We start from the raw sequence: 43,606 nt of genomic DNA, 5'->3' as shown, positions 1-43,606 counted from the left end.
GTGCACAAACTCCCCGTGCGCCGCCATCCCCCCTTCATGGCGCCGGGCGCCTGGGCCTCCTGACCCGCCGGCCCCCCGCCCCCCCCCCCCCCACCCCCCCCAACCCCCCCCCCCCCCCCCCCCCCCGGGGGGGCCCCCCCCCCCGGGGGGGGGCGGGGGCCCCCGGGGGGGGGGGGGGCGGGGGGCCCCCCCCCCCCCCCGGGGGGGGGGGCCCGCCGCGGCATACCCGCACCCGGTCAGACCGTGGCCCGGCTCCCCAGCTCCAGGTCCAGCGGAAGGTCCCCGCGGCAGCTGATCTGCAGCTTGCGGTAGACCCGCGTCAGATGCTGCTCGACGGTGCTCACCGTGAGGTAGAGCTTCGCCGAGATCTCCCGGTTCGTGAGTCCCTGGGCCGCCAGGGTCGCGACGCGCTGCTCGGAACTGCTCAGCTTCGTCTCGGTGTTCGCGCCGCCCGAACCGGCCGGGGCCCGGTCACGGGCCACAGGGGTCAGCGGTGCGTCGGGCAGGATCTCCTTGCACAGCGTCGTGGCCTCGCACTCCTTGGCCAGGTTCCACGCCGTGCGGATCATCGCGCTGCCCTTGGCGGGCGAACCTTCCGCCTCCAGGGCCCGGCCCAGCTCAGCCATGGACCGGGCGGTCTCGACCCGGTCCCCGGAGCGGTGCAGCTCGTCGATCGACTGGTTGAGCGTCGCCAGCCGCTGCTTCGGATCGGCGACCAGCGCCCGCAGCCGCAGGGACACGCCCCGCACCCAGGGCCGGCGCGCATCGGGCAGCGAGAGCTGCTGGACCACGAACTGCTCGGCCTGGCGCGGCTTGCCCAGGCGCAGCAGCGCCTCGGCCGCGTCCGTACGCCACGGCAGGTAGGCGGGCCGGTCGGCCCCCCAGCTCTCCAGGATCCGGCCGATCTCCAGGAAGTCGGCGAGCGCCGCGTGCGGCTGATTGACCGCCAACTGGTGCAGACCGCGCGCACGCAGGTAGCCGAGCCCGTGCAGACTCGACAGCAGGCGCTGCGGAATCTGCTGGTCGGCGTGGCGCGAGGCCTCGGCGTAGCGGCCCATGCCGCTGCACGCGCGGATCAGTACCGCCGTCGGCGCGCAGTGGAACGTACCGCCGTTCTTCTCCGGCAGCAGCTCCAGTGCCATGGCGGCATGGGTGTGGGCGCCGCGCAGATCACCCAGCCGCAGCAGCGACTCGGCGTGCAGGGTGGCGAAGACCGCGCTCCAGCCGGGGGCCTGGCAGCGGTGCGCCTCCTCCATCAGCTTCCGGCTCCACGGCACCGCCCGCTCGGGGTGCTCGGACGCGATCAGGGAGCGCAGCGCCTGGCTGAGCGGAGCCATGGTCGCGTCGGTCAGCCTCGCCGACTGCAGCAGCCGCTCGCTGGCGGCGACACCGGTGTCGAGCAGCGTGTCGAGGGGCGACGTGCCCGGTTCGTGACCCGCTCCCTCGGATCCCTTCAGCAGCTGCGCCGCATCGGCCACCCGCCCCTGGGCCAGCAGCAGGCCGGCCAGCGGCTGCACGTGCTCGGAGTCCAGCCGGTCCGAGTGCAAGTCGTCGAGCAGCGAGCCGACCTGCCGCTCGGCCGCCACGGGGTCGTCGCGCCAGGTGATCTGGGCCCGCCGGATCCGGACGGCGCCCCGCAACGGGCTGTCGGCACCCGCCTCGTGGGCCAGCTCCAGCAGCCGCAGGGCCTTGGGCGCGTCGTTCGACACCAGGAGGTCCTCGGCGGCATCGCGCAGCACCTCGATGTCAGCGGCGCCGGCGGACCACGGTGCCCCGTCGGCCGACGCGGCGAGCAGATGCCCGGCCACCGCGGTCGCCGGACTTCCGTCCTTGCGCAGGACCGCGGCGGCCCGGCGGTGCAGATCCGCCTTGGTGGCGGGACCGGTGCCGTCGAGGACCGCGCTGCGCGCGCCGTCGTGCCGGAACCGGAGACCGTCGAGGATGCCCGCCGCCTCCAGTGCGGCCAGGCCCCGCTGGGCCGAGGAGGAGCCGGCACCGAGCAGCCGGGTGATCCGCGGTACGGAGGCGAGCTCGCCGAGCAGCGCCACCGCCCGGGCCAGCCCGGTCGCGGTCGGACCGGTGCGGTGCAGGCAGGTGGCCACGGCCTCGGCGAAAGGGCCTCCGGGGGCGGGTGCGGGGAGCCGTTCCCCGGCGGAGTCCGCCGCCCGGGCTCCGTCGTCCTTGCCGAGCCCCCGATGGGCGCGCTGTTCCCGGACCTCGTGCAGCTCCTGCAGCAGGGCGCGCAGCAGCAGGGGGTTCCCGCCGCTCGTCCGGTGGAGGTCCGCCGCGAGTTCCGGCCGCGGCCGGAACTCGCCGTGCTGCCCGCCGAGTACGGCGTACACCTCGGCCTCCGACAGCAGCCCCAGCCTGATCCGCCGGAAGTGCGGCTGCCGCATCAGCTCCGTGGTGAACACGGGATCCTGTGCCTCGGCGTACGGCGCACCGGTGACGACCATCAGGACCGGGGCCGAGCGCGCGTGCCGCGCCACGTACTGCAGGTACCGCAGGGACTCCTCGTCCGCGTGCTGCACGTCGTCGATGCACAGGACCACGGGGCTGGCAGTGCCCAGTTCGCGCAGCTGCGCGCAGAACGCCTGCATGGCGCCGACGCGCGACGGCGCGGGGGAGTCCGCCGCGAGGTCCGGCGACGTGAAGGACTGCTCGCTGTTGACGAGCTGCCCCAGGATGCCCAGCGGCACCTCCTGCTCGGCGGGCGAGGCGACCGCGCTCAGTACGACGGCTCCGGCGGCGCGGGCCCGCTCGGCGACGGTGTCGACGAGGGTGCTCTTGCCGGATCCCGTCGCGCCCTCGATCAGTACGATGCGGGACTCGCCGGACATGCAGTCCGCGAGAGCCGTGTCCAGAATTGCGATCACCGATGCTCGGCCCACCAACGACATACCTGCCCCCGTAGTGAATGGTCCACCCCTAACCTGAATCAGGCTGAAGCAGCTTCCTACAGGGGTGGTCGAGCCATGACGGAGCTTCCGGGGCCGCGGGCGGCCGGGTCGGCGGAGTAGGGGGTGGGATCAGGGACAGGGTTCGCTGCGCATGAGCCCCGCATCGCGCATTTCCTCGACCCAGATCTCGAGGTCGGCCAGGGCATTGGCCGGAGCGGTCTCCCAGAGGCCGGCCAAGGCGTCGGCCGCCGCGCCCACGTCCCCGTCGTGCTGGCGCAGCACGATCCACATGGCGGTTCCCACGGGACCGCAGTAGAACCGTTCCGTCCCGTCTGCGGATTCCGCCAGGACTTCCATGCGCCCGTCCGCATCGACGGCGACACTGAGCCCCGGCACCGGTCGAACGCGCACAGATACCTCCAGTGCCGGCTCCCAGGAGTCACCTGGGAAGTGACGCGGTCACCTGGGATTTCCTGACCGGCCGTCTTCAGTCGTCCTCGGCTCTTCAGCCGATCGAGTGCGTCTCAAGCTATTACGGAATGCGGCCCAGATCCATGACGGCAGCGGCAATCTGGGGTTGCCGTTTCGGGACACCCCTTAGGCGGGCGAACTCGTCCCCCAGGGCGTAGGGGGACGAGCCTCCAAACCCGTTCCGCCGATAGTTGGCCGAATATCGAAGGCCTTCAGGAGGAGGGTCCGCCGCGGTCGGTTTCGTTCGACCGGAGACGCTTTTCCTCCGCTTATCGGGAGCCGCCGAACCGGTGCGTCATTCGGAACGGCGCCCCGCTCCGGCCGCCTCGCCGTGGCACTCTCTGGTACGCCGGACCCCGCGCCGCTCCTGTGGCGAGTCTCGAGCGGCCTTCGAAGATTCCTCCAGCCGAGCCGTGCAGCGTGTGCCCGGCAGTCGCCACCTCCGACTACAACCGTTCCGGGCAGCCGTACCCCGCTGCCCCGCACCCGAGCAGAGCCGAACAGGGCCGAGCGCGGTGACCGTCGTCAGCGAGCCGACCCTGCACGGTGACATCGACGCGTCCGCTGCCCCGAAGGACCGGTACGAGACCGTGGAGGCGCCCGGTGTCCGACGAACGCTCCTGGGAGGTCCTGCTCGCAGGACCGGGTCCCGCGCTGCCGAGAGCCGCGCCGCGTCCCCCTTCCGCGCCCCGGCCGCACCGGCCGGCCGCCCCCGTGCCCGGTGCGGCGGCGGACCGGACGCCGGGCCAGGCCGTCCTGTTCACCGCCCGCGGCCCCCTGCTCCCCGGATCCGGCCGGGACCTGTACGGCACCTGCCGCTCCTTCGCCGCGGCGTGGAACGAGGTGGCCGAGGCACTGGACGCCTGGCTGCCGCTGCCGCTGGCCGCCGTCGTGTTCGCCCCCCGGGACGGCGTGGACTCCGCCCTGATCCGGGACCCCGCATTCGCCCAGCCCGCGCTGTTCGCCCACCACGTCGCCCTGTTCCGGGTGTGGGAGGCCTGGGGAGTCCAGGCACAGGCCGTCGCGGGGCACGCCGTCGGCGAGATCTCCGCGGCCCACGTGGCCGGCGTGCTCGACCTGGACGACGCGGCACGCCTGGTGGCGCTCCGCGGACGGCTGGCCCCGCAGGACGCACCCCACACCGCCCGCGCAGCCTCCGAGAGACGGTTCCTCCGGGTGGCCCGGGGCTCTCGCCTCGGCGCGCCCACCCGCACGCTGGTCTGCGCGACGACGGGCGAACGGCTCGGCCCCCGCCCCGGGGAGCGGGCCGTGACCCCCGAGCACTTCCTGAGCCGGGCCCGCGCGGCATCCTCGCCCGCGGCCGCGCAACGCGCCCTCGAATCCGCCGGATTCCCCTGCACCCACCTCTGCGGGCCCGACGCGCGCGACACCGCCCCCGGCAGCGAGGTGCACGCCGTGCTGACCGCCCTCGGCCGCCTCCACCACCACGGCCACCCGATCGCCTGGCCCCTGGTCTTCTCCGATACCGCACCCCCGTGAAGCCGGGCCGAAGACGGTCGCAGGGGGCCGGGCGCGGCCGGTGGGCGCCCGCGCACGCGGCGGCTTCCGGCGACTCACGGCCCCGGCTGTACGAAGGCTCGAGCGGCTGTCGAGCGGTTCCCGTGACGCTGGACACCCGTGCACGACGGACGGACCAGCCCCGGGCCACCAGCAACGGCGAGTCCCACGACGAAGGAGCTGATCCCGCCACCATGGCCACCACCGGAATCCACGCGGACACCGCCTCCGGACACGTCGACGCCACCGCCCCGCTGCGCCGCGCGGCCCGGCTGGAGGCACAGCTCGGCGACCCGTACGACCCCGCCAACCCCCACGGCTTGGGGGCCCTCTTCGCCGCCGACGAGCGGCGCGAGCCGCCCGAGGCCACCGAGCAGCTGCTCACCGAGGCCGGACTCGGAGCGGAGTTCGTACCCGCCGAGTACGGTGGCCGCCTCACCCGCGCCGACCATCTGGCCAAGGTGCTGCGCCCCGTCTTCCGCCGCGACCTCGCCCTCGGCTTCGGCTTCGGGATCACCTCGCTCTTCGCCGCCTCCGCCGTCTGGGCGGCGGGCACGGCGGCGCAGCGCAGGTCCACCGCCGACCTGCTGCTCGGCGGCGGCCGGGCCTCGATCGTCCACCACGAGCTGGCGCACGCGAACGACATCCTGCGCGACGAGTTCACCGCCGTCCCCGCACCGGGCGGCGGTTACGAACTGGGCGGCCGCAAGGACGTCATCATCAACGCAGCCCGCTCCCAGGCGTACGTCGTCTACGCGCGCACCGACCCGGCCCGTACCCCCTACAGCCACTCCGTGCTGCTCGTACACCCGGGCGAACTCGCCGGCGGCATCACCCACCTGCCCCGAGTCCCCACCACCGGCATGCGCGGAGGCCTGTTCTCCGGGCTCCGGTTCACCGACTGCGCGGTCCCCGCCGAGGCGCTCGTCGGCCGCCCCGGCGAGGGCGTGGCCCTCGCGCTGCGCACGTACCAGGTCAACCGCTGCGTCATCGCCTCGACGGCCGTCTCCGCCGTCGACACCGTTCTGCACTCGGCCGTACGGGCCGCCACCGCCGGGCGCAGCCGTCCCCTGGCCCGCCGCTGGCACAAGCCGCTCACCGGGGTCTTCGCCGACATGCTCGCCTGCGACAGCATGGCCACCGTCTCCCTGCGCGCGCTGAGCCTGCTGCCCGACCGCACCCACGTGCTGGCCGCAGCGGTCAAGTACGTGGTCCCCGACCTGCTCCGGGAGGACCTGGAAGAGCTCGCCACCGTCCTCGGCGCCCGCGGGTACCAGCGCGGCACCCCCGAGTACGGGGCCCTCGACAAGCTCGGACGCGATCTGCCCGTGGCAGGCCTCGGACACGCGGGCACCGCCTCCTGCCAGGCCGTGATCGTCCCCCAGCTGCGCGCACTCTCCGAACGCGCGTGGTTCCGCGAGCAGGCGCCGCCGCCCGAGCTGTTCCGCACCGGAGCCGCCCTGCCCGCCCTCGACTACCGGCTGCTCGGCATCGCCGATGGCGGGGATTTCCTCGCCGCATCGCTGGTCGAGTCCGCCGCGCGGCTGGCCGAGGTGCGCGGGGTCGGGGGCCAGCTGACCGCACTCGCCGACCTCGCCGAGGCCTTCGTCACCGAGCTGCGCGCCCTGCGCGAACGCTGCCGGGCCATCCCCGCCCACGGCACCCGCGCCACCTTGTCCGACCCCGCCCTGTGCGTGCTCAGCGATCGCTACGCCCTGGTCCTGGCGGCCGCCTCGGTCCTCGGCATCTGGCAGGGCCAAGACGGCAGCGACCCCTTCCTGGCCGCCCCCGCCTGGGCGGTGCTGGCCCTCTCCCGGATCGGCGGCCGGCTCGGCGTCCCGGTGCCGGACCTCCCCGACGGCTGCCTCGAGCAGGTTCTCGAGGAGCTGATGATCCGCTACCGCACGGGCCGCAGCTGCGACCTCGACGCGACGGAACTCGCGCAGTGACCTTGGCCGCCCGGCACGGGCCCGGCCACCAAAGAACCGCATCGGGCACGACCGGCATACCCAGCACATCCAGCGCCAGCGAAAGGCAGCCGATGGCGGACGACGCCCAGCGCATCACCACGCCGGTCCACGTCACCGGGCCGGCCGGTCCCTGGAGGGAGGTGGGGGAGGGCATGGCCCTGCGCGGCAACGCCTCGGTGTTCACCACCTGGGGCGAGTGGCTCACCGCGGCGCTCGCGGAACCGGCGCTGCGCCCGCTGCTCGGCCGGGACTGGCTGCGCTACCGGCAGACCACCGACCCGACGGTCCGCTACCGCTTCGTCGCCTCCCGGCTGGCCGTCAAGTACACGGCGGCGGCCGCGCTCGGGGTGGACCCCGCCGACCTGGACCTCGCCTACAAGATCGGCGGCCGTCCGTACCTGCGCGGCTTCGACCAGATCGATGTCAGCCTGACCCACACCGACGACCTGATCGCCGTGGGCATCAGCCGTACCGGCAGGATCGGCATCGACACCGAACCGGCAGACCGCAGGCTCTCCTTCCACCTCCTGCAGGACCAGGTGTGCACCGAGGCGGAGAAGGCCGAGCTCGCGTCGCTGCCCGAAGCGCGGCAGCCGGCGGCGATGCTGCGGCTGTGGACCCTGAAGGAGGCCTACACGAAGGCGCTCGGCCAGGGACTGCGGCTGGGCTTCTCCGAGTTCGGCTTCGCCACCGGCAGCGCGGGCGGCGCCGGCCTGCTCGCCCCGGACGGCACGCCCGCGGCCCGCGGCGAGTGGGCGTTCGGCACGTACCCGGTGCTCGACCGCTATCTGGTCAGCGTCGCCTGCCACGACACGGGCCTGGGCACCTCACGTGACACCGCGGTCTCCACGATGCTCGACGAGGGCTTCATGGCGACGGTGGCAGGTCTCCTCGACCGGTCCTGACCCCCCCGCGCCACCGCTGCTGGGCTGCCGCTGTAGGCGGCCCCGAGTGTGCCGGGGGAGAGTCGGACCCGCGGCACGGCGCCGGTACCCCCAACCGGCGCCGTGCCGCTCCCCTGTGCCTCGCTGCCCGGGCCCACGCCCGCGCAGCGAGGCACGGGCATGTCCGGAAAACCCCGTCCGGCCTGCGGCGCGAGCGGCCCCGTACGGATCCCCGTGCGCAATTCGAGTCCGGCTGTAGCGCCCGGGTCGATGCTGGGCGACGCGACACCGGCCGGACCCGGTGCCTCTGTGTCGAAAGGGCCCGTATGAGCATCGTCGAGGAAAGACCACTGGAGACCGTACTCGCGCCGGACTCCCGACCCGCGGCTCCGGTCTCCCCGCGCCGCGAGGAGACCCGCTTCGCCTCCCTGCGCGAGCGCACCGCGGAACTGCACGCGGTACGGGCGCTGGCCGAGGCCGGCCCGAGCGAGCGCGCCACCGCCGCCCAGCACGCGAAGGGCAAGCTGACCGCCCGCGAGCGCATCGAACTGCTCTTTGACGAAGGAACGTTCAACGAAGTCGAGCAGCTCCGCAAGCACCGTGCCACCGGCTTCGGCCTGGAGGACAAGAAGCCGCACACGGACGGAGTCGTCACCGGCTGGGGCAAGGTGCACGGCCGCACCGTCTTCGCGTACGCCCACGACTTCCGCATCTTCGGCGGCGCGCTGGGCGAGGCGCACGCTGAGAAGATCCACAAGCTGATGGACCTGGCCGAGGCGGCCGGTGCCCCGATCGTCGGCCTGTGCGACGGCGCGGGCGCCCGTATCCAGGAGGGCGTCACCGCGCTCGCCGGCTACGGCGGCATCTTCCAGCGCAACGTCCGCAACTCCGGCGTGATCCCGCAGATCTCCGTGATCCTGGGGCCCTGCGCCGGCGGCGCCGCGTACTCGCCCGCCCTCACGGACTTCGTGTTCATGGTGCGCGGCACCTCGCAGATGTTCATCACCGGCCCGGACGTGGTCCAGGCCGTGACCGGCGAGGCCGTCACGATGGAACACCTCGGCGGAGCCGACAGCCACGCCGGCGCCTCGGGTGTGGCGGCGTTCGCGTACGACGACGAGCAGAGCTGCCTGGAGGACGTACGCCACCTCCTGTCGCTGCTCCCCTCCAACAACCGCGAACTCTCCCCCGCCGGCGACCTGGAGGACCCGGTCGACCGGCGGTGCGAGAGCCTGCTGGACCTGGTCCCGGCCAAGCCCACCCAGGGCTACGACATCCGCGACCTCATCGAGGAGGTCGCGGACCACGGGGACTACTTCGAGGTCCACGCGCAGTGGGCGCAGAACGTCGTCTGCGCGCTGACCCGCCTCGGGGGCCACGTCGTCGGCATCGTCGCCAACCAGCCGGCGCACCTGGCGGGCGTCCTGGACATCCAGGCCTCCGAGAAGGCGGCCCGCTTCGTCCAGTTCTGCGACTCGTTCAGCATCCCGCTGGTCACGCTGATCGACGTGCCCGGCTTCCTGCCGGGCGTCGACCAGGAGCACAACGGCATCATCCGGCACGGCGCGAAGCTGCTGTACGCGTACTGCAACGCGACCGTCCCGCGGATCTCGCTGATCCTGCGCAAGGCGTACGGCGGCGCCTACATCGTCATGGACTCCCGCTCCATCGGCGCGGACGTCGCCCTGGCCTGGCCGTCGAACGAGATCGCGGTGATGGGCGCGGAGGGCGCGGCGAACGTCATCTTCCGGCGCGAGATCAACGCCTCGGACGATCCCGACGCCACGCGCGCGCAGAAGATCAAGGAGTACCAGACCGAGCTGATGCATCCGTACTACGCGGCCGAACGCGGCCTCGTCGACGACGTCATCGACCCGGCCGAGACGCGCGCGCGGCTCATCTCCACCCTCGACATGCTGCGTACGAAGCACACGCAGCAGCCGAGCCGCAAGCACGGGAACGTGCCCCTGTGACCGCCGACGACCGGACCGCCCTGGCGCTGGCGGCGATCCGCATCACCAAGGGGAACCCGACCGCCGAGGAGGTCGCCGCCCTGGCCGTCCTGCTCACCGCGCGGAGCCGGACGTCCCACGAGGCGACTGACCCGCAGGGCGAGGCCCGGGTGCACAAACTCCCCGTGCGCCGCCATCCCCCCTTCATGGCGCCGGGCGCCTGGGCCTCCTGACCCGCCGTCCCACCTCCCCCCACACCGCATCCCCTACATACCCCACACCCCGTACGCCGCCCGGTTGGCCGAAAGGCCCCGGGCGGCGCGGCGTATTCCGGGGCCCGCCGGCCCCGCTCTCAGGACCGGTCGATCAGCACGGCGACCCCGTCCAGGATGCGTTCCAGCCCGAAGTCGAGCGGGTCGTCGTCCTGGGGGACGAAGGCTTCGGGGCCGACCGCGGCGATGGCCGCCGTCAGCGCCGGGAAGCGGTGTCCGTGCCGCTCCAGGACGTCCGCCGTCAGGCGGTTCCACTCCTGGTCGCCGTCCTCGTCCTGGTCGATGCGCTGCTGGGTCAGGTTGCGGACGTGCCCGATGACCAGCAGGAAGATGTCGTGCTGCTGCGCGAAGGACAGTCCGGTCTGTGACAGCACGGCCAGTGCGGAGTCGAGCCACGCCAGCTGGTGAGGACCCATCAGCTGGCGGCGCATCGCGGTGGCGGTGACGATCCACGGCCTGCGCTGGTACAGCGCCCAGCACTGCCGGGCCCATTCGGTCAGCTGGGGCCGCCAGCCGCCCTGTACGTCGGTGACCTTGGGGGCTGGCCCGATGGCGGCGTCGACCATCAGGTCGACCAGCTCCGCCTTGCCCGGGACATAGCGGTAGAGCGCCATGGTCGTGACGCTGAGCTGCGCGGCGACGCTCTGCATGGAGAGCGCGTCCAGTCCCTCCTTGTCGGCGATGTCGAGCGCCGCGCAGACGATGCGCTCGACGCTCAACGAGGGTTTCGGGCCGCGTCTGGGCTGTCCCGCCTCGTTCCACAGGAGCGCCAGGCTGACGGCCGCGTCACGCTTCTCTTCCCTGTTTCTGGTCATACAGCCCTGCTCTCAGATTGGTTTTCGGCCTGCCGGGTTGACGCCCCAGGGAAACCGTATATACCGTAAACGTAATCGCTTAAGTCGTAAACAGTAAGTGGGGGTCCGCCATGCTCGACACCATGCTTGCCACGTCCGCCGCCCTTCTCGCCGCACCTGCGGCCGGGTTGCTGGGGCACCGCGCACTGCGGCGCCTCCAGGGCGCCCGGCTGCTGAGCATCGACACCGCGAACGGCATCGACGAGCAGGGCTTCGTCCGGATCGGCGGGCTCGAGCAGTGGATCTCGATCCGCGGCGAGAACCTGGCCAACCCGGTCGTCCTCGAGCTGCACGGCGGCCCCGGCTCCTCCAACTCGATCTTCGGCACGCGTACCCGGGCCTGGGAGGAGCACTTCACCCTCGTCCGCTGGGACATGCGCGGAGCGGGCAAGACCTTCGCCCGCTCCGGCCCCGAGGGCCAGGGCGAGATGACCACGGCCCGGATGTACCAGGACGCCGTCGAGGTCACCCGGTACGTCCGTGAGCGGCTCGGTGTCGACAAGGTCGTGCTCCTCGGTCAGTCCTTCGGCAGTGTCTTCGGGCTGCGCCTCGCCCGCGAGTACCCCCAGTGGTACTCGGCCTACGTGGGCACCGATCAGAACATCCAGGATGCAGGCCGCGACACCTCCGTGTACGAAGGACTTCGGGCGCGCCTGCGCGCCGGGGGCAAGCGCAAGCGGCTGGCAGCCCTCGAGCGGATGGGTCCCGACTCCCGCTGGTGGACCGCCGGCCAGCGCGCCGCCTTCAGCAAGATGCTGGCCACCAGCGACCCCCTGACGGCCGACACCATGAAGAGCGTCGTGATGGGCTCCCTGTGGTTCTCCCCGCTGCACACCCTGCGCGAGCTGGGCGGCTTCGCGAAGGCCATGAAGTTCTCCGAGCAGATCCTCGCCGACGTTGCCGCAGCCGACGACTGGGCTGACGGCACCCGCTTCGACCTGCCCTTCTTCATCTTCCAGGGCGACCGCGACGTCATCACCCCGGCGGAGCGCGCCCGGAGGTTCTTCGACGACGTGCAGGCCCCGGTCAAGGAGTTCGCGCTCATCGGGAACACCAGCCACTTCGCCTGCTACCGCGATCCGCAGTGGTTCCTGCACCTGATGCTGACCCGGGTGCGCCCGGTGGTCACGGGTGCGCGGCAGCCGGCCGGCGTCTGATTCGGACGGCCGCCCGCACCCCTGTGGCATCGCGCGCGCGGCTCGAGACCGGGCGTGTGAATACCCGCCGGCCACGAGTACTGCCGTACGCGTCCTCGTGCGCAGCCCGAGCCGGTCTCCACCGTCCCCGGCGAAAAGAACGGACCGGGGGAACTCCCTCATAAAGAATTCGTGAACCCCGCGCCTATCGTCGGTCGGGCTCGCGGTAGTCGCGCAGGGAGATGTTCTCCGCGGCCTTGCGGGCGATCTTGGCGGCCATGTTCTTTCCCGGCAGGTACGGCATGATCTTGTAGTAGCGGTTGAGGACCGTGGCCAGGGCGCGGCTTCCGGGGACCATCAGCCTGGCGACGCCGTCGCCCATCTTCTGGCAGCCCAGCGCGTACGCGCGCATCTCCTCCTCGTACCGCCCGAACGCGACGCGGTGGTCACCGTGCGCCGCGGCCAGTTCGCCCGCCAGCACGTACGCGCCGACCAGGGCGAGCCCCGACCCCATGCCCGAGAGGGAGGAGGGGCAGTGCGCGGCGTCGCCGAGCAGCGCGACGCGGCCGCGCGACCAGCTGTCCATGTGGACCTGGCCGACCGAGTCGAAGTAGAAATCGGGCGCGTACCGCATGTCGTGCAGCAGCCGGTCGCTCTGCCAGCCGTTGCCCGTGAAGGTCTCGGCGAGGACGGTCTGCTGCTCCGCCACGTCGCGGCGGTCCAGGCCCAGTTGAGGCGAGGCGAAGTAGAAGACCGCCTTGGCCTCCTCGTTGTGGCGGGCGCTGTACATCGCGACGAGCCTGCCCGCGGTGCGGTAGGCGTGCCCGGTGTGGTCGAGGCCGAGGTGGTTGGCCGTGGTGAAGATCGCGCAGTGGACGCCGAGGTGCTTGACGAACTGCTCCTCCGCCCCGAACGCCAGGCGGCGGGTGTGGGAGTGCAGCCCGTCCGCGCCGATCACCAGGTCGAACCGGCGGGGCGCGCCGCGCTCGAAGGTCACCTGCACGCCGTGGGCGTCCTCGGTGAGCGAGGTGATGGAGTCGCCGAAGACGTACTCGGTGTGCGGCCTGGTCGCGTCGTACAGGATCCGGGCCAGATCGCCCCGGAGGATCTCGACGTCCCCGGCGAACAGGTCGGCGGGCAGTTCGGCCTGCCGCTTGCCCGCGCTGTCGACGTACGTCATGGAGCCCATTCCGGTGCGGGCGCGCTCGATGTCGGCCAGGACGCCCATGCGGCGCAGGACCGTCAGGTGGGCCTCGCCGCGGAAGTCGACCGCGTAGCCGCCCTCGCGGAGCGCGGGGGCACGTTCCACGACGGTGGCCTGGAAGCCGTACCGGTGAAGCCAGTGGGCGAGCGCGGGGCCGGCGACGGAGGCGCCGGAGATCAAGACCTTGAGGTTCGTCATGCCGCAGAGCTTCCACGGGGCCGCTCACCGGGAGTTCACCGTGCGCTCACCGCGCTCGCCGGGTGCCGGTCGTGCTCACCGCCCGCGAGGTCACCGAGGCGATGTCACGCGCTCAGGACCGCGTGCGCGACCTCCTCGGACAGCCCCAGGATCCGCAGCACTTCCGGTGCGGGCGCCCCCATCCCCGCGGCGGCTGCGGCGGCCTCCCGGTAGCGCTCGCGCGCCTCGGCGTCGCGGCCGCGGGCACCGGCGACGCGGCCCAGCCCGATGAGCGTGCGCAGCCGGGTCCCCAGGCTCTTGACCCAGTAGGGGTCGATCCGCTCCAGGGCCTGCGCGTACAGCCGTTCGGCCTCGGCCGGGCTGCCCTCTTCCAGGGCGATGTCCCCGAGGCCGCGCAGGGCCGCCGCCAGGTACGTGGAGCTGCCGGCGCGGCGGGCGAGCGCGGCGGCCTGCGCGTAGTCGCCCCGGGCCGCCGCCGCGTCCTCGCCGGCGAGGTGGTCCCCCCGGTTGACCAGCAGGTCGGCACTGTCCTCGAGGGCGCCGAGCCGTTCGGTGAGCACGAGTGCCTCGTCGGTCAGCGCGACCGCCCGCGCGCGGTCGCCACGGGCACCCGCCGCCCCCGCGAGCGCGTCCAGGGCGAGTGCGGTGCCCCACCGGTCACCGAGCGAACGAAATCCCCGCAGGGCCTCGCCGAAGGCCTGCTCGGCCCCCGCAGGGTCCCCCTCGCCGAGGCGCCCGAACCCCGACACGTAGTGGGCGGCGGCCCGGGTCCACGGCTCGGCGCAGTCGCGCTGAGAGGCGAGGAGGGCGAAGGCGCCCTCCGGGTCGGGCCCCATCACGTTCCGCATCATCCACAGGAGCAGGACGGCCGGGTACCGGCCCGGCCGGCCGCCGGACCAGGCTGCCGCCAGCGCCGACGCGGCCGACGCGCGATGGCGCTGCCACATCCGCCGACCGGCGTCACCCGCCGCCGGCGCCGCCCCGGCGAGCAGCGCGCACGCCGCGTACTCCTCGCCGAGTCCCTCGGGGACGGACTCGCCGACCGTCGCGAGCAGGGCGGCCGCCTGCGGCGCGGCCGACGCGGACGCCCCCCGGATCCACAGGTAGGTGGCCGACGAGGCGAACAGCTCGAAGGCCGTGGCCACGTCCGGCTCCTCGACCGCCCACCGCAGCGCCGCCATGAGGTCGCCGTGCTCGGCGGCCACGACAGGTAGCCACTCCAGCTGCTCCGCACCCCGCAGATGCGGGTCGGCCGCCCGTATCAGCTCCTGGATGCGCCGGGCGTGGGCGCGCCGCACGGACGCCCGTTCGCCCGCCGCGTCGAGCAGCTCCGCGCCGTACGCGCGGATCGTCTCCAGCATCCGGAAGCGGCCGCCGGCGCACTCCAGCAGGGACTTGTCGACCAGCGACTCCAGCGTCTCACCGTCGGCGCCGCAGACCCGCAGCGCGGACTCGGCCGTCGCGCCCCCGGCGAAGACCGTGAAGCGCCGCGCCGCCCGCTGCTCGGGTGCGGAGAGCAGCTCCCAGCTCCACGCGACCACCGAGCGCAGCGTGCGGTGCCGCTCGTCGACCGTACGGTTGCCGCGGGCCGTGACGCCGAGCAGATCGTCCAGCCGTCCCGCCAGGTCCTCGAGGTCCAGGGTGCGTGAGCGCGCCGCCGCGAGCTCGATGGCCAGCGGGAGGTCGTCGAGCGCCGCACAGATCCGCCGTACGAGCGCGGGGTCCGCGGTGAAGCCCCGCCGCACGGCGCCGGCCCGCTCGGTGAACAGCCGTACGGCCGCGTCGGCGTCGAGGGGCCGTACCGGGAACAGGTGCTCGCCGGTGATGCCGAGCGGCTCCCGGCTCGTCGCCAGCACGCGCAGTCGCGGGCAGGTCGACAGCAGCCGCGCCGCCAGCTGCGCGATCCCGTCGACGACGTGCTCGCAGTTGTCCAGTACCAGCAGCAGCATCCGGTCCGACAGCGCCGCGACCAGGCGGTCGACCGGTGTCTTCGCGCCGCCGTCCATCTGGAGACCGTTCTCGCGCAGGCCGAGCGCGCCCAGCAGGGCCTGCGGCAGCCCGGCCTCGTCGCGCAGCGGGGCCAGTTCCACGAAGCACACCTCGTCGGCGGTCCCCTCGGCGTCCGCGACCTCGACCGCCAGCCGGGTCTTGCCGACGCCGCCGGGCCCCGTCAGGGTGACCAGCCGGGCCACCCGCAGCAGTCCGCCGACGTCGGTCACCTCGTCGGCGCGGCCCACGAAGCTCGTCAGCTGGGCGGGCGGTGCGGCGGGCGCCGGTGCCGGGCCGGCGCTCAGCAGTTCCCGGTGCAGCGCCGTCAGCTCGGCCGACGGGTCGGCGCCCAGCTCTTCGGCCACATGCCTGCGGACCTGCTCGAACACCACCAGTGCCTCGGCCTGCCCGCCCGCCGCGAACAGCGCCCGCATCAGCAGCCCGGCCAGCCGTTCCCGGAGCGGATGCCGGCCGACCAGCTCGCGCAACTCGGGTACGGCCGCCGCGTGCTCGCCGAGCCGGAGGCCGGCCTCGATGCGGTCTTCGAGCACGGCGAGCCGGTGCTCTTCCAGCCGTGCGGCGGCCGCCCGGGCCGTCTCGCTCTCGGGCAGGCCGGCGAGCGCCGGTCCCCGCCACAGCTCCAGGGCCTCGTGCAGCAGGGGGAGCGCCCGGGCGGCGTCGCCGTCGGCCAGTGCCGCCCTGCCGGCCCCGGCCAGCCGCTCGAACCGGGAAGCGTCCACGTCGTCCGGATCGACCACGATCCGGTAGCCCGCCCCGGCCCGTTCGATGACCGCGCCGGTGCCCAGTGCCGTACGGAGCCTGGATACCTGCGACTGCAGCGAATGCGCCGACAGCACCCGGGCGGGGTCGATCTCGTCGACCAGCCGGTCCGAGGAGACCGTCTCCCCGGAGCGCACCAGCAGCAGGGCGAGCAGTGCCCGGCGGGCGGGACCGCCCAGTGCCACCTCGCCGCCGTCGCCGTGCCACGCCTTGGTCTCGCCGAGGATTCCGAACCGCATGCCGGTGATTATCCACCGGCACGTGATCACGGAGTGATCGGGCCGAGGAACGTCCCGCCCGAGACGTCGACGGTCTGGCCGGTGACCCACCGGCCCTGCGGGCCCGCCAGGAATCCGACGACGTCCGCAACGTCCTCGGGCTCGCCCAGCCGCCCCAGCGCGGTGATCGACTCCAGCCCGGCGACCACCTCGGGCACCGAGGTGTGTCCCGCGGTCATGTCGGTGCGCACGGCGCCGGGCGCGACGGTGTTCACCGTGATGCCGCGACGGCCGAGCTCGTTGGCCAGGGAGGGTGCCATGGACTCCAGCGCCGCCTTGCTGATCGTGTAGCCGATCTGGGTGGAGACGGCGAACCGGCTGGCCGTCGAGCCCATGTTGACGATGCGTCCGCCATCGTTGAGCAGCGCCATCGCGCGCTGGATCACGAAGAACGGGGTGGCGACGTTGATCTCCAGCAGTCTGGCGAACTCCGCCGCGGTGACCTGCGAGATCGCATGGCCCGAGCTGATGCCCGCGTTGTTGACCAGGATGTCCAGTCCACCCCCTGCGCACCCGGCCCGCGCCAGCCCCGCGGCCAGCCCCTCGAACAGCCGGTCCACCGCACCGTCCTCGCCGAACCGCGACCGGACCGTGAACGCACGGCCGCCCGCCTCCTCGATTCGGGCCACGGTCTCCCCGGCCGCCTCTTCGTTCCCGCCGTAGTGGACGGCGACCAGCGCGCCCTCGGCCGCCAGCCGCAGCGCGACCGCCCGGCCGATGCCCCGCGAACCGCCCGTCACCAGTGCCGTCTTGTCGGTCAGAACCTTCATTACCGCTCCCTGTCCAGTGGCCGGTCCGCGGTGGATCCGGCGCCGGACCAACCGTCGCGCGGGCGGCTCACCGGACGCTCACCGCGAACTCACCGGTACGACGGCTCAGTCGAGGACCGCGGTGGCTTCGACCTCGACCAGGTGCTCGGGTACGTCAAGGGCGGCGACACCCAGCGTGCCGGCCGGGGGGACGGGGGTCACGCCCAGCTTCGCCGCCGCCCGGGCGATGCCCTCCAGCAGGACCGGCATCTTGTCGGGGGTCCAGTCGACGACGTACACGGTCAGTCTCGCCACGTCCTCGAACGAGCGGCCGGCCGCGTCCAGGGCGGTGGCGACGTCGAGGCGGCACCGCTCCACCTGGGCGGCGAGGTCGCCCTCGTCGGCCGTGACCCCGTCGGCGTCCCAGGCGACCTGCCCGGCGACGAAGACGGGCTTCGAGCCGGAAGCGATCGCCACCTGGCGGTAGACGGGGACCTCGGGCAGTCCGGCGGGGTTCACCAGGGTGATGGCCGTGGTGCGGCCTCCTCGTCCGACTTCACGCCGGGGCGTGAACTCTCAGCGGCCGTGGTGGTCGGCGATCGCCTCGGCCACCGCCCGGTGGGCGACGCGGGCCAGGACGGGGTTGGTCACGCGGTAGTGGTGCTCCGCCGTGAGTCCGAAGCGCAGCGCCCAGCCGCGCCCCCGGGCCCACGTCGCGTCGTCCACGCCCGCCGCCTCGCGGAACACCTCGCGGGTGCCGGCGGACAGCAGGGTCCACGCCGCCATCACATCGCACGCCGGGTCGCCGACGCCCACGCAGCCGAAGTCGATGACCGCGCTGAGGCGGCCGCGGTGGCCGAGGAGGTTCCCCGGCAGGAGATCGCCGTGCAGCCAGACGGGCGCGCCCTCCCACTGCGGGACGCGAACGGCAGCCTCCCACGCGGCGGTCGCCGCCTCCGCGTCCAGCGTTCCGTCGGCGCCCAGGTCCCTGATCGCGGCCCGGACTTCGGCGTCGGCCGTACTCACCGGCCCGCCCCGGAACGACCGCGGTGCGCCGGTGGTGTCGACGCGCCGCAGCGCCGCGACGAACCGTCCCAGCTCGGCCGCGGCGTCGTGCAGTCCGGTGAGCGGCTCGTCGAACAGGTTCTCACCGTCGAGCCAGCGGTACACCGACCAGGCGAACGGGTACCCCTCGCCCGCGACCCCCTGCCCGAGCGGGACGGGTACGTCCAGCGGCAGGTGCGGTGCGAGGTGCGGCAGCCAGCGCTGTTCCTTGGCGACCTGGCCCTCGGCACCGGGCATGCGGGGGAGCCGTACGCTCATGTCCTCGCCCAGCCGGTACACGGCGTTGTCGGTGCCGGCCGAGCGCACCTTCCGTACGGGCAGCCCGGCCCACTGCGGGAACTGCGCCGCGACCAGCCGCCCGACGAGGGCCTCGTCGATGTCGACCTCGTCGGCGTGCATCTTCGTGTTCGTGACGGACATGCCGGGGAACGTACCCGGCGGACAGGTGGCCCTGCCAAGGGATTTCTCCGGCCCGCGGCGATGACCGACGTGTCCGCCCGCCCCGACACCGCCGTCGGCGAGATCGCCGTCCGCTCGGGCCTGCCGCAGAGCGCGGTGTCCGCCTGCGTGGCCCGCCTGCGCGAGACCGGCTCCGTGGTCACGGCCACCGACCCCCGCGACCGGCGGCGCACCCTCGTCCGGGCCAGAGGCCCGAGGCCGGACGCCTGACCTCTGACGTACGGCAGCCGACCCCGGCCGCCCGAGCCGCCGGGGCCCGGGCGACGAAGTGCGGAGGCTACCTGCGGTACGAGGAGACGTAGCCCGGGCCCGGCGACCCGACGCCCGTCACCACGTCGTAGCCGCGGACGGCGGCCAGAGAGCTGTCCTTGCCGAGGCTGCGGACCGAGGTCAGCAGCCCGTCCGCGGCATCGACGGTGTTCGCGAAGTCGACGCGGGCGACGGCGAGGTCGCGGTCCTTGCCCAGCGGGTGGTCGGTGACGTCATGGTAGAGCGGGGTCCCGAAGCGGAAGTAGATCGCGGGGTTCGCGAAGCCGATCGGCAGGCGGCGGGCCTGCTGCGCCAGCGCCTGCACCCCGGCGATGACCGGGGCCGCGAGCGAGGTGCCGCCGATGCGGTACTCGTCGTACGAGACCGAGCCGTCGGGCCAGCTCTGCGTCTGGCCGACGAGGAACCCGGTGTTGGGGTCCGCGATGGCCGCGATGTCCGGGACGGTGCGCATGCGCGCCGTGCCGTTCGCCTTGGCGAGGGAGTCGGGTACGACGCCCCGCTGGTAGGCGGGCTGGGCGACCGTCGCGCTCGTTCCGCCGCCCGCGCCGCCCGTGTAGGCGCCCGGGAAGCCCGTCCAGCTGGTGCCGTCGGCACTCAGCGGCGCCTTGAGCGTGCCCCAGCCCGTCTCGAACTGGTAGGTGTCGCCCTTGCCCACGGCCAGTGAGGTACCGCCCACGGCGGTCACCCACGCCGAGTTGGCCGGGGTGTCGACCTGCTTCTTCCCGGTGTTGGCGACCTCGTCCCCGTCGTCGCCCGAGGAGAAGTAGAAGCCGATGCCCTCGACGGCCCCCAGCTTGAACGTCCGGTCGTAGGCCGCCGCGATGTCCGGGGTCTCGTTGGCCTCGATGTCGCCCCACGAGTTCGAGACGATGTCGGCCAGCCTGCTGTCGACGACCTTGTCCAGGGCGTCGAGGAGGTCCGGGTCGTTGCACGAGGCACCCGCGACGTACACGATGCCCGCGTCCGGTGCGACGGCGTGCACGGCCTCGACGTCGAGGGTCTCCTCCCCGTACCAGCCGGACGCGTCGCACTCCTCGGTCGCCGTGTAGTCGGCGGGCACGACCTGGCGGAGCTGGTCGGCCCTGTACGCCTTGTCGCCGTTGCGCTGCGCGTACTGCCGCGCGTCCTGGGCGATGGTCGGCGAGGCGTACGCGTCCGTGATGGCGACGGTTACCCCCTGACCGGTGTACCCGTTCGCACCGTAGGCCGCGCGCAACTGCTGCCCCGTGTATCCCTTGACCGCGTAGGGGATCTTGGTGCCGTTGGCGTCGGGGAGGGTCTTCGCCACGTTCGACCCGAAGTAGGTGGAGAAGGGCCCGGCGTTGCGGAACCCGGCGCCCGGGCCCGGCAGCGTGTCCTGGTGCGCGGACCGGTGCGGCGCGTCGTCCAGACCGGTGACGGTGAGCACGGCGCCGGCCAGGTCCGCGGGGGCGGACGCCGTCCTGGCGGGGGCCCGGTAGACCTTGTCGCCCTTGCGGTAGCCGTGCAGCTGGGTGGCGAACGCCTTCTCCGCCGCCGCCACGTCCCCGGAGACGGATATGTAGTGCTGGTCGGAACCGGTGACCGTGAGACCCGCCTGCCGGAGCCAGTGGGTGACGGCTCCGATCTGGTCGGCGGTCGGCCCGAACCGCAGGCTCGCTTCTGCGGGGCTCAGGTACCTCCCGTAAGCGGAGGACCGCGGGTCCGAGACGGCCTCGGCGTAGGCGGTGAGGCCCTTCGCGTCCCGCCCGGCCAGGTACACCCGGGCGTTCACCTTCGCGGACGGGGCGACCGTGCCCTGGTCGGCAGAGGCGGTGGCCCAGGAGGGCCGGGTCCCCTCCAGGGCGGACCGCCCTCCGGGGACGGGCCCGGCGGCCTGCGCGGGCGGTATCGCGAGGGCGAACGCGCCGGTGAGCAAGGGGAGTGTCGCTGCCATGACACCTAGGGTGCGGCGCCCTGTGCGGGTGCTTCTCATCTCATCCCCTGCAGTGAAGTGGAGTCTGTCGCGAGCTGGTTGCGCGGACCGCGGCGATGTGCGCGGCGTACGGCCGCAACTCTTGTCAGGAACCGTTCACGTCAGGGGCACGGAGCGATCAAGAAACCCAAAAGAGCTTTCCAGGAAAGGGAATTGACGCACCGGCAGACGCGGCCCAGGGGGTGTCCGCAAACTAGCGCCGTCCGCCCGCGGGGAAGCGAGGACGGCGCGAGCACCAGACCGGCCTTCAGCGCGCTCATGTGCAGTACGGACTGCAGGTGGAGGTTGAACGGGAGCACCAGCCCGATCATCGCCATCGACACCAGCGCCACGAGCGCGGTCATCACGGTGAGGTTCCGGTCGCGGAACAGCGCGCGAAACCGGCGGCCAGCAGCCCCCAGATCCCGGCGCCCCACCCGTACCGCTCGCCCTCCTGGAGTCCGAACGCCAGGCAGAACAGCGCGGCGGTCGCGATCGGCACGCCCACGAGGTCGAAGCGGTGGCCGCGCCCGTTGCGCTCGTGCGGCACCACCAGGTACGTGAGCACCAGCGCCGCCGCGCCGATCGGCACGTCGACCAGGAAGATCCACCGCCAGCCGACGATCGACACGAGGATGCCGCCCAGGGTCGGCCCCGACAGCGTGGCGAGTCCGGCCACCATCCCCCAGACGCCCATGGCCGTACCGCGCCGCTGCGCGGGGAAGACCGAGACGACCAGCGCCCTCGTCTGAGGCGCCAGCAGGGCCGCGCCCAGCCGCTGCAATCCGCGCGCCGGGATCAGCGGGCCGGCGCTCGGCGCGAGCCCGCACGCGACGCCGGCCAGCGTGAACACCGCCCGCTGGTGAGATCCAGCAGCGTCATGAAGAACCCCGGTGACACGGTCACCAGGCCCGCCCAGGGATTGCCGGCCAGATGGATTGGAAATGCGGAAGGGCGGCAGGTGCCGGGGGAGAGGGAGCCGGGCAGGCCACTGGTGGCCGATTGGCCTGTGACCCGCTGCCGCGCACCTGAGAGGCTGGCGTCCTGAACGCCATTCCCAGGAGGTCGGCATGCAGGTAGCGGTGGTCACGTTCGACGGGTTCAACGAACTCGACAGCTTCATCGCGTCGGCCCTGATCAACCGGTGCCGCAAGGACGGCCTGGAAGCCTTCATCACCACGCCCACGCCCGTGGTCACCTCGATGAACGGCGTCGAGGTCACCGGTCAGCGCCCGATGGAGTTCATCCCGGACGCCGACGTCGTACTGATCGGCAGCGGGGTCAAGACGCGGGACGTGGTCGCCGACGACCGGCTGCTCGCCCAGCTGCCCCTGGACCCCGCGCGGCAGCTGATCGGCTCGCAGTGCTCCGGCGCGCTGGTCCTCGCCCGGCTCGGGCTGCTCGGCGGGATGCCGGCCTGCGCGGACCTGACGAGCCGCCCGTACGTCGAGGCCTGCGGCGTCACCGTGCTGGACGCGCCCTTCCACTCCGAGGGCAACATCGCCACGGCGGGCGGCTGCCTGGCCTCGCAGTACCTCGCCGCGTGGACGATCACCCGTACGCTCGGCGAGGAGGCCGCGCGGGCCGCCATCGCCTACGCCGCCCCGGTGGGCGAGCAGCAAGAGACGGTGGAACGCACCCTGCGCGCCATCCGCACGTCCGAGTCGGTACTGCGCTGACCGAGGCGATACGGAGCCGACCGAGGCGATACTGCACCGCCCGCGTCGGGCGGCGCGGGCGGGCTTCGCTCAGACGCGGGTCGCGGAGCCGCCGAGCCAGCACTAGACCCGCTTGCCCGCCCCGTCCGCGGCGTTGCCCCAGGACTGGCTGAGGGGCGCGATCAGCCCGAGCCCCCGCCCGGACTCACGCCGCGCAGAGCCCGCGGGGGCCCGGTTCGCGGGCCCGAGAACGGGGGTGTCGTCGCAGTCGCGCAGGGCGCACAGCAGCCGCTCGGTCCCCGCCTCCTCGTCTCGGAGGCGGGTGCTCGCCGAGTGCCGGAGCGCGTTGCTGACCGCTTCCGAGACGAGGATGCGGGCGTCGTCGGCCCGCCGCCCTTTCGCCCGTACGTCGTGCGGGGACGGCCACGGACCCCCTAAGAGCCGCCGGGAAGCCGGACCGTGACGAGGAGGCCCCCGCCCGGGCGGGGGAGAAGGTCGAGGGTCCCGTCGTGGGCGCGGACGACGCTCTGCACGATGGCGAGGCCCAGGCCGGCTCCGGCGTGCTCGTCGGTGCGCACGCGGTCCGATCCGCGCCGGAAGGGTTCGGTGAGGGTGGGCACCAGGTCCGGCGGGAGCGGGGGACCGCTGTTCTCGACCCGCAGCACGCTCGTGCCCCCGTGCGCCCCGGTGTGGACCGTCACGGTGCCCCCGGCGGGGAGGTTGTGCACGACGGCGTTCTGGACGAGGTTCGTCACCATCCGCAGCAGGAGCTCCGCGGAGCCGCCGGTCGGGGCCGCCCCGCCGGTTACGTCGAGCGTGATCCGGCGCTGCTCGGCGAGGGGGAGCAGCGTTTCGGCGGCTTCTTCGGCGAGGAGGGAGAGGTCGACGCTCTCACGGGTGAAGTCGCCGCGGTCACCGCGGCCGAGTAGCAGCAGGGCCTCGGTGAGGTCGATCGCCCTGGTGTTGACCACGTACAGCCGCTCGATGAGTTCGTCCCGGTCCCGTGCGGGGTCCTTGCGGGCGACGTCGAGGAGCGTCCGCGAGATCGCCAGCGGGGTGCGCAGTTCGTGGGAGGCGTTCGCGGCGAACCGCTGCTGCTCGGCGACGTGGGACTCCAGCTGTCCCAGCATCGAGTCGAACGCGTCGGAGAGTTCGCGGAACTCGTCCTGGCGGCCCTTCATGCGGATCCGGTGGGACAGCGATCCGTTGCCGGCCCTCCGTGCCGCGTCCGTGATCTGTGTGAGCGGTGCGAGCATCCGGCCCGCGAGGAGCCACCCTCCGACGAGGCCGAACAGGAGCAGGAAGGCCATCGCCACGGCCGCGGCCGGGAGGAACGCGCGCACGAGGACGTAGCGGTTGGGGGAGATCCCGAGGAGGCCCTTGGGGTTGTCGGGCACGTAGCGCAGCAGGAACCCCCACACCACGGCCAGCAGGAGGGCGCCGGCGAGGGCGAGGAACCCGGCGTAGCTGAGGGTGAGTTTCAGCCGGGCGCTGGGCCCCGGGCGTCTACGCATGCGTACGGCCGGCATCGGGATCGGGATCGGGAGCGGGCGCGTCGGGGGCGGTGGCGTCGACGGCGGTCGCGATCCGGTAGCCGACACCCGGCACCGTGGCGATGACCCATGGTTCGCCGAGCCGTTTGCGCAGTGCCGAGACGGTGATGCGCACGGCGTTGGTGAGGGGGTCGGCGTTCTCGTCCCAGGCCCGTTCCAGCAGCTCTTCGGCGCTGACGACCCCGCCCTCGGCGGCGACGAGGACTTCCAGCACGGCGAACTGCTTGCGGGTGAGCGCGACGTAGCGCCCGTCGCGGAAGACCTCCCGGCGGAACGGGTCGAGGCGCAGGCCCGCGATCTCGCGGACCGGCGGCCGGGCGTACGCGCGCCTGCGGTCGAGGGCCCGCAGCCGCAGGACGAGCTCCCGCAGCTCGAAGGGTTTGGTGAGGTAGTCGTCGGCGCCGAGCCCGAAGCCGGATGCCTTGTCGTCGATCCGGTCGGCGGCGGTGAGCATGAGGATCGGGATGCCGCTGCCGGAGGCGACGATGCGCCGGGCGACCTCGTCGCCGGACGGGCCGGGGATGTCGCGGTCGAGGACCGCGAGGTCGTAGGAGTGGACGCTGAGCAGTTCCAGGGCGGAGTCGCCGTCGCCGGCGATGTCGGCGGCGATCGCCTCCAGCCGCAGACCGTCACGGACGGCCTCGGCCAGGTAGGGCTCGTCCTCCACGATCAGTACGCGCATGTCCGAAGCCTAAGCAGCAGGACATGTCGCCGCCGTATGCGGCGGCGTGCGCACGGACGTGCGCCACCAGCGGCGCGACGCCAGCGCGGCCAGCACGGCGCCCGCGGCGTTGAGCAGTACGTCGTCCACGGAGGACACCCGGTCCAGCCGGAGGACGTACTGCGCGCTCTCGACCAGGACCGAGCAGCCCGCCCCGAGCGCCAGGATCCGAGGCAAGGACGCCGTCGCCGCGAACCGCATCGGGGCGAAGAACCCCAGCGCCGCGAAGACCAGCAGGTTGCCGACGATCCCCAGCGCCCCCATCGTGACCAGGTCCCGGAGCGGCACCAGGCTCACCCGGGCGGGGGCCGTGCCGGCCCCGCCGCCCGGCATCATGGTCATCCAGACGAACGGCACCGTCCCGTGCACCATGCCCACCTCGGCCAGCGACGTCCGCCACGCCGATGTGGCGCCGGCGGCCCGCCGCAGGCGGGCCAGCGCCCAGGCCGCCGCCGCGGCCGGCGGCAGCGCGACCAGCGTCATGAGCACCACACCGTTGAACGTGTCGTAGCAGCCGTGCCACCGCCCGGCCATGCACCTCGGAGCGGACATCATGAGCGGCCCCCGCAGGGCGAACACGGCGCTCGCGAGGCCCAGGAACGCCAGGCCGAGGAGCACGATCCGCCGTGCGCGGCGGGCGCGGCGGGGCGGTGCGGAGGGTGCGGACGGGGGTGCGATGCGGGTCATGGCGTCATTGGAGGCGGAGGGCCGTTGCGGTGGCGTATGAGCTTTTCGATACGCCCGCGATACGTGGGTGCGGTCGCCCTGCGACCTGCGGCCAGGCTCAGCCGGCAGCCGAGGCCGGCCCGGCCGCGGGCGCGGTCGTCACGGCCGTTGCCGCGGCGCCGTCAGGGCCGGGCGGACCTTGGTGGGGAGGAGGTCGAGGAAGCGGTCCGGGTGGCGGAAGGCCGCGAAGTGGCCGGCGTCCTCGATGACCTGCCCGGTCCGCGGTGTCCTTCGGGCGCCCGGCACGACCGTGCGGACAATCTCTAGGCGAACGGGCCCTCGGTCGTGAAGCGGCGCAGGTCGCGGGCGAAGCGTTCGGCCTCGCCCGGCGGCCACGAGGACAGGCTCTCCGTGATGCGGGCGGCCAGCCGGGCCCGCAGTTCCGCCACCGCCGCCCGGCCCCGCTCGGTGAGGACGAGCAGGTGCGCCCGCCCGTCGGCGGGGTCCGGCTCGCGGCGGATGAGGCCGGCCGCCTCCAGCCGGGAGGCGCGGCGGGTGACGCCGGAGCGGTCGACTCCGACGTCGGGGGCCAGATCGGCGGCGCTGCGGGGGCCGGTCCGGGCCAGTGTGCTGAGTACCGGGTACGTCAGCTCGTCCAGCCCCTCGCCCATGCCCTCGGTGAGCCGCCGGTGCAGCTGCGTGCGCGTGCTGCGCCTGAGCAGGATGCCCAGCGCGTCCGCGATCTCGTGACCTGCTTCGTTCTCCACGCTACGAGAATAGCGTGCGCCGCGCACGCTGTTGGTGCTACTGTGACGGAGATGCGTGCGATTCGCACGCACTTCTCCTTGATCCTTCGTCCCGTGAGGAAATCCCATGACGCGCACCGGAATCGAAGTCGCCCTCAACGACCTGCTCTTCAATCGCGACATCACCGTCGAGGAGGCCGCCGACCGCCACTTCACCCCGGAGTACCGCCAGCGCACCGACGGGGAGTGGGCCGACCGGGCCGGGTTCATCGAGCACATCACCCACGTGCGCGGCCTGGTGGCCGACGGCCGCGTCGAGGTGCACGAGGAGCTGTACGACGGGGCCAAGTACGCCGACCGGCACACCGCCCACATCACGAAGAAGGACGGCTCGACCGTACGCATGGAGGTCTACGTGTTCGCGGAGTTCGCGCCCGACGGCCGGTTCCACCGCATAGAGGAGACCACCCTGATGCTGGAGGGCTCCGCCGCGGACCGGAACATCGGCAGCGCCCGCTAGGGGGTGTCCGCACAGTCGTGCCGGGCGCCCGGGTACGGGGACGTACTCGGACGCTCCGACAACCCGGCGCGGCGCGGCACCGGACGCCGCGGGCCGGGCAGGACTTCGCGGAGACCCCTAGCGGGCGCTCCTGGCGGTCAGGGCGCGGATGGCCGTCTCCTGGGAGTAGGCGAGCAGGCCTATCGTCATCGCACTCATGACGACGGCGAAGAGCACGTGGCCCAGGGTCGAGGTCACGGCCAGGCCCGCGGCGTTCAGGGCGAAGTGGCTGCCGACCCGCAGGGCGATGAGCGCGAACGCGACCTTGCGGGTCTCCTTGCCGCGCCACAGTGCCTTCGCGAGCTGGATCCGCCTGCGCATCATCGTCAGCGAGACGATGATGTTCACGGCCAGCAGGACCAGCAGCACGGGCCAGACCGAGGGGAAGGCCTTCAGGATGTCGAAGGCGGCCGCGAGCACCCCTTCGAAGCCGAAGAACCAGAGCGGGAGCCGGTAGTCGGCCGGTGCCACGGCGCTCGTGTCGACGGCCTCGGCCGGTGCGCCCTCGGTCTTCTTCTTCAGGATGTCCATGCTGCTGCCCCCGTGGTCGGTGTGATGATCACTATTTTTCCGGGGAAGCGGTATCGGGGGCAGAGCACCAGGTCACGTGTGCCGTATGACAGCTGTCATACGCCGCCCGGACAGGGCCGCGTGACGGTGTGATGGGATACGCCGTATGGGTCTCACCGAACGAGGAAGCCAGCCGCCGACGGGGGTGCCCGTACCGCCCTTCGACCCCGAACTGGCCGTCGCCCTCGCGGCCTTGGACGCGCGGTCGCGCGAGCCGATCACCCCGGACAACCTCGCGGCCCGGCAGGAGCGGGACGCCGCGTTCCGGCCCCGGCCCACGGCGGAGGACCTTCGCGACGGCGGCCGCTTCGAGGTGACGGAGTTCCAGGTCCCGGGACCACCGGACGGCCCGGCCGTCACGCTCGTCAGCGCCCGCCCGTCCGGGCTCGCAGGGCGGCCGCTGCCCCTCCTCTACTACCTGCACGGCGGCGGCATGGTCATGGGCAACGCCTGGTCCGTGCTCCCGCGGATCCTGCGCGAATGGGCCCTCCCGCTGGAACTGGCCGTCATCTCCGTCGAGTACCGGCTCGCGCCGCGGGCGCAGTACCCCGAACCCCTGGAGGACTGCTACGCCGGCCTCGTCTGGGCGGCCGGCCACGCGGCCGAACTGGGCATCGACCCCGACCGCATCGTCCTCGGCGGCAAGAGCGCCGGAGGCGGCCTCGCCGCGGCCCTCGCCCTCCTGACCCGCGACCGCGGCGGTCCCGTCCCGCTGGGCCAACTGCTGCTCTGCCCGATGCTCGACGACCGCGGCACCACCTTCTCCAGCCACCAGATGACCGGCCTCGGCGTCTGGGACCTCACCTCTAACACCACGGGCTGGAAGGCCCTGCTGGGCGACCGCCACGGCGCCGCCGAACTGCCGCCCTACGCGGCCCCCGCCCGCGCCACGGACCTCACCGGACTCCCGCCGGCCTTCATCGAGGTCGGGTCGGCCGAGATGTACCGCGACGAGGACGTGGCGTACGCGAACGCCATCTGGCGGGCCGGCGGCCACGCCGAACTCCATGTCTGGCCCGGCGCCTACCACGGCTTCGACGGCCTGGCCCCCGAGGCCGCCCTCACCCGGGCCGCCCGCGAAACCCGCACCCGCTGGCTCCAACGCCTCCTGGCCCGATCGGCGCCGGCGCCCCAGCCGTAGTGCCTCCGCGGACCCCGCTCCGGCCGACGGCCGCACCTCCGCAGCCGGGTTTCACGCGTCCGACCCCATGGCTGGGCTGCCCGGCGGCGGCCGGCTGCGGCGCACTGGTGGTACCACGGAGGGGGCCGCGGCGGGCGGGCGCGATGGGGCTTTGCGCTGACCGGGGCCCGGTGCCGGGCGGCACGTTGAACCCGAGTCCGTCCAGGGGCGGCCGCGCGTGACCGGTCGCGTGTCGGCGAGATGAACGTGCTGTGCTGACCATGGGGCGTCACCCCGAGCGGCGGGCCCGGGGGTGAGCGAGCCCGCCGAGTGGGCGCGTGCCGTCATCGCGGCCGTCGAGGGGGTCTGAGCCCGTCCAGGGTGAGGTCCAGCAGGCGTTCGGCCTGTGCGCGCTGTTCGGGTTTCGCCGAGGTGAGGGCGATGCCGGCGAGGGCCGCGAACATGTCGGTCGGACCGATGTCGGTGCGGATCGCGCCCGCCTCGGCGCACGCGTCCATCAGCGCGGCGATGGCGCTCTGGATCATGTCGTGGCTGTGGGCGTACGGGTTGCTCCCCGAGGCGGCGATGGCGCGCAGGGCGTCGGCCATGCCGAGCTTGGCCGTGGCGTAGTCCATGAAGAGGCGGGTCCACGCGCGCAGCGCCTCGTACGGCGGCTGCGCCGCCAGGAGCCCGGGGACGGCGTCGCGCAGCTGGGCCACCTCGTTGCGGTAGGCCGCCTCGACGAGCGCCTCGCGGGTGGGGAAGTTGCGGTACAGGGTCGCGGTGCCCACGCCCGCCGCCCTGGCGATGCGTTCGAGGTGTGCGTCCAGTCCCTCCTCGGTGAACACCCGTACCGCGGCGGCCAGGATCTTGTCCCTGTTGCGTTGCGCGTCGGCTCTCAGCGGGCGTGCTGCGTCCGGGGTCATCGGCGGCCGCCGTCCTCTCTCGTCCTCACCATTTGCTAAGTGGAGGCGCGCCCAGTTAGCTTGGCAGCATGAAGTGGTGGCGCCTCCACTTGACTCTAGGGCATGCCCTGGCCTGCCCGTATTCCTCCTGGAAGGACTGCTGCTCATGTCGGGAATCGAAGGCAAGGTCGTGGCGATCACGGGCGCCGGCAGCGGTATCGGCGAGGCGACCGCCCTGCTGCTCGCCGAACGCGGCGCCAAGGTCGTCCTCGGGGCGCGCCGGTCGGAGCGGCTCGAAGCCCTGGCCGCCCGCATCGACGCGGCCGGCGGCGAAGCCGCGTGGACGCGCACCGACGTCACGGTGCGCGAGGACCTGACCGGGCTCGTCGAACTGGCGCGCAGCCGGTTCGGCAGGCTCGACGTCCTCGTCGGCAATGCCGGGATCGGCCTGATCTCCCCGCTGGACGAGGTACGCGTCGAGGACTGGGAGCAGATGATCGACGTCAACCTCAAGGGCGTCCTGTACGGGATCGCCGCCGCGCTGCCGGTCTTCCGGGAACAGGGCACCGGGCACTTCGTCCACACGGTCTCCACGGCCGGACTGCGCGTCGTCCCGCTCCAGGCGGTGTACGCCGCCACCAAGAACGCCGTACGCACCCTCTCCGAGGGCCTGCGCCAGGAGGCCGGTGACAGCCTGCGCGTGACGGTCGTCTCGCCGGGCGTCACGCGTACGGACTTCCCGGACTCCATGGCCCCGCAGATGCGGGCGCAGGTGCGCGAGCGCATGGACGCGATGGCGATCCCGCCGGACGCCATCGCGCGCGCCATCGCCTACGCCGTCGAGCAGCCGGACAACGTGGACGTGGGCGACATCGTCGTCCGCCCCACCGCCCAGGACTGATGCCGTCTCCTTCGGATCGTGCCGGGCCCGCATACCGGTGACGTGCGGGGCGGAGGGGGGCGTGTGACCCTGTTCGCAGGCCTCGGGAGAGGGCAGCCGCGACGGACGGAGCGTGCTGTGGAACATCCGATACGTGTCGCCGCGCTGCGGCGACGGGCGGCCGCCGCCTGCGGCGCCCTGCTGCTGGTGGCCCTCGCCCCGGGTGCGGGCGCCGGCGCGGCCCCCTCCCCGAACCCGTCCCCCACGCCCTCGCCCTCCCGGGCCGCGCTCGATCCGCGCATCGCCGAGATCATGCGCAAGCCCGAGTACCGGCACGCCCAGTGGGGCCTCCTGCAGACCCGGCCCGGCGACGGGCAGGTACTGCACAGCCTCTTCCCCGGCCAGTTCTTCATCCCGGGCTCCACGGCGAAGCTCTTCGCCGTCTCCGGCACCTGGCGCACCCTCGGCACCGACCACCGCTTCGTCACCCCCGTCTACGCCGTCGGCCGGCGCACCGGGGCCACCCTGACCGGCGACCTCGACCTCGTCGCCCAGGGAGACCTCACCCTCGGCGGCCGTACCCGCCCCGACGGCACGGTGGCGTACACCGACCTCGACCACACCTACGCCAACGACTTCCCCGGTGCGACCCTCACCCCCGAGAACCCCCTCGCCGGCATCGACCGGATCGCCCGGCAGGTCCGCGACTCCGGCATCACCCGCGTCGACGGCGACGTCGTCGTCGACAGCCGCCTCTTCGCCCCCGACCCGGTCCTCGACCCCACCCCGACCCCCCTGATCATCAACGACAACCTCATCGACCTGCTGACCACGCCCGGAGACCGGGCGGGCGCCGACGCCCGGCTGGAGTGGCGGCCGAAGGTCTCCCCGTACGCGGTCACCTCCACGGTGAAGACCGTCGCCGCCGGCAAGCCCACGAACATCACGGTGACCGCCGCCGACGGCGGCACCCGGATCCTGCTCTCCGGCACCATCGCCGCGGACGCGAAGCCCCTGCTGCGCACCAGCCCCGTCACGGATCCCGCCGCGTTCGGCCGCAGCGCGCTGATCGAGGCCCTCGCCCGGGCCGGCGTACAGGTCACCGCCGCCCCGACCGGCCCCAACCCGGCGGCCCGGCTGCCGCGCGACTACGACGGCCGCCCGCGGGTGGCGGAGTACACCTCGCCCCCGTACGAGCAGTACGCCAAGCTGATCCTCAAGGTCAGCCACAACCTGGGCGCCAACCTCGGCATCTGCCTGATGGCCGTCTCCGCCGGCAGCACGCAGTGCGAGGACGGCTTCCCGGTGCTCGCCGCCTTCCTGGACCGGGCGGGCGTCGACCGCGAGCAGGCGGAGCTCATGGACGGCCGGGGCGGCAACCCCGCCGACCGGGCCACCCCGCAGGCGCTGGTGCAGATGCTGGCGTACTGGCAGCGCACCCCGGACGCGAGGCGCTTCCGGGAGGCCCTGCCCGTTCTCGGCGTGGACGGGCTGCTCGCCGAGAACTGCCGCAGCTGCCCGGCGCGCGGCAAGGTGTTCGCGAAGACCGGCGCGGCCGTCGGCGGGGACGCCCTCAACGACCGGCTCGCCGTCGGCGCCATCACCATCGCCGGCTACCTCGACAAGGGCGGCGGCCGTTTCGACACCTTCTACGCCGGCGTCAACGGCGCCTCCACCCCGACCGCGAACCCCGACGACGTCCTCTCCATCGCCAACGACCTCGCCCTGATCGCCGCCTACCTCCAGGAATCGCCCTGACGCGGTCCGGGAGGCAGGGGGCTGCCGTGGTCATCGCCGCTCTCGTCGAGGAAGCCGCCCGACTGGTGCTGCCACAACTTCGCGTACGTGCCCTCGCAGGCGAGGAGCTCGTGGTGCGTGCCCTGTTCGACGATGCGGCCGCGGTCGAGTACGACGAGCCGGTCCATGTGCGCCACCGTGCTCAGCCGGTGCGCGACCACGAGGGCGGTCCGGCCCTCCATGAGCCGCCACAGCGCCTCCTGTACGAGGATCTCGCTCTCGGAGTCCAGGGCGCTGGTCGCCTCGTCCAGCAGCAGGATCGGCGCGTCGCGCAGGATCGCCCGGGCCAGCGCGACCCGCTGGCGCTGCCCGCCGGACAGCTTGACCCCGCGCTCGCCGACCATGGTGTCGAGGCCGTCGGGCAGCGCGTCGGCGAACTCCGTGACGTGCGCCGCCCCGGCCGCGCGCCGGATCTCGGCCTCGGTGGCACCGGGCCGGGCGAACGCGATGTTCTCCCGCAGGGTGCGGTGGAACATCGCCGGGTCCTGCGGCACGTACGCCATCAGGTCGCGCAGGTCGCGCTGGCGCAGCCTGCTGATGTCCCGGCCCCCGACCAGGATCCGGCCCGCGTCGATGTCGGTCATCCGCAGCAGCAGCCGGGTGAGCGTGGTCTTGCCGCCTCCGGAGCGTCCCACGAGCCCGATCTTCGCCCCGCTGGGCACGTCCAGGTCCAGCCCCTCGAAGAGCGGCTCCGCGCCCGCGTGGGCGAAGTCCACCTTCTCGAAGCGCACCTCGCCCGCCCGGCCCGGCTCCGGCGCCGGCTCCGGGGACTGCGGGTCGAGCACGGTCGGCGGCGTCAGCAGCAGTTGCGTGAACTGTGCGGCCTCCGTCATCGAGCTCTCCAGCCGGCGGTAGATCTGGTTGAACTCGAACATGATCCGGGTGGCGTTGGAGAAGTACGTGAACGCCACCACGACCGCCTCCACCCCGTGCCCGCCCGCGACCGAGCCCCCGCTCCCGGCGACCGTGACGGCGATCAGCAGACCCAGTGCGTTGGTCACCACGGACATCGGCGCGACGACGGTGTCGATGCGCAGGTTGCCGTAGTCCCATGAGCGCAGGGTGAGCGCGCGCGAGTGCGCGACCCGGGACCGGTGCTCGGCGGCCTCGCGCTCCTCCGCGGCGAACGCGCGGACCGTGTCCATGTTCATCAGGCTGTCGGAGACGTGCCCGGACACCCGGGCGATCGCCTCCTCGCGCCGGTCCACGAGTGCCTGGCGGCGCCGGACGAGGGGCAGGACGCACGCCCCCGTCACCGCGATCATGGCCAGGAGCGCCACGACGAGCAGCGGTTCGTAGCGCCAGAGCACCACCGAACCGAACAGCAGCGGCACGAACCGGCCCACGACCGAGAAGGTCAGCGCGTCGACGAACTCCTCGAAGCGGGAGGCGAAGCTCAGCACCCGCTTGGTCAGCGACCCGGCGAAGTTGTCGTGGAAGAACGCGGCGTCCTTCGCGAACAGTTCGTCCATCCCGACGATGTACAGCCGCTCGATGCCGAGGGCGTCGAGCCGGTTCAGACAGTGCAGGCCGAGGCGCCAGGCCGCCTCGGAGAGCAGCAGGACACCGGCGAAGCCCAGGACGTACGGGAGCGCGGCGCCGACGCCGAGGCCAGTGCCGCCGGCGTCGTCGGCGATGCGGCCGACGAGCTTGGCGATGACCAGCGGGGCGATGTAGTTGATGCCGATGTTGCCGAGGGCCGGCATCAGCATGGCGGGCGCGGTCAGCCACCGCCTCCGCGCCAACTCCCGTCCGTAGTGCCGGAGTGCGAGGAGCACCGGCCCCTTCCCGGGCGGCCCCCCTCGTGATGCGGACGTTTCCATGGTCACCCCGTGTGGTCGCTCGGTTACGGAAGCCGCAGTCTCCCGTGGCGGCGTACGCGCCGTCCAAGCGTTTTCCGTGTGGGTGACAACCGCCCGGCGCAGCCGCCCCGTGCCGCAGCCCGGGGCCGTCCGCCGGGTGCCGTCCGCCGGGGCCGGGCCGCGCCGCCTGCTACCCGCCCGGGGTGAACGTCACCGGCAGGGCCAGGGGGCCGCGCAGGCCGCCGGGACGCCAGGGGATCTCCGCCGCGGGTACCGCGAGGGCGAGGCCGGGGAGGCGGCGCAGGGCGGTGCCGATCGCGATCTGGCCCTCCAGACGGGCCAGCGGAGCCCCCAGGCAGTAGTGGATGCCGTGCCCGAACGCCAGGTGGGCGTTGTCCGGCCGGGTGATGTCCAGGCGGTCGGGATCCGGGAAGCGCCCCGCGTCGCGGTCGGCGACGGCCGAGCCGATCAGCACGGTCGCGCCGCGCGGGATGCGCACGCCCGCGATCTCCACGTCCTCCCGCGCGAAGCGGGCGATGCCGGGGCTGACCGGGCCGTCGTAGCGGAGGAACTCCTCGATCGCGCCCGGCAGCAGACCGGGATCGGAGCGCAGCAGGTCGAGCTGGCCGGGGTGGGCGAGCAGCATGGCGATGCCGCCGCCGATCAGGTTGACCGTGGTGATGTAGCCGGCGGCCAGCAGCAGGAACACCATGGCGACGAGCTCGTCCTCGCTCAGCCGCTGTTCCTCGTCCCGGGCCGTGATGAGGGCGCTGAGCAGGTCCTCGCCCGGCTCCGCCCGCTTCGCGCCGATGAGTTCGGTGACGTAGCCGCGCATGTGCTGCCACGCCTCGTTCACCACGGCCGGGTCCGGCGGCTCCGCGCCCCGCATGATCATGCGGTCGGTCCAGTGCTGGAACTCGTGCCGCTCGTCCACCGGGACGCCGAGCAGTTCGCTGATCACCGTGACCGGGAGCGGCAGCGCGAAGTCCGCGACGAGATCGGCGCGCCCGGCCGCGACGACCGCGTCCAGCAGCCGGTCGGCGACGGCCTGGATCCGCGGCCGCATCTGCGCCACCCGGTGGGCGGTGAACGCCTTGGAGACCAGGCGGCGCAGCCGCGTGTGGTCGGGCGGGTCGCTGCGCAGCATGTTGCCCAGCATCGACTCCCGCTCGGTGTCCGGCAGCTGCTGCAGGAGCCGGGTGTCCGAGGCGTCGCGGACGTTGCTGCTGAGGCGGGAGTCGGACAGGGCCGCGAGCCCGTCCTCGTAGCGGGTGACCAGCCAGGCCTCCAGCGCGCCCGCGATGACGACGCGGCGCACCGGGCCGTCCTCGCGCAGCTGCCGGTACAGCGGGAACGGGTCCGCGACGAAGGCCGGGTCGCCGTACGGGAGGAGGACCGGCTGCTCGCTCACGACACCTCCCGCATCGCGTCGCCGCCGCGGAGCGACTCCGCCGGCGGCCGCTCGCGCAGCGCCCCGTAGCCGATGAAGTAGGCCGGCACCCGGTTCAGCCACCGCGAGTCGGTGACGAGCTCCGTGAGCCGTTTCGCCCGCTGGGGGTGGCCGAAGGGGGTGCGGCCGGCCAGCAGCGGCTCGATGACCTGGGCGTGGGCCAGGCGCTGCATGCCCTGCGCGGCCACCGTCGTGGGCATGCGGCGGAGCTGTACGCGGCGTACGTCGTGGAGTCCCACGGTTCCCTCGCGGAGCGGGCGCACCAGATGGCGGGCCGCGGCCACCGCGTCCTGCACGGCGAGGTTGATGCCGATGCCGAACACCGGCGACATGGCATGGGCGGCGTCGCCGATGCACAGCAGACCCGGCCGGTGCCAGCGGCGCAGCCGGTCCAGGCGTACGTCGAGCAGCTTGACCTCATCCCACGAGGTGACGGAGTGCGCCCGGTCGGCCAGCCACGGGACGGCTTCGGTGAACTGGGCCATGAACCGGTCCAGGCCCTCGGCGCGGCGCTCGGCGTCGGTGCCCTTGGGGATGAGCCCCGCGCACTGCCAGTAGTCACCGCGGTCGATGAGCGCGCTGAAGAACCGCTCGCCCAGGCCTCCCACGAGCCCGCTGGGGTCGCTCTCGTGGCGCGGCAGCCGGAACCACCAGGCGTCCATCGGGCACGGGAAGCTCTCCAGGCCGAGCTCGGGCAGCACCCGGGCGAAGGACCCGCGGCCGTCGCAGGCCACGGTCAGCGTGGCCCTGAGCTCGCCGGTGGAGCCGTCCGCGGTGCGGTACCGCACGCCCGCGACCCGGCCCCGCTCCATCAGGAAGGACGTCGCCTCGGTTTCCATGCGCAGCCGGAAGGACGGCTCCTTGCCGGCCTCGTCGGCGAGCAGGTCGAGCAGGTCCCACTGCGGCACCATGGCGATGTAGTTGTACTTGCCGTGCAGCGCCCCGATGTTCCCGACCGTGACCAGGGAGCGGTCCGGCCCGATGGGCAGCTGCACCGAGGTCACCCGCCGCTGCGGCAGCTGGGCGAACCGTTCGGCGAGGCCGATGTCGTCCAACAGCGACAGGGTCGACGGGTGCACGGTGTCGCCGCGGAAGTCGCGCAGGAAGTCGCCGTGTTTCTCCAGCACGGTCACCTCCACCCCGGCCCGGGCCAGCAGCAGGGCCAGCACCATCCCGGCGGGCCCGCCTCCCACCACACAGCAGGCCGTACGCTCCACGGCAACCACTCCCTTCGCCGGCATCGGGCAAACCCCAGACGACGTATACCCCACCGGGAGCGGCGGTTGCGGTAGCGCCTTGCGAGTCGGCCGGTCGCCGGCGGGCGGGCGCCCGGCGCGCGTGGCCGGGCGCCCGGAGCGAGCGGCCCGGCGTGCGGAGCTAGCGGCCCGGCGTGCGGCGCAGGACCAGGGAGACGAAGCCCCAGGTCTCCCGGTAGGTGTGCAGCCATTCGGAGCGCCGGGTGTTCGCCGTTTCGAGCACGTGCGAACGGTCCGGATCGGCAGGGTGGTCCAGGGCCCATGACGCCAGCGAACCCCAGTTGGACCACTCGTACGCGTCCAGCTCGGCGCGCGTGCTGACGTGCCCCTCGACGGGGGTCCACCCCTCGGCGGCGATCCGGTCCACGGTGGTCGCCAGGTCGGCGAACTCGCCGAGCATCTCGACCGCTTCCGGGGACGGCGGGCGCTCCCAGAACCCGTCGCCGATGATGACGCTGCCGCCGGGGGCCAGGTGCTCGCGCGCCGCCGCGAGGGTGGGGAGCAGCCCCCCGAAGGCGTGCGTGGACCCGACGCTGAGCACCAGGTCGAACGGGTGCGGGGAGGCGAAGTCCGCGGCCGGCGTCTTGTGGAGGGTCAGCCGTTCCTCCACGCCGAGGTCCTGGGCCGCCTTCCCGGCCAGTGCCAGGGCCTCCTCGGAGATGTCCACGCCCTCGGCGCGTACGAGCGGTCGTGCGGCCAGTGCCCTCAGCAGCCACTCTCCGCTGCCGCACCCGAGGTCGAGGACGCGCTCGTCGCCCCGCGGGAGCCCGCGCTCCAGCAGCCGGCGTACCGATTCGTCGTCGAGCGGGGCCTTGATCGGGTGGTGGGTGTGGGCGATTTCGGAAATCTGTTCACGGTTCATTGGGGGTAGCGTGTCAGCGGAACCCAGGGACCGCACCTCGATTTCGAGCAGTCTTCGGGCGGTGGGTCACGGCGCGGACGGCGCACGCCACGCGGCCATCTGCTCCCGGAAGTTGGGGCAGCCCACGATGTCCGTCTTGCTGCACTGGAGGGCGTGGGTCAGGAGCTGGTGGGCGTGGTCGAGATCGACCAGGCGCTGCTCGATCTCGGCGACCTTCGTACGGATCATCGCCTGCCGGCGCGGCTGGTCCTGCTGCAGCTCGCGGATCTCGGCCAGGGTCAGGCCCGCCTGCTGGCACTTGCGCAGCAGCACGATCCGCTCCGCGGCGCCCGCCGGATAGCGCCGCTGCCCGCTCTGCCGCTCGGGCTGGGGCAGCAGCCCGTGGCGCTCCCAGTACCGGATGGCCGAGGCGGGTACCCCGGTGGCCCCGGCGAGCTGCCCGATCGTCATGCGCACGTCCGCTCTCCTCTCGCGTTTGACTTGAACCTTAGTTCAAGTTGAAGAGTGGGCCACGTACGGGACGGCCGCACGACAGCGGCCGTCGCCCCCAGCGTTGGGAGACGAAGACATGACCACAGACGCACGCCGGATCCGGGACGAGGCCCATCAGCTCGTGGAGGCCTCCCGGCGGCTCTTCGAGGCGGGGGTGATGTCGCACTCCGGCCACGCCAACCTGAGCGTCCGTCTCGACGCCGACCGCTTCATGCTGACGCCCGGCTTCGTCCGCGGTCTGCGGCCCGAGGACCTGGCGACCGTGAGCCTCGACGGGCAGGTCCTCGAAGGGGAACTGCGCTCCGTCAGCGTGGAGATCATCGCCATGCACAGTGCCGTCTACCGCGCCCGCCCGCAGGTCGGCTCGGTCATCCACACCCACTCGCCCTCCGCGACGGCCTTCGCCGTGGCCCACCGGCCGCTGCCCTGCCGGACCGAGCCCATGCTGCGGTTCGGCCAGGCCGAGGACGTGCCGGTGGTGCCGTGGGGGCCGCGCGGGTCGGACACCTCGGTACGGGGTGTCGTCGACGCGCTGGCGCACAGCGCCACGACCGCCGCGGTCCTGCTGGCCAACCACGGCCTCCTGGTGTTCGGACCGGATCCGGCGGACACCGCCCACCTCGTGGTGGCCATCGAGGAGAGCGCCGAGGCGGAGCTCGCCGCGGCGGCGATCGGCGGGGCCGTGGACTTCCCCGAGGGCGCGCTGGAGACGGTGCGGGCGGCGATCGCGCGGGTGGCGTCGTGACACGGGACGAGGCCGCCGCCCCGCGGGCCGAGGCGGTACGCGAGCGCTACCGCGCCACGCTCGGGGCCGTCCCGGCCGGCGTGCAGGCCCGTCTGGACCTGGCCCAGGCCCACGGCCGGCTCCACACGGAGGAGGCGGTCGCCGGGCTGCGGCACATCGTGCTGACGGACAACCCGCTCGGCGGGCGCGTACAGCAGCTCGTCCACTTCGGGCAGCTGCTGGCCCTCGGCCGGGCCGACCCGGCGCGGATCCACGCCCGGGGCGCACTGCACGCCGGAGCCTGCGTCGCCGACCTGATCGGCGTCGCCGAGACCTCGCTCCTCACCGCGGGGGTCCCCGCGTACGCACTCGGCATCGAGACGATCGTCGAACTCGTCCACGCCGAGGACGCCAAGCCGCTCTGAGGCGCGCGGAGTCGGGGCAGTCCGGTGGCCCCCGACCCCGCCGCCGGACTCCCCGCGATCTCCTGTGTCACCCGAACGGCTCGACAGTCGTGCGCGCGGGGACCCGCCGCCGGAGCCGTACCGGCCCCCGCCGCCAAGGCCCGAGCCCCACCCCGCGGCCCCGTACCGCGGCGGCCGGCGGCGGCAGGCGGCCGGAGACCGATCGTCGGGCCGTTATAAGTGGGCGCATGATCAACCACCCCATCGCGCGCGGTGAGCGGCGCCCCGACCCGGCCCCCCTCACCCTGCCGGTCGCCCGGTAAGGAAACCGAACCCGCCGTGTCCCTCCCCGCCCCCGTCCTCTGCCGCCCCGCGATCAGCGTCCCCGAGCACGTCATCACCCTCGAACAGACCCTGGACCTCGCGCGGCGCCGCCACGCCGGCCACCCCATGCTCGACCTCGCGTTACGGCTGATCACCAACACCGGCGTCGCGACCCGCCACCTGGTCCAGCCCCTCGAAGCCACCCTGCACCACCCGGGGTTCACCGAGCGCAACGCCGTCTACGCCCGGGAGGCCAAGGCGCTCGTACCCCAGACCGTCCGCCGGGCCCTCGCCCACGCCCGCCTGGGCCCCGAGGACATCGACCTGATCGTCTACGTCTCCTGCACCGGCTTCATGATGCCGTCCCTGACGGCCTGGCTCATCAACACGATGGGCTTCAGGGCGCAGACCCGGCAGCTGCCGATCGCCCAGCTCGGATGCGCCGCCGGCGGTGCGGCCGTCAACCGCGCCCACGACTTCTGCACCGCCTACCCCGGGGCCAACGTGCTGATCGTCGCCTGCGAGTTCTGCTCGCTGAGCTACCAGCCGACCGACCTGGCCGTGGGCAACCTGCTCTCCAACGGGCTGTTCGGCGACGCCGTCGCCGCGGCGGTCGTACGGGGCAGCGGCGGCCGGGGCGTGCGGCTTCGGCACAACGGATCCCATCTGGTGGCAGGCACCGAGGACTGGATCTCGTACGACGTCCGCGACACCGGCTTCCACTTCGTGCTCGACAAGCGCGTCCCCGGCACGATGGCCCGGCTCGCCCCCGCGATGGTCCAGATGGCGGCCCCGTACGGCTGGGACCTCTCGAACCTGGCCTTCTACATCGTCCACGCGGGCGGACCGCGCATCCTGGACGACCTCGCCACGCACCTGCGGGTGCCCGCCGCGATGTTCCGCCACAGCAGGGCCACCCTCACCGAGCGGGGCAACATCGCCAGTGCCGTCGTCTTCGACGCCCTCGACCGGTTCTTCGCGGACGGCGGCGGCGAACAGGAGGCCGCCCCCGGCCTCATCGCCGGCTTCGGCCCGGGCATCACCGCCGAGATCGCCCTCGGGACCTGGACCGACGGCCGGGACGGTGCGTACGGGACCACGACCCGGCGTCCCGCGGTCGCCGCGACGCGTGCGCCGGCCTCGTGACCGGCCGGGCTCCGCGCACCGGCACGGCGACGGCTCGGGCCTACCGGCACGGCACCTGCGGCGCACTCCGGCACGGCGCGGCGCACTGCAGCGCCGCAGCGTCCGGGTCGCAGTCGCGCAGCCCCAGGCGGCGGCCCGCCTTGCGGCGCACACCGGCACGGCGCCCGGCGCACACACCGGCACGGCGCCTACGGCGCACACCGGCACGGCGCCTGCCGGGCCGTCAGGTAGCGGTCGGCGGGGCCTGGATGACGACCGCCGAGGGGGCCAGGAGGGCGCGGTCCACCGGGAGGGCAGGGCCGGCCACGACGACCAGGTCCGCACCCAGCAGGGCCCGGTCGCGGGAGGCGGCCGCGGCCAGGACCGTGCCCTGCGCGGCCGCCAGGGCCGCGGCCCCGGCGTCCGGCCAGCGGGCCGGGCCCGGGTGCACCGTGATGTTGCCGAGGCCGGGCACCTCGCGCACGAGCGCCGAGAGGTGGGCCGCCGCGGCCGGGCCCGTACCCAGCACGGTCGCGGAGCTGACGCGCGGCACGAGCAGCGTCCGGGCCGCCGTCGCGCAGACCCGGGCGGCGGCCTCGTAGGAGAGGGCGGCCCCGTACGGGAGGGCCGGCGGTGCGGTACGGGGCATGCGGGTGCCTTCCTGCGAGCGGGGCCGCCTGCCCCGGTGCCCGCAGCGTGCCGCCGCCCGCTACCCGCCCGCTATCCGCCGGCCGCTCCCACCGCACCGCTACCCCGCCGACCCCCGCACCAGGAGCTGCTTGCCCGCGAGTTCGGAACGCAGACGGGCCGCGGCCGGGGCCGGGTCGGGCGCCAGCAGCTCCTCGGCCGCGGACGCCTCGGCCAGGGCCGCAGCCAGGTCGCCGGCGGCCGCGTACGCGTCGAAGAGCGCGCTGGACGCACGGCCCCGCCAGACCCGGGAGCCGCCCGGGCCGCCGAACACCTCCCGCGCCGACGCCAGATGGGCCACGGCCGCCTCGGGCGCACCGCCCTCCAGAGCGGCCCGGCCCAGGGCGAGCGCGACCCGGCCCTCCGCCACCCGGTCGCCGGTGCGCCGGGCCAGGGCCAGGGCCTGGAGCAGCGCCCCCTCGGCGGCCTCGCCGCGCCCGGCGCGCCCGTGCACCAGGCCCAGGCCCAGCAGCGTGTGCGCCTCGCCGGTGCGGTTGCGGGCCGCCCGGTCCATCCGCAGCGCCCAGTTGAACGCCTGGGCGGCGAGCTCGCCCTCCCCGGTGTACAGGTACAGGGCGCCCAGCCCGCGCACCGTCTCCGCCTCGGCCCGCGGCGAGCCCGTCTCCCGGCTCAGGCCCAGCGCCCGGGTCAGCAGATCCCGCGCCTCCTCGGGCCGGTCCTGCTCCAGCCGGGCGGCGGCCTCCCCGGCCAGCGCCAGGGCCTCGCCCGCCCGGTCCCCGGCCTCCCGCAGCAGCAGCGCGGCCGCCGCGTGCCCCTCTGCCGCCGCCGCGTGGTCGCCCCGTACGGCGTCGGCGCGCGCGAAGAGCCACCGTACGAGGGCCGACCCGTGCCGGTCTCCGTGTCCGCGGAAGGCGTCCGCGGCCGCGGCCAGCAGCGGCGCCGCCTCGGCGGCCCGGTGCCGGAACAGGTGCAGCGCGGCCAGACTCGTACGCGCCGCGGCCGCGCCCCGCGCGTCCCCGGCCTCCTCGCAGGCGGCCAGGGCGAGTTCACCGCACTCGCGCCAGTCCTCGGTGTGGGCGCGGGTCTCGAAGTGCCCCGCGCAGGTCACCGCCAGCTCCCCGGCCACCTCGTGGAGGCCGGCACCGGCGGCCCGGCGCACCGCCGCCACCAGCGCGTCGTGCTCCCGCTCCCACCACCCGCCGGGCGCGGCCAGGACCTCGTCGACCGCGGCGGCGGGGAGGGCGTACAGCGGCGCGGAGGCGCCGCCGTGCAGTACGGGGAGGTCCCCGCCGTGCTCGCGCCGGTGGGCCTGCGCCGCCAGCGACAGCCAGGTCTCCAGCACCCGGCGTACCGCGTTCGCGGACTCCTGCGCGCTCTCCGTCGCCAGCAGTTGCTCGCGGGCGAAGACGCGGATCAGGTCGTGGAAGCGGTAGCGGGCCGTGGTGCAGGAGCCCGCGTCGCCGCCGCCCTCCCCGCCGCCCTCCTCGCCGCCGGGTACGAGGTCCAGCAGCTGGGAGTGGACCAGCTCCTCCACCACGTCCTCGGCCCCGGCCGGATCCGTGCCGAGCAGCGCGGCCGCCGTCCAGCCCGGGAATTCCGCCGCGTCCAGCAGCGTCAGCAGCCGCAGCAGCCGGGCCGGCTCCGGATCCAGCGCCCGGTAGGCCAGCGTGATGTGCGAGCGCAGCTCCATCCCGCAGTACGAGAACTCGTCGAGCCGGCCCGCCTCGTCGCGGAAGCGCCGTACGAGCCGGTCGAGCGTCCAGTGCGGCCGGCAGGCGAGCCGCGCCCCCACCACCCGCAGCGCCAGCGGCAGCCCACCGCAGAACTCGGCCAGCTCCAGGGCCGCCGGCAGCTGGCCCGCGATCCGCTCGGCGCCGGCGATCCGGGTCAGCAGCTCCACCGAGTGCGCCTCGTCGAGGACGTCGAGGCGGATCTGCCGGATGCCGGGCAGGCCGGTCAGCGGGTAGCGGCCGGTGACGACCACCGCCGAACAGGCGTCGCCCGGCAGGAGTTCGCGGACCGCGGCCTCGTCGGCCACGTCGTCCAGCACGATCAGCACCCGCCGGCCCGCCAGCAGGCTGCGGTACAGCGCCCGGCGCTCTCCGCGGCCCTCGGGCACGGCGTGCGCGGGCACGCCGAGCGCGCGCAGGAAGCCGGCCAGCACCCCGGCGAGCGCGTCGCCGCCGGCACCGCCCCCGTCCCCGCTGCCGCCCCCGTCGCCGCCGTCGGCCAGCGCGGCGTACAGGCGGCCGTCGGGGAACCGCTCGCGCAGCCGGTGCGCCGCGTGCACGGCCAGGCTCGACTTGCCGACCCCGTCCTTGCCGCAGATCCCGGCGATGCGCACGGGCTCACCCGTACCGCCCGAGGCCCCGCCCGGGCCGCCGAGGAACTCCGTGAGCGCGGCCAGGTACTCCCCGCGGCCCGTGAAGTCGGGCAGGTCGGAGGGCAGTTGTTCGGGTCGT

40 protein-coding genes (1 of these 40 only partly in view) are annotated in these 43,606 nt (G+C 73.8%); 15 read left to right on the top strand and 25 right to left on the bottom strand.

Annotation, left to right across the window (positions count from 1 at the left end):
* Nucleotides 1-236: 236 nt before the first annotated feature.
* Together ACIBAD_RS27765 and ACIBAD_RS27760 are read right to left on the bottom strand one after the other, a co-directional pair.
* On the bottom strand, nt 237-2,900 hold the full coding sequence (locus ACIBAD_RS27765; RefSeq protein ID WP_134076262.1) for a LuxR family transcriptional regulator: 2,664 nt from the start codon (nt 2,898-2,900) through the stop codon (nt 237-239).
* A 129-nt stretch (nt 2,901-3,029) separates the two neighbouring features.
* Nucleotides 3,030-3,311 carry a PqqD family protein gene (locus ACIBAD_RS27760; protein WP_134076260.1) on the bottom strand — a complete coding sequence of 94 codons (282 nt, stop codon included), beginning with the start codon at nt 3,309-3,311 and terminating at the stop codon, nt 3,030-3,032.
* A gap of 663 nt (nt 3,312-3,974) precedes the next feature.
* On the opposite strand from ACIBAD_RS27760, the gene ACIBAD_RS27755 reads away from it, so the two are divergent.
* From ACIBAD_RS27755 to ACIBAD_RS27735, 5 genes are all read left to right on the top strand, one after another.
* Entirely contained in the window at nt 3,975-4,871 is an 897-nt protein-coding gene (locus ACIBAD_RS27755) for an acyltransferase domain-containing protein (RefSeq protein ID WP_166682213.1), read from the top strand.
* 212 nt (nt 4,872-5,083) lie between these two features.
* The gene (locus tag ACIBAD_RS27750; RefSeq protein WP_134076256.1) at nt 5,084-6,838 is read left to right on the top strand and encodes an acyl-CoA dehydrogenase; all 1,755 of its coding nucleotides are present in this window, start codon (nt 5,084-5,086) and stop codon (nt 6,836-6,838) included.
* A 92-nt stretch (nt 6,839-6,930) separates the two neighbouring features.
* Nucleotides 6,931-7,764: a 4'-phosphopantetheinyl transferase superfamily protein gene (locus tag ACIBAD_RS27745; RefSeq protein WP_134076254.1), complete on the top strand. Its 834-nt coding sequence runs from the start codon at nt 6,931-6,933 to the stop codon at nt 7,762-7,764.
* A gap of 305 nt (nt 7,765-8,069) precedes the next feature.
* Complete coding sequence (locus ACIBAD_RS27740; protein ID WP_078865534.1) at nt 8,070-9,716, top strand: acyl-CoA carboxylase subunit beta; 1,647 nt, start codon at nt 8,070-8,072, stop codon at nt 9,714-9,716.
* Nucleotides 9,713-9,928, top strand: a complete 216-nt coding sequence (locus tag ACIBAD_RS27735) for an acyl-CoA carboxylase subunit epsilon (RefSeq protein ID WP_134076252.1) — start codon at nt 9,713-9,715, stop codon at nt 9,926-9,928. Before ACIBAD_RS27740 ends, ACIBAD_RS27735 begins: the two co-directional genes overlap by 4 nt.
* 119 nt (nt 9,929-10,047) lie before the next feature.
* On the opposite strand, the gene ACIBAD_RS27730 is transcribed toward ACIBAD_RS27735, so the two are convergent.
* Nucleotides 10,048-10,782: a TetR/AcrR family transcriptional regulator C-terminal domain-containing protein gene (locus ACIBAD_RS27730; RefSeq protein WP_134076250.1), complete on the bottom strand. Its 735-nt coding sequence runs from the start codon at nt 10,780-10,782 to the stop codon at nt 10,048-10,050.
* A 122-nt stretch (nt 10,783-10,904) separates the two neighbouring features.
* Here ACIBAD_RS27730 and ACIBAD_RS27725 point away from each other — a divergent pair, with 122 nt between their 5' ends.
* Nucleotides 10,905-11,978 (top strand): alpha/beta fold hydrolase, encoded by a 1,074-nt coding sequence (locus ACIBAD_RS27725; RefSeq protein ID WP_398909219.1) that lies wholly within the window; start codon nt 10,905-10,907, stop codon nt 11,976-11,978.
* A 184-nt stretch (nt 11,979-12,162) separates the two neighbouring features.
* On the opposite strand, the gene ACIBAD_RS27720 is transcribed toward ACIBAD_RS27725, so the two are convergent.
* The 5 genes from ACIBAD_RS27720 to ACIBAD_RS27700 form a co-directional block, all read right to left on the bottom strand.
* A complete protein-coding gene (locus tag ACIBAD_RS27720; protein ID WP_134076246.1) occupies nt 12,163-13,359 on the bottom strand; it encodes an FAD-dependent monooxygenase in 1,197 nt (398 codons plus the stop codon).
* Between the two features lie 104 nt (nt 13,360-13,463).
* Nucleotides 13,464-16,367: a BTAD domain-containing putative transcriptional regulator gene (locus tag ACIBAD_RS27715; protein WP_398909217.1), complete on the bottom strand. Its 2,904-nt coding sequence runs from the start codon at nt 16,365-16,367 to the stop codon at nt 13,464-13,466.
* A gap of 26 nt (nt 16,368-16,393) precedes the next feature.
* Entirely contained in the window at nt 16,394-17,176 is a 783-nt protein-coding gene (locus tag ACIBAD_RS27710) for an SDR family NAD(P)-dependent oxidoreductase (protein ID WP_398909215.1), read from the bottom strand.
* A gap of 105 nt (nt 17,177-17,281) precedes the next feature.
* The gene (locus ACIBAD_RS27705; RefSeq protein WP_398909228.1) at nt 17,282-17,683 is read right to left on the bottom strand and encodes a RidA family protein; all 402 of its coding nucleotides are present in this window, start codon (nt 17,681-17,683) and stop codon (nt 17,282-17,284) included.
* A 48-nt stretch (nt 17,684-17,731) separates the two neighbouring features.
* Nucleotides 17,732-18,640, bottom strand: coding sequence for an aminoglycoside phosphotransferase family protein (locus ACIBAD_RS27700; protein ID WP_134076240.1), 909 nt, complete (start codon nt 18,638-18,640; stop codon nt 17,732-17,734).
* A 60-nt stretch (nt 18,641-18,700) separates the two neighbouring features.
* Here ACIBAD_RS27700 and ACIBAD_RS27695 point away from each other — a divergent pair, with 60 nt between their 5' ends.
* On the top strand, nt 18,701-18,889 hold the full coding sequence (locus tag ACIBAD_RS27695; protein ID WP_398909212.1) for a MarR family transcriptional regulator: 189 nt from the start codon (nt 18,701-18,703) through the stop codon (nt 18,887-18,889).
* Between the two features lie 67 nt (nt 18,890-18,956).
* On the opposite strand, the gene ACIBAD_RS27690 is transcribed toward ACIBAD_RS27695, so the two are convergent.
* From ACIBAD_RS27690 to ACIBAD_RS27680, 3 genes are all read right to left on the bottom strand, one after another.
* On the bottom strand, nt 18,957-20,903 hold the full coding sequence (locus ACIBAD_RS27690; RefSeq protein WP_398909209.1) for a protease pro-enzyme activation domain-containing protein: 1,947 nt from the start codon (nt 20,901-20,903) through the stop codon (nt 18,957-18,959).
* A 101-nt stretch (nt 20,904-21,004) separates the two neighbouring features.
* Nucleotides 21,005-21,247: a hypothetical protein gene (locus ACIBAD_RS27685; protein ID WP_398909206.1), complete on the bottom strand. Its 243-nt coding sequence runs from the start codon at nt 21,245-21,247 to the stop codon at nt 21,005-21,007.
* Complete coding sequence (locus ACIBAD_RS27680; RefSeq protein WP_398909204.1) at nt 21,247-21,735, bottom strand: MFS transporter; 489 nt, start codon at nt 21,733-21,735, stop codon at nt 21,247-21,249. The genes ACIBAD_RS27685 and ACIBAD_RS27680 overlap by 1 nt, the downstream gene beginning before the upstream one ends.
* A gap of 217 nt (nt 21,736-21,952) precedes the next feature.
* On the opposite strand from ACIBAD_RS27680, the gene ACIBAD_RS27675 reads away from it, so the two are divergent.
* Nucleotides 21,953-22,561, top strand: a complete 609-nt coding sequence (locus ACIBAD_RS27675; RefSeq protein WP_134076238.1) for a DJ-1/PfpI family protein — start codon at nt 21,953-21,955, stop codon at nt 22,559-22,561.
* A gap of 413 nt (nt 22,562-22,974) precedes the next feature.
* Here the strand turns inward: ACIBAD_RS27675 and ACIBAD_RS27670 are convergent, their stop codons facing one another.
* The 5 genes from ACIBAD_RS27670 to ACIBAD_RS27650 form a co-directional block, all read right to left on the bottom strand.
* The gene (locus tag ACIBAD_RS27670) at nt 22,975-24,054 is read right to left on the bottom strand and encodes a sensor histidine kinase (protein ID WP_398909202.1); all 1,080 of its coding nucleotides are present in this window, start codon (nt 24,052-24,054) and stop codon (nt 22,975-22,977) included.
* Complete coding sequence (locus ACIBAD_RS27665; RefSeq protein WP_398909200.1) at nt 24,047-24,775, bottom strand: response regulator transcription factor; 729 nt, start codon at nt 24,773-24,775, stop codon at nt 24,047-24,049. Before ACIBAD_RS27665 ends, ACIBAD_RS27670 begins: the two co-directional genes overlap by 8 nt.
* 9 nt (nt 24,776-24,784) lie before the next feature.
* Nucleotides 24,785-25,501, bottom strand: a complete 717-nt coding sequence (locus tag ACIBAD_RS27660; protein ID WP_398909198.1) for a VanZ family protein — start codon at nt 25,499-25,501, stop codon at nt 24,785-24,787.
* A gap of 138 nt (nt 25,502-25,639) precedes the next feature.
* Complete coding sequence (locus tag ACIBAD_RS27655) at nt 25,640-25,786, bottom strand: hypothetical protein (RefSeq protein ID WP_398909196.1); 147 nt, start codon at nt 25,784-25,786, stop codon at nt 25,640-25,642.
* A 17-nt stretch (nt 25,787-25,803) separates the two neighbouring features.
* Nucleotides 25,804-26,247, bottom strand: a complete 444-nt coding sequence (locus ACIBAD_RS27650) for a MarR family winged helix-turn-helix transcriptional regulator (RefSeq protein ID WP_398909193.1) — start codon at nt 26,245-26,247, stop codon at nt 25,804-25,806.
* 106 nt (nt 26,248-26,353) lie between these two features.
* Here ACIBAD_RS27650 and ACIBAD_RS27645 point away from each other — a divergent pair, with 106 nt between their 5' ends.
* Complete coding sequence (locus ACIBAD_RS27645; RefSeq protein ID WP_134076228.1) at nt 26,354-26,746, top strand: nuclear transport factor 2 family protein; 393 nt, start codon at nt 26,354-26,356, stop codon at nt 26,744-26,746.
* 117 nt (nt 26,747-26,863) lie between these two features.
* Here the strand turns inward: ACIBAD_RS27645 and ACIBAD_RS27640 are convergent, their stop codons facing one another.
* Nucleotides 26,864-27,316 (bottom strand): hypothetical protein, encoded by a 453-nt coding sequence (locus tag ACIBAD_RS27640; protein ID WP_398909191.1) that lies wholly within the window; start codon nt 27,314-27,316, stop codon nt 26,864-26,866.
* Nucleotides 27,317-27,461: 145 nt separating this feature from the next.
* On the opposite strand from ACIBAD_RS27640, the gene ACIBAD_RS27635 reads away from it, so the two are divergent.
* Entirely contained in the window at nt 27,462-28,496 is a 1,035-nt protein-coding gene (locus tag ACIBAD_RS27635) for an alpha/beta hydrolase (protein ID WP_398909189.1), read from the top strand.
* Between the two features lie 323 nt (nt 28,497-28,819).
* Here ACIBAD_RS27635 and ACIBAD_RS27630 read toward each other — a convergent pair whose 3' ends face one another.
* Nucleotides 28,820-29,401, bottom strand: coding sequence for a TetR/AcrR family transcriptional regulator (locus ACIBAD_RS27630; RefSeq protein ID WP_134076223.1), 582 nt, complete (start codon nt 29,399-29,401; stop codon nt 28,820-28,822).
* Between the two features lie 145 nt (nt 29,402-29,546).
* Between ACIBAD_RS27630 and ACIBAD_RS27625 the strand changes: the two genes are divergently transcribed.
* Nucleotides 29,547-30,281 carry an SDR family oxidoreductase gene (locus ACIBAD_RS27625; RefSeq protein WP_398909186.1) on the top strand — a complete coding sequence of 245 codons (735 nt, stop codon included), beginning with the start codon at nt 29,547-29,549 and terminating at the stop codon, nt 30,279-30,281.
* A 117-nt stretch (nt 30,282-30,398) separates the two neighbouring features.
* Entirely contained in the window at nt 30,399-32,018 is a 1,620-nt protein-coding gene (gene dacB, locus ACIBAD_RS27620; RefSeq protein ID WP_398909184.1) for a D-alanyl-D-alanine carboxypeptidase/D-alanyl-D-alanine-endopeptidase, read from the top strand.
* On the opposite strand, the gene ACIBAD_RS27615 is transcribed toward dacB, so the two are convergent.
* The 5 genes from ACIBAD_RS27615 to ACIBAD_RS27595 form a co-directional block, all read right to left on the bottom strand.
* The gene (locus ACIBAD_RS27615) at nt 31,997-33,880 is read right to left on the bottom strand and encodes an ABC transporter ATP-binding protein (RefSeq protein ID WP_398909182.1); all 1,884 of its coding nucleotides are present in this window, start codon (nt 33,878-33,880) and stop codon (nt 31,997-31,999) included. The two genes, dacB and ACIBAD_RS27615, sit on opposite strands and share 22 nt — an antisense overlap.
* A 169-nt stretch (nt 33,881-34,049) precedes the next feature.
* Complete coding sequence (locus tag ACIBAD_RS27610; RefSeq protein WP_134076218.1) at nt 34,050-35,270, bottom strand: cytochrome P450; 1,221 nt, start codon at nt 35,268-35,270, stop codon at nt 34,050-34,052.
* A complete protein-coding gene (locus ACIBAD_RS27605; RefSeq protein WP_398909180.1) occupies nt 35,267-36,526 on the bottom strand; it encodes an FAD-dependent oxidoreductase in 1,260 nt (419 codons plus the stop codon). Before ACIBAD_RS27605 ends, ACIBAD_RS27610 begins: the two co-directional genes overlap by 4 nt.
* 160 nt (nt 36,527-36,686) lie before the next feature.
* Nucleotides 36,687-37,427, bottom strand: coding sequence for an SAM-dependent methyltransferase (locus ACIBAD_RS27600; protein WP_398909178.1), 741 nt, complete (start codon nt 37,425-37,427; stop codon nt 36,687-36,689).
* A gap of 66 nt (nt 37,428-37,493) precedes the next feature.
* Nucleotides 37,494-37,877 carry a MerR family transcriptional regulator gene (locus ACIBAD_RS27595; protein WP_134076386.1) on the bottom strand — a complete coding sequence of 128 codons (384 nt, stop codon included), beginning with the start codon at nt 37,875-37,877 and terminating at the stop codon, nt 37,494-37,496.
* Nucleotides 37,878-37,995: 118 nt separating this feature from the next.
* Between ACIBAD_RS27595 and ACIBAD_RS27590 the strand changes: the two genes are divergently transcribed.
* The 3 genes from ACIBAD_RS27590 to ACIBAD_RS27580 all read left to right on the top strand — a co-directional run bounded on the left by ACIBAD_RS27590 (nt 37,996) and on the right by ACIBAD_RS27580 (nt 40,517).
* Complete coding sequence (locus ACIBAD_RS27590; RefSeq protein ID WP_134076212.1) at nt 37,996-38,664, top strand: class II aldolase/adducin family protein; 669 nt, start codon at nt 37,996-37,998, stop codon at nt 38,662-38,664.
* Nucleotides 38,661-39,068 carry a carboxymuconolactone decarboxylase family protein gene (locus ACIBAD_RS27585; protein WP_398909175.1) on the top strand — a complete coding sequence of 136 codons (408 nt, stop codon included), beginning with the start codon at nt 38,661-38,663 and terminating at the stop codon, nt 39,066-39,068. The genes ACIBAD_RS27590 and ACIBAD_RS27585 overlap by 4 nt, the downstream gene beginning before the upstream one ends.
* A gap of 318 nt (nt 39,069-39,386) precedes the next feature.
* Entirely contained in the window at nt 39,387-40,517 is a 1,131-nt protein-coding gene (locus ACIBAD_RS27580) for a type III polyketide synthase (protein ID WP_166682212.1), read from the top strand.
* Nucleotides 40,518-40,740: 223 nt separating this feature from the next.
* On the opposite strand, the gene ACIBAD_RS27575 is transcribed toward ACIBAD_RS27580, so the two are convergent.
* On the bottom strand, nt 40,741-41,145 hold the full coding sequence (locus ACIBAD_RS27575; RefSeq protein ID WP_134076209.1) for a hypothetical protein: 405 nt from the start codon (nt 41,143-41,145) through the stop codon (nt 40,741-40,743).
* 99 nt (nt 41,146-41,244) lie between these two features.
* Nucleotides 41,245-43,606 carry the 3' portion of a BTAD domain-containing putative transcriptional regulator gene (locus tag ACIBAD_RS27570; protein ID WP_398909173.1) on the bottom strand. 827 nt of this gene lie beyond the right edge of the window, so 2,362 of the gene's 3,189 nt are visible here — the last part of the coding sequence; its start codon lies off the right edge, out of view — the gene reads right to left on this strand; the stop codon is at nt 41,245-41,247.

The sequence above is a fragment of the Streptomyces sp. NPDC051109 genome, assembly GCF_044455885.1.
Taxonomy (GTDB): Bacteria; Actinomycetota; Actinomycetes; order Streptomycetales; family Streptomycetaceae; genus Streptomyces.
The sequence above is the reverse complement of the archived record's forward strand: the minus strand, read 5'-3'. Positions and strand labels throughout refer to the sequence as shown.

What these genes read in the sequence shown, in the direction of transcription:
- ACIBAD_RS27685 (WP_398909206.1), bottom strand. Translation starts at nt 21,247, where the DNA reads ATGACCGCGCTCGTGGCGCTGGTGTCGATGGCGATGATCGGGCTGGTG.
- ACIBAD_RS27625 (WP_398909186.1), top strand. Translation starts at nt 29,547, where the DNA reads ATGTCGGGAATCGAAGGCAAGGTCGTGGCGATCACGGGCGCCGGCAGC.
- ACIBAD_RS27710 (WP_398909215.1), bottom strand. Translation starts at nt 17,176, where the DNA reads ATGAAGGTTCTGACCGACAAGACGGCACTGGTGACGGGCGGTTCGCGG.
- ACIBAD_RS27665 (WP_398909200.1), bottom strand. Translation starts at nt 24,775, where the DNA reads ATGCGCGTACTGATCGTGGAGGACGAGCCCTACCTGGCCGAGGCCGTC.
- ACIBAD_RS27740 (WP_078865534.1), top strand. Translation starts at nt 8,070, where the DNA reads ATGAGCATCGTCGAGGAAAGACCACTGGAGACCGTACTCGCGCCGGAC.
- ACIBAD_RS27745 (WP_134076254.1), top strand. Translation starts at nt 6,931, where the DNA reads ATGGCGGACGACGCCCAGCGCATCACCACGCCGGTCCACGTCACCGGG.
- ACIBAD_RS27765 (WP_134076262.1), bottom strand. Translation starts at nt 2,900, where the DNA reads ATGTCGTTGGTGGGCCGAGCATCGGTGATCGCAATTCTGGACACGGCT.
- ACIBAD_RS27690 (WP_398909209.1), bottom strand. Translation starts at nt 20,903, where the DNA reads ATGAGAAGCACCCGCACAGGGCGCCGCACCCTAGGTGTCATGGCAGCG.
- ACIBAD_RS27730 (WP_134076250.1), bottom strand. Translation starts at nt 10,782, where the DNA reads ATGACCAGAAACAGGGAAGAGAAGCGTGACGCGGCCGTCAGCCTGGCG.
- ACIBAD_RS27750 (WP_134076256.1), top strand. Translation starts at nt 5,084, where the DNA reads ATGGCCACCACCGGAATCCACGCGGACACCGCCTCCGGACACGTCGAC.
- ACIBAD_RS27600 (WP_398909178.1), bottom strand. Translation starts at nt 37,427, where the DNA reads ATGAACCGTGAACAGATTTCCGAAATCGCCCACACCCACCACCCGATC.
- ACIBAD_RS27660 (WP_398909198.1), bottom strand. Translation starts at nt 25,501, where the DNA reads ATGACCCGCATCGCACCCCCGTCCGCACCCTCCGCACCGCCCCGCCGC.
- ACIBAD_RS27700 (WP_134076240.1), bottom strand. Translation starts at nt 18,640, where the DNA reads ATGTCCGTCACGAACACGAAGATGCACGCCGACGAGGTCGACATCGAC.
- ACIBAD_RS27615 (WP_398909182.1), bottom strand. Translation starts at nt 33,880, where the DNA reads ATGGAAACGTCCGCATCACGAGGGGGGCCGCCCGGGAAGGGGCCGGTG.
- ACIBAD_RS27575 (WP_134076209.1), bottom strand. Translation starts at nt 41,145, where the DNA reads ATGCCCCGTACCGCACCGCCGGCCCTCCCGTACGGGGCCGCCCTCTCC.
- ACIBAD_RS27725 (WP_398909219.1), top strand. Translation starts at nt 10,905, where the DNA reads ATGCTTGCCACGTCCGCCGCCCTTCTCGCCGCACCTGCGGCCGGGTTG.
- ACIBAD_RS27695 (WP_398909212.1), top strand. Translation starts at nt 18,701, where the DNA reads ATGACCGACGTGTCCGCCCGCCCCGACACCGCCGTCGGCGAGATCGCC.
- ACIBAD_RS27675 (WP_134076238.1), top strand. Translation starts at nt 21,953, where the DNA reads ATGCAGGTAGCGGTGGTCACGTTCGACGGGTTCAACGAACTCGACAGC.
- ACIBAD_RS27720 (WP_134076246.1), bottom strand. Translation starts at nt 13,359, where the DNA reads ATGACGAACCTCAAGGTCTTGATCTCCGGCGCCTCCGTCGCCGGCCCC.
- ACIBAD_RS27640 (WP_398909191.1), bottom strand. Translation starts at nt 27,316, where the DNA reads ATGGACATCCTGAAGAAGAAGACCGAGGGCGCACCGGCCGAGGCCGTC.
- ACIBAD_RS27590 (WP_134076212.1), top strand. Translation starts at nt 37,996, where the DNA reads ATGACCACAGACGCACGCCGGATCCGGGACGAGGCCCATCAGCTCGTG.
- ACIBAD_RS27595 (WP_134076386.1), bottom strand. Translation starts at nt 37,877, where the DNA reads ATGACGATCGGGCAGCTCGCCGGGGCCACCGGGGTACCCGCCTCGGCC.
- ACIBAD_RS27645 (WP_134076228.1), top strand. Translation starts at nt 26,354, where the DNA reads ATGACGCGCACCGGAATCGAAGTCGCCCTCAACGACCTGCTCTTCAAT.
- ACIBAD_RS27635 (WP_398909189.1), top strand. Translation starts at nt 27,462, where the DNA reads ATGGGTCTCACCGAACGAGGAAGCCAGCCGCCGACGGGGGTGCCCGTA.
- ACIBAD_RS27630 (WP_134076223.1), bottom strand. Translation starts at nt 29,401, where the DNA reads ATGACCCCGGACGCAGCACGCCCGCTGAGAGCCGACGCGCAACGCAAC.
- ACIBAD_RS27670 (WP_398909202.1), bottom strand. Translation starts at nt 24,054, where the DNA reads ATGCGTAGACGCCCGGGGCCCAGCGCCCGGCTGAAACTCACCCTCAGC.
- ACIBAD_RS27715 (WP_398909217.1), bottom strand. Translation starts at nt 16,367, where the DNA reads ATGCGGTTCGGAATCCTCGGCGAGACCAAGGCGTGGCACGGCGACGGC.